General features: G+C 71.7%; 54 protein-coding genes and 1 tRNA gene (2 of these 55 cut by a window edge). 20 read left to right on the top strand and 35 right to left on the bottom strand.

Annotated elements, in window-relative coordinates; genetic code table 11:
• From argH to infC, 13 genes are all read right to left on the bottom strand, one after another.
• Positions 1–1,274 carry the 5' portion of an argininosuccinate lyase gene (gene argH, locus EDF27_RS06340; RefSeq protein WP_132047733.1) on the bottom strand. It extends 196 nt beyond the left edge of the window, so the window shows 1,274 of its 1,470 coding nt (coding positions 1–1,274); its start codon is at positions 1,272–1,274; its stop codon lies beyond the left edge, outside the window.
• Positions 1,275–1,419: 145 nt separating this feature from the next.
• Positions 1,420–2,616, bottom strand: coding sequence for an argininosuccinate synthase (locus EDF27_RS06335; protein WP_123656220.1), 1,197 nt, complete (start codon positions 2,614–2,616; stop codon positions 1,420–1,422).
• Between the two features lie 26 nt (positions 2,617–2,642).
• Complete coding sequence (gene argF, locus EDF27_RS06330) at positions 2,643–3,569, bottom strand: ornithine carbamoyltransferase (protein ID WP_132047731.1); 927 nt, start codon at positions 3,567–3,569, stop codon at positions 2,643–2,645.
• Complete coding sequence (locus tag EDF27_RS06325) at positions 3,566–4,780, bottom strand: acetylornithine transaminase (RefSeq protein ID WP_123656221.1); 1,215 nt, start codon at positions 4,778–4,780, stop codon at positions 3,566–3,568. Before EDF27_RS06325 ends, argF begins: the two co-directional genes overlap by 4 nt.
• Positions 4,777–5,802, bottom strand: coding sequence for an acetylglutamate kinase (gene argB, locus EDF27_RS06320; RefSeq protein ID WP_123656222.1), 1,026 nt, complete (start codon positions 5,800–5,802; stop codon positions 4,777–4,779). Before argB ends, EDF27_RS06325 begins: the two co-directional genes overlap by 4 nt.
• Entirely contained in the window at positions 5,802–7,115 is a 1,314-nt protein-coding gene (gene argJ, locus EDF27_RS06315) for a bifunctional glutamate N-acetyltransferase/amino-acid acetyltransferase ArgJ (protein WP_165931373.1), read from the bottom strand. Before argJ ends, argB begins: the two co-directional genes overlap by 1 nt.
• The gene (locus tag EDF27_RS06310) at positions 7,112–8,209 is read right to left on the bottom strand and encodes an NAGSA dehydrogenase family protein (RefSeq protein WP_132047729.1); all 1,098 of its coding nucleotides are present in this window, start codon (positions 8,207–8,209) and stop codon (positions 7,112–7,114) included. The genes argJ and EDF27_RS06310 overlap by 4 nt, the downstream gene beginning before the upstream one ends.
• Before the next feature lie 75 nt (positions 8,210–8,284).
• The gene (pheT, locus tag EDF27_RS06305; protein WP_132047727.1) at positions 8,285–10,774 is read right to left on the bottom strand and encodes a phenylalanine--tRNA ligase subunit beta; all 2,490 of its coding nucleotides are present in this window, start codon (positions 10,772–10,774) and stop codon (positions 8,285–8,287) included.
• Complete coding sequence (gene pheS, locus EDF27_RS06300) at positions 10,774–11,814, bottom strand: phenylalanine--tRNA ligase subunit alpha (RefSeq protein ID WP_132047724.1); 1,041 nt, start codon at positions 11,812–11,814, stop codon at positions 10,774–10,776. The genes pheT and pheS overlap by 1 nt, the downstream gene beginning before the upstream one ends.
• Before the next feature lie 67 nt (positions 11,815–11,881).
• On the bottom strand, positions 11,882–12,730 hold the full coding sequence (locus tag EDF27_RS06295) for an RNA methyltransferase (RefSeq protein ID WP_243698214.1): 849 nt from the start codon (positions 12,728–12,730) through the stop codon (positions 11,882–11,884).
• 84 nt (positions 12,731–12,814) lie between these two features.
• Positions 12,815–13,198, bottom strand: coding sequence for a 50S ribosomal protein L20 (gene rplT, locus EDF27_RS06290; protein ID WP_056120821.1), 384 nt, complete (start codon positions 13,196–13,198; stop codon positions 12,815–12,817).
• A gap of 28 nt (positions 13,199–13,226) precedes the next feature.
• Positions 13,227–13,421 (bottom strand): 50S ribosomal protein L35, encoded by a 195-nt coding sequence (gene rpmI, locus EDF27_RS06285; RefSeq protein WP_071273122.1) that lies wholly within the window; start codon positions 13,419–13,421, stop codon positions 13,227–13,229.
• A gap of 94 nt (positions 13,422–13,515) precedes the next feature.
• Positions 13,516–14,190, bottom strand: a complete 675-nt coding sequence (infC, locus tag EDF27_RS06280; protein WP_132047720.1) for a translation initiation factor IF-3 — start codon at positions 14,188–14,190, stop codon at positions 13,516–13,518.
• Positions 14,191–14,498: 308 nt separating this feature from the next.
• Here infC and EDF27_RS06275 point away from each other — a divergent pair, with 308 nt between their 5' ends.
• The gene (locus EDF27_RS06275; protein ID WP_123656229.1) at positions 14,499–14,861 is read left to right on the top strand and encodes a DUF1844 domain-containing protein; all 363 of its coding nucleotides are present in this window, start codon (positions 14,499–14,501) and stop codon (positions 14,859–14,861) included.
• Positions 14,862–14,954: 93 nt separating this feature from the next.
• Here the strand turns inward: EDF27_RS06275 and EDF27_RS06270 are convergent, their stop codons facing one another.
• The gene (locus EDF27_RS06270; protein ID WP_123700754.1) at positions 14,955–16,268 is read right to left on the bottom strand and encodes a phosphotransferase; all 1,314 of its coding nucleotides are present in this window, start codon (positions 16,266–16,268) and stop codon (positions 14,955–14,957) included.
• A gap of 129 nt (positions 16,269–16,397) precedes the next feature.
• Between EDF27_RS06270 and EDF27_RS19900 the strand changes: the two genes are divergently transcribed.
• The 3 genes from EDF27_RS19900 to EDF27_RS06255 all read left to right on the top strand — a co-directional run bounded on the left by EDF27_RS19900 (position 16,398) and on the right by EDF27_RS06255 (position 20,723).
• Positions 16,398–17,507: a MaoC/PaaZ C-terminal domain-containing protein gene (locus EDF27_RS19900; protein ID WP_207909564.1), complete on the top strand. Its 1,110-nt coding sequence runs from the start codon at positions 16,398–16,400 to the stop codon at positions 17,505–17,507.
• A gap of 83 nt (positions 17,508–17,590) precedes the next feature.
• A complete protein-coding gene (locus tag EDF27_RS06260) occupies positions 17,591–19,450 on the top strand; it encodes a glycoside hydrolase family 2 TIM barrel-domain containing protein (RefSeq protein ID WP_123700755.1) in 1,860 nt (619 codons plus the stop codon).
• A gap of 61 nt (positions 19,451–19,511) precedes the next feature.
• Positions 19,512–20,723: a hypothetical protein gene (locus EDF27_RS06255; protein ID WP_185021525.1), complete on the top strand. Its 1,212-nt coding sequence runs from the start codon at positions 19,512–19,514 to the stop codon at positions 20,721–20,723.
• A gap of 132 nt (positions 20,724–20,855) precedes the next feature.
• Here the strand turns inward: EDF27_RS06255 and EDF27_RS06250 are convergent, their stop codons facing one another.
• Together EDF27_RS06250 and EDF27_RS06245 are read right to left on the bottom strand one after the other, a co-directional pair.
• On the bottom strand, positions 20,856–21,899 hold the full coding sequence (locus EDF27_RS06250) for an amidase domain-containing protein (RefSeq protein ID WP_123656232.1): 1,044 nt from the start codon (positions 21,897–21,899) through the stop codon (positions 20,856–20,858).
• A gap of 53 nt (positions 21,900–21,952) precedes the next feature.
• The gene (locus tag EDF27_RS06245; RefSeq protein WP_123656233.1) at positions 21,953–22,366 is read right to left on the bottom strand and encodes a VOC family protein; all 414 of its coding nucleotides are present in this window, start codon (positions 22,364–22,366) and stop codon (positions 21,953–21,955) included.
• A 244-nt stretch (positions 22,367–22,610) separates the two neighbouring features.
• Here EDF27_RS06245 and EDF27_RS06240 point away from each other — a divergent pair, with 244 nt between their 5' ends.
• Positions 22,611–23,135, top strand: a complete 525-nt coding sequence (locus EDF27_RS06240; RefSeq protein ID WP_123700756.1) for a hypothetical protein — start codon at positions 22,611–22,613, stop codon at positions 23,133–23,135.
• 137 nt (positions 23,136–23,272) lie between these two features.
• Here EDF27_RS06240 and EDF27_RS06235 read toward each other — a convergent pair.
• The 4 genes from EDF27_RS06235 to galU all read right to left on the bottom strand — a co-directional run bounded on the left by EDF27_RS06235 (position 23,273) and on the right by galU (position 26,279).
• A tRNA-Ala gene (locus tag EDF27_RS06235) sits at positions 23,273–23,348 on the bottom strand.
• A 71-nt stretch (positions 23,349–23,419) separates the two neighbouring features.
• Positions 23,420–24,553, bottom strand: coding sequence for a hypothetical protein (locus EDF27_RS06230; RefSeq protein WP_123700757.1), 1,134 nt, complete (start codon positions 24,551–24,553; stop codon positions 23,420–23,422).
• Positions 24,554–24,640: 87 nt separating this feature from the next.
• Positions 24,641–25,300 carry a GNAT family protein gene (locus EDF27_RS06225; RefSeq protein ID WP_123656236.1) on the bottom strand — a complete coding sequence of 220 codons (660 nt, stop codon included), beginning with the start codon at positions 25,298–25,300 and terminating at the stop codon, positions 24,641–24,643.
• An 88-nt stretch (positions 25,301–25,388) separates the two neighbouring features.
• Entirely contained in the window at positions 25,389–26,279 is an 891-nt protein-coding gene (galU, locus tag EDF27_RS06220) for a UTP--glucose-1-phosphate uridylyltransferase GalU (RefSeq protein ID WP_123656237.1), read from the bottom strand.
• Positions 26,280–26,393: 114 nt separating this feature from the next.
• Between galU and EDF27_RS06215 the strand changes: the two genes are divergently transcribed.
• The 3 genes from EDF27_RS06215 (at position 26,394) to mscL (ending at position 27,824) form a co-directional block, all read left to right on the top strand.
• A complete protein-coding gene (locus EDF27_RS06215; RefSeq protein WP_132047718.1) occupies positions 26,394–26,978 on the top strand; it encodes a 5-formyltetrahydrofolate cyclo-ligase in 585 nt (194 codons plus the stop codon).
• 1 nt (position 26,979) lies between these two features.
• Entirely contained in the window at positions 26,980–27,252 is a 273-nt protein-coding gene (locus EDF27_RS06210) for an FmdB family zinc ribbon protein (protein WP_123656239.1), read from the top strand.
• 71 nt (positions 27,253–27,323) lie between these two features.
• Positions 27,324–27,824 carry a large conductance mechanosensitive channel protein MscL gene (gene mscL, locus EDF27_RS06205; protein WP_123656240.1) on the top strand — a complete coding sequence of 167 codons (501 nt, stop codon included), beginning with the start codon at positions 27,324–27,326 and terminating at the stop codon, positions 27,822–27,824.
• Positions 27,825–28,026: 202 nt separating this feature from the next.
• Here mscL and EDF27_RS06195 read toward each other — a convergent pair whose 3' ends face one another.
• Both EDF27_RS06195 and EDF27_RS06185 read right to left on the bottom strand, forming a co-directional pair.
• Positions 28,027–28,617: a CDP-alcohol phosphatidyltransferase family protein gene (locus tag EDF27_RS06195; RefSeq protein ID WP_165931372.1), complete on the bottom strand. Its 591-nt coding sequence runs from the start codon at positions 28,615–28,617 to the stop codon at positions 28,027–28,029.
• Between the two features lie 363 nt (positions 28,618–28,980).
• A complete protein-coding gene (locus EDF27_RS06185; RefSeq protein ID WP_243698232.1) occupies positions 28,981–32,661 on the bottom strand; it encodes an AAA family ATPase in 3,681 nt (1,226 codons plus the stop codon).
• Between the two features lie 342 nt (positions 32,662–33,003).
• Here EDF27_RS06185 and EDF27_RS06180 point away from each other — a divergent pair, with 342 nt between their 5' ends.
• The 4 genes from EDF27_RS06180 to EDF27_RS06165 all read left to right on the top strand — a co-directional run bounded on the left by EDF27_RS06180 (position 33,004) and on the right by EDF27_RS06165 (position 36,612).
• A complete protein-coding gene (locus EDF27_RS06180) occupies positions 33,004–33,876 on the top strand; it encodes a CoA ester lyase (protein ID WP_123656243.1) in 873 nt (290 codons plus the stop codon).
• 9 nt (positions 33,877–33,885) lie between these two features.
• Entirely contained in the window at positions 33,886–34,344 is a 459-nt protein-coding gene (locus EDF27_RS06175) for a DUF6264 family protein (RefSeq protein ID WP_123700760.1), read from the top strand.
• Between the two features lie 65 nt (positions 34,345–34,409).
• Positions 34,410–35,699 (top strand): FAD-dependent oxidoreductase, encoded by a 1,290-nt coding sequence (locus EDF27_RS06170; protein ID WP_123700761.1) that lies wholly within the window; start codon positions 34,410–34,412, stop codon positions 35,697–35,699.
• 34 nt (positions 35,700–35,733) lie between these two features.
• Positions 35,734–36,612 carry an aldo/keto reductase gene (locus EDF27_RS06165; protein WP_123700762.1) on the top strand — a complete coding sequence of 293 codons (879 nt, stop codon included), beginning with the start codon at positions 35,734–35,736 and terminating at the stop codon, positions 36,610–36,612.
• On the opposite strand, the gene EDF27_RS06160 is transcribed toward EDF27_RS06165, so the two are convergent.
• Complete coding sequence (locus EDF27_RS06160; RefSeq protein WP_123656247.1) at positions 36,609–37,061, bottom strand: hypothetical protein; 453 nt, start codon at positions 37,059–37,061, stop codon at positions 36,609–36,611. The genes EDF27_RS06165 and EDF27_RS06160 overlap by 4 nt on opposite strands.
• 123 nt (positions 37,062–37,184) lie before the next feature.
• On the opposite strand from EDF27_RS06160, the gene EDF27_RS06155 reads away from it, so the two are divergent.
• The gene (locus EDF27_RS06155; protein ID WP_123700764.1) at positions 37,185–38,162 is read left to right on the top strand and encodes an NAD(P)H-quinone oxidoreductase; all 978 of its coding nucleotides are present in this window, start codon (positions 37,185–37,187) and stop codon (positions 38,160–38,162) included.
• Between the two features lie 109 nt (positions 38,163–38,271).
• Here EDF27_RS06155 and EDF27_RS06150 read toward each other — a convergent pair whose 3' ends face one another.
• On the bottom strand, positions 38,272–38,877 hold the full coding sequence (locus EDF27_RS06150; RefSeq protein ID WP_123656249.1) for a TetR/AcrR family transcriptional regulator: 606 nt from the start codon (positions 38,875–38,877) through the stop codon (positions 38,272–38,274).
• Positions 38,878–38,956: 79 nt separating this feature from the next.
• Between EDF27_RS06150 and EDF27_RS06145 the strand changes: the two genes are divergently transcribed.
• Positions 38,957–40,471 carry a DHA2 family efflux MFS transporter permease subunit gene (locus EDF27_RS06145; protein WP_123700765.1) on the top strand — a complete coding sequence of 505 codons (1,515 nt, stop codon included), beginning with the start codon at positions 38,957–38,959 and terminating at the stop codon, positions 40,469–40,471.
• A 167-nt stretch (positions 40,472–40,638) separates the two neighbouring features.
• Here the strand turns inward: EDF27_RS06145 and EDF27_RS06140 are convergent, their stop codons facing one another.
• The 7 genes from EDF27_RS06140 to EDF27_RS06110 form a co-directional block, all read right to left on the bottom strand.
• Positions 40,639–41,388: an amino acid ABC transporter ATP-binding protein gene (locus tag EDF27_RS06140; RefSeq protein ID WP_123700766.1), complete on the bottom strand. Its 750-nt coding sequence runs from the start codon at positions 41,386–41,388 to the stop codon at positions 40,639–40,641.
• Positions 41,385–42,263, bottom strand: coding sequence for an amino acid ABC transporter permease (locus tag EDF27_RS06135; RefSeq protein ID WP_123656252.1), 879 nt, complete (start codon positions 42,261–42,263; stop codon positions 41,385–41,387). The genes EDF27_RS06140 and EDF27_RS06135 overlap by 4 nt, the downstream gene beginning before the upstream one ends.
• A gap of 1 nt (position 42,264) precedes the next feature.
• Complete coding sequence (locus EDF27_RS06130; RefSeq protein ID WP_123700767.1) at positions 42,265–43,086, bottom strand: ABC transporter substrate-binding protein; 822 nt, start codon at positions 43,084–43,086, stop codon at positions 42,265–42,267.
• Positions 43,087–43,174: 88 nt separating this feature from the next.
• Positions 43,175–43,651 carry a cupin domain-containing protein gene (locus EDF27_RS06125; protein WP_123656254.1) on the bottom strand — a complete coding sequence of 159 codons (477 nt, stop codon included), beginning with the start codon at positions 43,649–43,651 and terminating at the stop codon, positions 43,175–43,177.
• 7 nt (positions 43,652–43,658) lie between these two features.
• Positions 43,659–44,966 (bottom strand): amidohydrolase family protein, encoded by a 1,308-nt coding sequence (locus tag EDF27_RS06120; protein WP_311316790.1) that lies wholly within the window; start codon positions 44,964–44,966, stop codon positions 43,659–43,661.
• On the bottom strand, positions 44,963–46,666 hold the full coding sequence (locus tag EDF27_RS06115) for an adenosylhomocysteinase (protein ID WP_123700768.1): 1,704 nt from the start codon (positions 46,664–46,666) through the stop codon (positions 44,963–44,965). Before EDF27_RS06115 ends, EDF27_RS06120 begins: the two co-directional genes overlap by 4 nt.
• Positions 46,667–46,775: 109 nt before the next feature.
• Positions 46,776–47,729 (bottom strand): PrsW family glutamic-type intramembrane protease, encoded by a 954-nt coding sequence (locus tag EDF27_RS06110; protein WP_123700769.1) that lies wholly within the window; start codon positions 47,727–47,729, stop codon positions 46,776–46,778.
• Between the two features lie 73 nt (positions 47,730–47,802).
• On the opposite strand from EDF27_RS06110, the gene EDF27_RS06105 reads away from it, so the two are divergent.
• From EDF27_RS06105 to EDF27_RS06080, 6 genes are all read left to right on the top strand, one after another.
• The gene (locus EDF27_RS06105; RefSeq protein ID WP_123701403.1) at positions 47,803–48,066 is read left to right on the top strand and encodes a glutaredoxin domain-containing protein; all 264 of its coding nucleotides are present in this window, start codon (positions 47,803–47,805) and stop codon (positions 48,064–48,066) included.
• A 305-nt stretch (positions 48,067–48,371) separates the two neighbouring features.
• A complete protein-coding gene (locus EDF27_RS06100) occupies positions 48,372–49,331 on the top strand; it encodes an amidohydrolase family protein (RefSeq protein WP_123700770.1) in 960 nt (319 codons plus the stop codon).
• Positions 49,332–49,373: 42 nt separating this feature from the next.
• Positions 49,374–50,222, top strand: coding sequence for a fumarylacetoacetate hydrolase family protein (locus EDF27_RS06095; protein ID WP_123656258.1), 849 nt, complete (start codon positions 49,374–49,376; stop codon positions 50,220–50,222).
• On the top strand, positions 50,222–50,974 hold the full coding sequence (locus EDF27_RS06090) for an SDR family oxidoreductase (RefSeq protein WP_123700771.1): 753 nt from the start codon (positions 50,222–50,224) through the stop codon (positions 50,972–50,974). The genes EDF27_RS06095 and EDF27_RS06090 overlap by 1 nt, the downstream gene beginning before the upstream one ends.
• Positions 50,975–51,068: 94 nt before the next feature.
• Positions 51,069–51,746 carry a FadR/GntR family transcriptional regulator gene (locus EDF27_RS06085; RefSeq protein WP_123656260.1) on the top strand — a complete coding sequence of 226 codons (678 nt, stop codon included), beginning with the start codon at positions 51,069–51,071 and terminating at the stop codon, positions 51,744–51,746.
• A gap of 113 nt (positions 51,747–51,859) precedes the next feature.
• Positions 51,860–52,138, top strand: coding sequence for a GlsB/YeaQ/YmgE family stress response membrane protein (locus tag EDF27_RS06080; protein WP_123656377.1), 279 nt, complete (start codon positions 51,860–51,862; stop codon positions 52,136–52,138).
• A 154-nt stretch (positions 52,139–52,292) separates the two neighbouring features.
• On the opposite strand, the gene EDF27_RS06075 is transcribed toward EDF27_RS06080, so the two are convergent.
• The 4 genes in view from EDF27_RS06075 to EDF27_RS06060 are tightly spaced (at most 41 nt apart) and all read right to left on the bottom strand, a layout consistent with a single transcriptional unit that may run on beyond the window.
• Positions 52,293–53,252 carry an aldo/keto reductase gene (locus EDF27_RS06075; RefSeq protein ID WP_123701404.1) on the bottom strand — a complete coding sequence of 320 codons (960 nt, stop codon included), beginning with the start codon at positions 53,250–53,252 and terminating at the stop codon, positions 52,293–52,295.
• A complete protein-coding gene (locus tag EDF27_RS06070; protein WP_123700772.1) occupies positions 53,249–53,572 on the bottom strand; it encodes an L-rhamnose mutarotase in 324 nt (107 codons plus the stop codon). Before EDF27_RS06070 ends, EDF27_RS06075 begins: the two co-directional genes overlap by 4 nt.
• Positions 53,572–54,897 (bottom strand): alpha-L-fucosidase, encoded by a 1,326-nt coding sequence (locus EDF27_RS06065; protein ID WP_123700773.1) that lies wholly within the window; start codon positions 54,895–54,897, stop codon positions 53,572–53,574. The genes EDF27_RS06070 and EDF27_RS06065 overlap by 1 nt, the downstream gene beginning before the upstream one ends.
• 41 nt (positions 54,898–54,938) lie before the next feature.
• Positions 54,939–55,136, bottom strand: partial view of a carbohydrate ABC transporter permease gene (locus EDF27_RS06060; RefSeq protein ID WP_123656264.1) — the final stretch only. It continues 711 nt past the right edge of the window; 198 of the gene's 909 nt are visible here — the last part of the coding sequence; the start codon falls outside the window, past its right edge — the gene reads right to left on this strand; it ends in the stop codon at positions 54,939–54,941.

The following is a 55,136-nucleotide window of genomic DNA, read 5'->3' as shown; positions in this document are numbered from 1 at the left end:
TCGAGCTCGATCCCCCGCTGCTCGCAGTACTGCACCAGTGCACCGGAGACCTCGTGTGCATCGCGGAACGGCACGCCCTGGCGCACCAGCCACTCGGCCACGTCCGTCGCGAGCGAGAAGCCCTGCGGAGCGAGCTCGGCCATCCGGTCGGTGTCGAACGTCAGCGTCGCGATCATGCCGGTGAACGCCGGCAGCAGGACCTCGAGCGTCGCGACGGAGTCGAAGACGGGCTCCTTGTCCTCCTGCAGGTCGCGGTTGTAGGCCAGCGGCAGGCCCTTGAGCGTCGCGAGGAGGCCCGTCAGGTTGCCGATGAGCCGCCCGGACTTGCCCCGCGCCAGTTCGGCGATGTCCGGGTTCTTCTTCTGCGGCATGATGCTCGAGCCGGTGGAGAAGGCGTCGTGGAGCCGGACGAAGCCGAACTCCTTCGTGTTCCAGAGGATGACCTCTTCGGCGAGGCGCGAGACGTCGATCCCGATCTGCGCCAGCACGAAGGCGAACTCCGCGACGGTGTCGCGGGCCGCGGTGGCGTCGATCGAGTTCTCGGCCGGACGGTCGAACCCGAGCTCGCGGGCGATCGCCGACGGGTCCAGCCCGAGGGAACTGCCGGCCAGCGCCCCGGCACCGTACGGGCTCACGCTGGCCCGCGTCGACCAGTCGCGGAGCCGCTCCAGGTCACGGACCAGGGGCCACGCGTGCGCGAGGAGGTGGTGCGCGAGCAGGACCGGCTGCGCGTGCTGCAGGTGCGTGCGGCCCGGCATGATCGCCGCCGGGTGCTCGCTCGCCTGCTGGCTGATCGCGTCGACGAGGTCGATCACGAGCCGGCCGATGCGGCGCCCGTGGTCGAGCATGTGCATCCGGCCGAGGGTCGCGATCTGGTCGTTCCGGCTCCGTCCGGCGCGGAGCTTCCCACCGAGTTCCGGACCGAGGTCGGCGATGAGCAGGCGCTCGAGGGCACCGTGCACGTCCTCGTCGGAGTCCGCCGGCAGCAGCGTGCCGTCGGCGTGCGCCGCGTTGAGACGGTCCAGGCCCCCGAGCATCTGCTCGAGCTCGTCGGCGGTCAGGTACCCGGCCGTCTGCAGGGCTCGGGCGTGGGCACGCGACCCCGCGAGGTCGTAGGGCGCCAGCTGCCAGTCGAAGTGCGTCGACTTCGACAGGGCGGCGAGCTCCGGGCTCGGCCCGTCGGCGAACCGCGCGCCCCACAGCGCACCCTGGTTGGTGCCGTCGGTCTTCGTGTGCTGGGTCTCCGGCCGGGAGGCTCCGCTTGCGTCCGTCATGTCGTCCTGCGTCGTGTCGTGGGTCGGTCTGGTGCTCGTCGGTCGGCCCGGTGCTCGTGGGTCGCGCGGGGCATGGCGGAGGCGGGTCGGGCCTCCAGGACGGTCCGGACGGCGTGACCAGCGGGTCACGCCGTCCGGGGCCGGCTCAGTTCGCCAGGTCGCGGCGTGCCGAGATCTTGCTGGGCAGCGACCAGATCTCGATGAAGCCCTTCGACAGCGACTGGTCGAACGTGTCGCCGGTGTCGTAGGTGGCGAGGTCGAAGTCGTACAGCGACTGCTCGCTGCGGCGACCCGTGACCGTCGCGCGACCGCCCTGCAGCTGCAGGCGGATGTCGCCGGAGACGTACTGCTGGGTGTCGTCGATGAAGGCGTCGAGGCTGCGCTTGAGCCCACCGAACCAGAGGCCGTCGTAGACCAGGTCGGCCCACTCCGACTCCACACCGCGCTTGTAGCGGTTCACGTCGCGCTCGAGGGTCAGGCTCTCGAGCTCCTCGTGCGCGGCGATCAGTGCCATCGCGGCGGGGGCCTCGTAGACCTCGCGCGACTTGATGCCGACGAGACGGTCCTCGACGACGTCGATGCGGCCGACGCCGTGCTTGCCCGCGAGGGCGTTGAGCTCCTGCACGATGCGCAGGACGCTGAAGCGCTGGCCGTCGATCGCGACCGGGACGCCCTGCTCGAACGTGATCGTGACCTCGTCCGCCTCACGCGGGACCGAGGGGTCCTGGGTGTACGCGTAGAGGTCCTCGATCGGGGCGTTCCACGGGTCCTCGAGGAACCCGGTCTCCACCGCGCGACCCCAGACGTTCTGGTCGATCGAGTACGGCGACTTCTTGCTCTGCAGGATCGGCAGGTCGTGCTCCTGCGCGTAGACGATCGCCTTGTCACGGGTGAGCGCGAGGTCACGGACCGGGGCGACGCTGGTCAGGTCGGGTGCGATCGCGGCGACGGCGGCCTCGAAGCGGACCTGGTCGTTGCCCTTGCCGGTGCAGCCGTGCGCGACGCTGTCGGCGCCGAGCTGCTTCGCCGTCAGGGCGAGGTGCTTCGCGATGAGCGGGCGGCTCAGCGCGGAGACCAGGGGGTAGCGCTTCTGGTACAGCGCGTTGGCCTTGAGGGCGGGGACGAGGTAGTCGTCGGCGAACTCGTCCTTGGCGTCGATGACGACGGACTCCACCGCGCCGCAGTCGAGGGCGCGCTGACGGATCGCCTCCATGTCCTCGCCGCCCTGGCCGACGTCGACCGCCAGCGCGACGACGTCCTTGCCGGTGGCGTCCTTGAGCCAGCCGATGCCGACGGAGGTGTCGAGGCCTCCGGAGTACGCCAGTACGACGCGGTCTGCCATGGGTTTTCTCCTAGGGGTGTTGGTTGTCAGTTGTTCGCGGCGAGGAGCCAGGCGAGGAGCGCCTTCTGGGCGTGCAGACGGTTCTCCGCTTCGTCCCAGATGATGCTGCGCGGGCCGTCGATGACGTCCGCCGTGACCTCGTAGCCGCGGTCGGCCGGCAGGCAGTGCATGAACACCGCGTCGTCGGCTGCGTGCGCCATCAGCGCGTCGTCCACGCGGTAGTCCTTGAAGGTGTCGAGGCGCTGCTGCTTCTCGTCTTCCTTGCCCATCGACACCCAGGTGTCGGTGACCACGACGTCGGCGCCCGCCACGGCGGCGACCGGGTCGGTCACGACGAGCACGGAACCGCCGGTCTCGGCGGCACGGTGCTCGGCGTCCGTCACGACCTGCGCAGCCGGGGAGAACTCGGACGGCGATGCGACCCGGACGTGCATGCCGGCAGTCGCTGCCGCGAGCAGGTACGACTGCGCCATGTTGCTCGCGCCGTCGCCGACGAAGGCGATGGTCTGCCCCGCGAGCGTTCCACGGTGCTCGCGGATCGTCAGCAGGTCCGCGAGCAGCTGGCACGGGTGGAAGTCGTCGGACAGCGCGTTGACGACGGGCACCGTGGTGCCGGCCGCCATCTCCTCGAGCCCCGCCTGGCCGTACGTGCGCCAGACGATGGCGGACACCATGCGCTCCAGCACCCGGGCGGTGTCGGAGGGGGTCTCCTTGCCGCCGAGCTGGCTGTTCGCGGTCGAGATGATCAGCGGGCTGCCGCCGAGGTCGCTGATGCCGACGTGGAACGACACCCGGGTCCGGGTGGACGACTTGTCGAAGATCACGGCGACGCTCTGCGGACCGGCGAGCGGCTTCGCGGCCCAGCGGTCCCGCTTCATCTCGACCGCGAGGTCGAGGATGGCGGACTGCTCGGCCTGGGAGAGGTCGTCGTCGCGGAGGAAGTGGCGGGTCATGCGGAGGTCTCCTGGACTGCGGTCATGCTCGCCGCCAGGATCGCGAGGAACTCGTCGATCTCGGCGTCGGACACGATGAGCGGTGGTGCGATGCGCAGGCTCGACTCGTTGGGGGCGTTGACGATCAGGCCGCGCTCGAGCGCGGCGGCCGAGATCGCGGCGGCGACGGGCAGGTGCAGCCCGACGCCGATGAGGAGGCCCTGTCCGCGGACTTCCTCCACGAGCGGGGACCCGATCGCGGCGATGCCGGCACGGATGCGCTCGCCCTTGGTCACCGCGGCGTCCACCAGTCCGGCGGACTCGATCTCGCCGAGCACCGCGTTCGCGACGCGGGTCCCGAGCGGGTTGCCGCCGAAGGTCGAGCCGTGCTGGCCGGCCGAGAAGAGGTCGGAGGCGTGGCCGAACGTCACGAGGGCGCCGATCGGGAAGCCACCCGCGATGCCCTTCGCGACGGTGATGGCATCCGGGACCACGCCGAGGTGCTGGAAGGCGAACCACGAGCCCGTCCGGCCGACGCCGGTCTGGATCTCGTCGAGGATCAGCAGTGCGCCGTGCTCCTCGGTCAGCTTCCGAGCGGCGACGAGGAAGCCCTCGGGGAGGTCGACGACGCCGGCCTCGCCCTTGATCGGCTCGATGAAGAGCGCGGCGACGGTGTCGTCGATCGCGTGCTCGAGCGCTTCGATCGAGGTGTCGATGTGCTCGACACCCGGGATCATCGGCAGGAAGTCCGCCTGCAGGGCCGGCTTGCCGGTGAGCGCGAGGGCACCCATCGTCCGACCGTGGAAGGCCTGCTGCAGCGCGAGGATGCGCGTCTTGCGGCCGTCCTTCCCCCGGTTCAGGCGGGCGAGCTTGAACGCTGCCTCGTTCGCCTCGGCGCCGGAGTTGCCGAAGTACACGCGGCCGGCGTCACCGGCACCGGAGATGCGCTTGAGGCGCTCGGCGAGCTCGAGCTGCGGCGGCGTCGCGAAGTAGTTCGAGACGTGCACGAGCTTGGCTGCCTGGTCGGCGATCGCCTCGACGAGCGCGGGGTGCGCGTGCCCGAGGGAGTTCACCGCGATGCCGGCGAGGAAGTCGAGGTACTCGTTGCCGTCGACGTCCCAGACCCGGCAGCCCTGGCCGCGCTCGAGCATGATCTTCGGCGGGGTCAGGGATCGCATCAGCGACGCCCCGAACCGGTCGTTCCAGGTCTCGGTCTGCGTCTCGGTGCTCACCGTGCGTTCCCCTTCGTGTCGCTGCTGTCTGCTGGGTGCTGGATCGGGCTCGCGGGACCGCGTCGTCCGATCTCGGCGTGGGTGTTCTGGTTCTCGGTTCGTCGGCTCGGGTCCGGGATCACCTCGGTGCCCGCGCCGCGGAGGGTGAAGACCTCGAGCAGGATCGAGTGCGGGATCCGGCCGTCGATGATGGTCGCGCCGCCGACTCCGCCGACCACGGCGTCGAGGCACGCGGTCATCTTCGGGATCATCCCGGACTCGAGCGACGGCAGGAGCTCACGGAGCTCCTCGACGGCGATGAGGTCGATGATCGAGTCGCGGTCGGGCCAGTTGCGGTACAGCCCGGGGACGTCGGTCAGCATCATCAGCTTCGAGGCACCGAGTGCGATCGCCAGCGCTGCGGCTGCGGCGTCGGCGTTCACGTTGAGCGCCTGGTCCGGGTGGGCGTCGTCGATCGCGATGCTCGACACGACCGGGATCTGGTTCGCCCGGATCGCCGCGAGGACGCCGGACGGGTCGACGTGCGTGATGTCGCCGACGTGGCCGAGGTCGAAGTGCTCGCCGTCCACGACGACGCCCTTCTTCTCGCCGGTGAACAGCGACCCGCCGTCGCCGAACACCCCGACGCCGAGGCCGTCGCCGTGCTCGTTCATCAGCTCGACGATCTCGCGGTTGACCTCACCCGCCAGGACGTCCCGGACGACCGTGATCGCCTCGGTCGTCGTGACGCGGTAACCACCCCGGAACTCGGACTGGATGCCCTGCTCCTTGAGCGCGGCGGAGATCTGCGGCCCGCCGCCGTGCACCACGACCGGGTGCAGCCCGGCGTAGCGGAGGTAGACCATGTCCTCGGCGAACGCCCGCTTGAGGTCGTCGTTCACCATCGCGTTGCCGCCGAACTTGACGACGACGATCTTGCCCGAGAACCGCTTCAGCCACGGCAGGGACTCGATCAGGGTGGCGGCCTTGACGGCGGCCAGCTCGTGCTCTTCCTGTTTCGACAGGGCGTCTCCGGTGCCCATCAGCTGGAGTACGCGCTGTTCTCGTGGACGTAGTCGTGCGTCAGGTCGTTCGTCAGGATGGTCGCCGCGTACGGTCCCACCCCGAGGTCGATCAGCACGTCGGTGTCGCGGGGCGTCAGGTCGACCTCGTCGCTCGGGCGGTCCGGGGCGCCGGCGTGGCAGACCCGGATGCCGTTCATCGACACGTCGACCGCGTAGGGGTCGAACTCGGCGTCGGTCGTGCCGATCGCTGCGAGGACCCGGCCCCAGTTCGGGTCGTTGCCGAACACCGCTGCCTTGAACAGGTTGTTCCGCGCGACGCTGCGGCCGACGGTGACCGCGTCGTCTTCGCTCGCGGCGTTCACCACGTGGATCGCGATGTCGTGGCTCGCGCCCTCGGCGTCCTGCTGGAGCTGCCGGGCGAGGTCCGCGCACACGGCGGTCAGCGCTTCCTGGAAGTCGCCGACTTCCGGCGTGACACCCGAGGCGCCGGAGGACATCAGGACCACCGTGTCGTTCGTCGACATGCAGCCGTCCGAGTCGACCCGGTCGAACGTGACCCGGGTGGCGGCGCGGAGTGCCTGGTCGAGTTCGTCGGACCCGAGGAGCGCGTCGGTGGTGATCACGACGAGCATCGTCGCGAGGCCCGGCGCGAGCATGCCAGCGCCCTTGGCCATGCCGCCGACGGTCCAGCCGTCTTCGGTGACCTCGGACTGCTTCGCCTTCGTGTCCGTGGTCATGATCGCGGTGGCCGCGTCCGGGCCGCCGGTCTCCGACAGGGCGTCCTTGGTGAGTGCGACGCCGTGCAGGACGTGGTCGCGGAAGGTCTGGTCGCCGACCCCGATGAGGCCGGTCGAGCAGACGACGACGTCGCCGGCACCGATCCCGAGGGACTCGGCCACCGCTTCCGCCGTCATGTGCGTGGTCTGGAACCCGAAGGCCCCGGTGAAGCAGTTCGCGCCGCCGGAGTTGAGGAACACGGCACGGGCGATGCCGTCGCCGACGACCTGGCGGGACCAGATCACCGGGTGGGCCTGCGCGCGGTTGCTCGTGAAGACCGCGGCGACCGCGGCTTCGGGGCCGTCGTTGACGACGAGAGCGACGTCGGGGGTGCCGCTCGCCTTGAGGCCGGCGGTGGCGCCGGCAGCGCGGAAGCCGGCCGCTGCGGTGACGCCCTGTCCGGCGGTGACAGCCTGTCCGGCAGTCGCGTCGGTGTCGGCCTGGGCCCCCTCGTGCCGGTTCCGGTCGGACGCGGAGCTTGCGGAGCGGCCGTCCGGCCGAGTGCGCGGGGAGAGGCTCGGCTCGGTCTGGTCCTGCTTGCTGGCGTCGGTCACGGTGCGACTCCGTCCACGCTGAGGCCGAGGGTCTCGGGGAACCCGAGGGCGATGTTCGCCGACTGCACCGCGGCACCGCCGGTCCCCTTGGCGAGGTTGTCGAGTGCGCTGACCGCGATGACCCGGCCCGCGGCTTCGTCCACGGCGAGCCCGACGAGCGCGGTGTTCGCACCGATCGTGTCCGCGACGCGGGGGAACTCGCCCTCCGGCAGCAGGTGCACGAACGGCTCGTCCGCGTAGGCCTGCTCCCAGGCGAGGCGGACGTCCCGCGCGCTGACGCCCGGAGCCAGCTTGGCCGTCGTCGTCGCGAGGATCCCCCGCGACATCGGCACGAGCACCGGGGTGAACGAGATCGTCACGTCCGAGGCGCCGGCAGCCCGCAGGTTCTGCTGGATCTCCGGGATGTGCCGGTGGGTCCCACCGACCGCGTAGGCGCTGGCCGAGCCCATGATCTCCGACGCGAGGTAGGTCGGCGCGAGCTTCTTGCCGGCACCGGAGGGCCCGACGCTCAGCACAGCGACGATGTCGTCGGACTGGACGAGCCCGGCCTGGATCCCCGGCTGGATGCCGAGCGTCACCGCGGTGACGTTGCACCCGGGGACCGCGATCCGCTTCGTGCTCGCGAGCTCGGTCCGCTGGCGGCTCTGCGCGACGATGTCGTCGACGTCACGCCACTCGTCAGCCGATCCGGGAGCCGGTGCCGCGTGCAGGAGCTCCGGCAGGCCGTAGGTCCACGCCCCGAACCAGTCCCCGCCGTAGAACGCTTCCCACGCCGCCGGGTCCGTGAGCCGGTGGTCCGCGCCGCAGTCCACGACGAGGGTGTCCTCCTCGAGCGCCGCCGTGATCGCGCCCGACTGGCCGTGTGGCAGCGCCAGGAACACCACGTCGTGCCCGCGGAGGTTCGCCGCCGTCGTCTCGACCAGGGTCAGGTGCGACAGCGAACGGAGGTGCGGCTGGGTCGCGATGAGCGGCTGCCCCGCGTTCGAGAACGCGGTCACCGTCCTGACGTCGAACTCGGGATGGGCGGAGAGGATGCGCAGCAGCTCACCGCCCGCGTAGCCGCTGGCTCCCGCCACGGCGACGGATACGGACATGGAATTCCACCTTTGGTCGGACTGTTCGTCGAGAGATCGGAGGCGGCGGCCCCGGGCGGTGCTGTCCCAGTGGGATCAGTCGCGCAGGGTCGCCCCGAATCGCTCGCCGGCACGTCGGACTGCGCCGTCACGGGCCTCAGAGGCCTCGGCAGCGGTCAGGGTGCGGTCCGTGGCACGGAAGCGCAGCGCGAACGTCAGGGACTTCTGTCCCTCGTCCACGCCGGAGCCCCGGTAGTCATCCACGAGGCGAGCATACTCCAAGAGCTCTCCGGCACCAGTCCGGACGGCATCCAGTACTTCGCCCGCCGGTACCTCGGCTCCGACCACCAGGGAGAGGTCCTGGGTGGCCGCGGGGTACGACACGATCGGTGCAACGGACACGACGTCCGGCACCGCGGCGACGACCGCGTCGAGGTCGATCTCGACGACGGCGACGACCCGCGGGAGGTCCGCCGCGGCCGTCAGCTCGGGCAGGAGCTCCCCCGCGACGCCGACGACCGAGTCGCCGACGAGCAGTGACGCCGCGCGGCCCGGGTGCAGCGACGGGTGCGACGTCTGCGCCACGGTCAGCTCGGCGCCGGCCGCCCACGCGACGGTCCGTGCGACGTCGAGTGCGTCCGCGATGCCGAACGACTCGGGCTGCGTGCCGGGCTGCTTCCCGACGCGGTGGCCGGTGAGGAGCGCGGACACGTGGAAGGGCTGCGCGGGGAGCGAGGCGTCCAGTGCGCGGAGCGTGTCCGCGCCGGGGTGCGCGGCACCCGCCGGGACCTCGGTCGTGCCGAGCTCGGCGTCCGTCGGGAGGAACACCCGCGACGTCTCGTACACCGCGACGTCCACGAGCCCGCGGGAGACGTTCCGACGTGCGACGTCCACGAGCGCCGGGATGCCGCTGCGGCGCAGGAGGTTCTGCTCGCTGTCCAGGGCGTTCGCGAGCACGACGCTCGGACCGCCGGCCGGGTCGATGCCCGGGTACGCCGCGGTTGTCGCCGCGGACACGAAGGGGGCGGTGACGACCTCGAACAGGCCGTCGGCAGCCAACGCCGCCGACACCCGGCGGAGCGCGCGCTGGTGCGTCGAGAGACCGCGGCCGGGAGGGGCGACGGGGAGCACACTCGGGATGCGGTCGTAGCCGACGATGCGCGCGACTTCTTCCACCAGGGTGGTGTCGTCGGTCAGGTCGGGGCGCCAGGTCGGCGGCGTCACCGCCAGCTGCTCACCGTCGACGTCGACCGTGGCGCCGATCGCGCGCAGGGTCTCGATGACCTCGGCGTCGGTGTACTCGACGCCGACGAGCTCGGACGGACGGGACAGGCGCATCGTCACGACGGGCCGGGGCGCGTCGTCGACGAGCGTCGAGCCGAGGGCGTCCGCGGTGCCGCCGGCGAGCTCGACGAGGAGTTCGACGGCACGGTTCGCCGCGGCTTCGGCGACGAGCGGGTCGACGCCCCGCTCGAAGCGCCGCGACGCCTCGCTCGGGAGCTTGTGCCGACGGGCGGTGCGCGCGACGGAGACCTGGTCGAAGCCGGCTGCCTCGATCAGGACGTCCGTCGTGGTGCCGGAGAGCTCGGTGCGGGCGCCGCCCATCACCCCGGCGAGCCCGACGGGGCCGTCGTCGTCGGTGATGACGAGGTCTTCGGGGTCGAGCTCCCGGGTGACGTCGTCGAGGGTCGTCAGGGTCTCCCCCGGTACTGCACGACGGACCCCGAGGCCGCCGGCGACCTTCGCGAGGTCGTAGCCGTGCAGGGGCTGCCCGAGCTCGAACATGACGTAGTTCGTGATGTCGACGGGCAGCGAGATGGAGCGGACGCCGACGAGTGCCAGGCGCGACACCATCCAGGCCGGTGTCGGCTTGGTGGCGTCGATGCCGCGCACGACACGGGTGACGAAGGTGCTGGAGCCGACGCGGCCGCGGATCGGGGCGTCGTCGGTGATCATGACCGAGAAGCCCTCTCCGGTGCGCGGCGGCACCCGGTCCACCGGGTCGTGGAAGGACGCACCGGTGGCGTGGGCGTACTCACGCGCGACGCCGCGCATGCTCAGCGCGTAGCCACGGTCCGGGGTGACGTTGATCTCGACCGCGGCGTCGTCGAGGCCGAGGAGCGCGATGGCGTCTTCCCCGACGGACGGCTCCATGCCGAGGTCCGCGAACCGGAGGATGCCGTCGTGCTCGTCGCCGAGCCCGAGTTCACGGGCCGAGGCGATCATGCCGTCGGACACGTGGCCGTAGGTCTTGCGCGCAGCGATCGGGAACGGCCCGGGCAGCACGGCACCGGGGAGCGTGACGACGACGAGGTCGCCGACGTCGAAGTTGTGCGCACCGCAGACGATGCCGCGGGGCTCGGGCTCGCCGACGTCCACCTGGCACCAGTTGATCGTCTTGCCGTTCTTCTGCGGCTCCGGGACGCGCTCGAGCACCCGGCCGACCACGACGGGTCCGGTCAGGTCGTAGGTGTGGACGGCTTCCTCTTCGAAGCCGACCGACACGAGCGCCGCGTGGACGTGCTCGAGGGTGGCGTCGTCGGGGAGGTCGACCGACTCACCGAGCCAGCGGAGTGGGACGCGCATCAGACCACCGTTCCGAACTGCTGCGAGAAGCGGATGTCGCCCTCGAGGAAGTCACGCATGTCGTTGAGGCCGTTGCGGAACTGCAGCGTCCGCTCGATGCCCATGCCGAAGGCGAAGCCCTGGTACTCGTCGGGGTCGATGCCGGCGGAACGGAGGACGTTCGGGTTCACCATGCCGCAGCCGCCCCACTCGACCCAGCGCGCGCCGCCCTTGGCGTTCGGCTGCCAGACGTCCATCTCGGCGGAGGGCTCGGTGAACGGGAAGTAGTTCGGGCGCAGGCGGATCTGCGCTTCGGCGCCGAACATCTGCCGGGCGAAGTGCTCGAGCGTGCCGCGCAGGTGCGCCATCGTCAGGCCCTTGTCGATGGCGATGCCCTCGACCTGGGTGAAGACGGGCAGGTGCGTGGCGTCGAGCTCGTCGGCGCGGTACACGCGTCCGGGGGCGATGACGTACAGCGGCAGGTCGCGCGACAGCAGCGAGCGGACCTGCACGGGGGAGGTGTGGGTTCGCATCACCATGTGGCGGTCCACCGGCTCGACGAAGATCGTGTCGGCCATGGCCCGCGCGGGGTGGTCCTGGTCGAAGTTCAGCGCGTCGAAGTTGAACCACTCGTGCTCGAGCTCCGGGCCTTCCGCGACTTCCCATCCCATGCCGACGAAGATGTCGGCGACGGTCTCGTTGAGGAGCGACAGCGGGTGGCGGGAGCCGGGCGTCCTGGTCGACGGCAGCGCGGTGACGTCGACGCGCTCGGCTTCGAGCCGCGCGCGTTCCTCGGCCTCGGCGAGCACCGATTCCTGCTCGGCGATCGCCCCGTTGACCCGGCCGCGGGCCTGTCCGACGAGCTTGCCCGCCTGGGCCTTCTGCTCCGGCGGCACGCTGCGCATCGAGGCGTTCATCCGCGCGAGCGGCGACTGCTCCCCGGTGTGCTCGGCCCTGGCCTGCTTGAGCTCGGCGACCGTCGTGGCGGCACGGACGGCCGCGAGGGCTGCGTCGACCGCGTCGGCGACGGCCGATTCGCTGATCTCGAGAGGTTCTGACACGGGACCCAAGCCTACCGGCCCCTGGGATACCGCCGAGGTGCACCAGGTGGACTGTGGAGAACCCCGGTCAGGCGGTGCGCTGTGCGAACGCCGACTCGTAGAGGCAGACCGAGGCGGCCGTCGCCAGGTTCATCGACTCCGCCTTGCCGTAGATCGGCACCTTCACCGCACGGTCGACGAGCGCCAGGTCCTCGGCCGTGAGCCCGCGGGCCTCGTTCCCGAAGACCCAGGCGGTCGGTCCGTCGAGGAGCCCCTCGGCGCGGACCTCGGGCAGGTCGTCGCCCGAGACGTCCGCCGCCAGGATCGTGTAGCCGAGGGCACGGGCGCGCGACACGGCATCCTGCAGCGAGACGCCGACGGACACCGGGACGTGGAACAGCGAGCCCGTGGTGGACCGGACGACCTTCGGGTTGTACGGGTCGACGCTCCGCCCGGTGAGGACGACGGCATCCGCGCCGGCGGAGTCGGCGGCCCGGATGATCGTGCCGGCGTTCCCCGGGTCCCGCACCTCTTCGAGGATGGCGACCAGACCGGGCAGGGTGCGGTCCGCGGCGGGGTCGACCCGAGCCTCCGGATCGATCGCGCCGGGATCGGGGAAGACCTGCCGGACCGACGTCGGGAACTGCTGGCACACCGCGACGACGCCCTGCGGGGTCACCGTGTCCGCCATGGCGGCGAGGACCTGCTCGGTCACGAACCAGGTGTCCACCGGGGCGTCGGCGAGGCCGTAGCGCTCCGCGGCGGTCGGCGTCACGTAGAGCTCGCGGAGGAGCTCCGGCGCGTACTCGAGCGCTTCGCGCACCGCCTGCGGGCCCTCGAGGAGGAACAGGCCGGTGTCGGCACGTACGTCCTTCTTCGTCAGCGCGGCCACGGCCTTGACGCGTCCGGCACGGGGGTTCTCGAGGAGGTCAGTCACGCACCAAGTGTGGCAGCACACCCGTGGCATGCGCGAAGCCCCCGTTCCTCGGAAGGAACGGGGGCTTCGCGGAGACGCAGGTGACTACGCGGCCTTGGGAGCCGAGGTGTCGGCCGGGAGGGCCTTCTTGGCCGACTCGACGAGCGCGGCGAAGGTCTCCGGGTTGTTCACGGCGAGGTCCGCGAGGATGCGACGGTCGACCTCGATGCCGGCCAGGGCGAGGCCCTGGATGAGGCGGTTGTAGGTCAGGCCGTTCGCGCGGGACGCAGCGTTGATGCGCTGGATCCACAGGCGACGGAACTCGCCCTTCTTCGCGTGGCGGTCACGGTACGCGTAGACGAGGGAGTGGGTGACCTGCTCCTTCGCCTTGCGGTACAGACGCGAACGCTGGCCGCGGTAGCCCTCGGCGCGCTCGAGGATGACGCGACGCTTCTTGGCGGCGTTGACCGCTCTCTTCACTCTTGCCATTGCAGTGTTCCTTTACGAATCCGGGGGCTCAGTGGCCGAGGAGCTTCTTGACGTTCTTCGCGTCGGCCTTCGAGAGGACCTGGTCCTCGTTGAGGCGGGCCTTGCGCTTGGACGACTTGACCTCGAGGTTGTGACGCATACCGGCCTGCTGCTTCATGATCTTGCCGGTGCCGGTGACCTTGAAGCGCTTCTTCGACCCGGAGTGGGTCTTCTGCTTGGGCATGGTGGTGCCTTTCCGTGGGATGGATGGGGGGCCGCGCCATTGCGGATGGAAGTACTGCGCGGGATCGGTCTGGGTGGACCTGTCGGCCCGAGACCTATTCGGCCGTGGACTCGGTGGTGGCCGGTTCCGTCGACGCGGCCGGGGCAGCGTCTTCTTGCGGCTTCGACTTTGCGGCGTGCTCGGACGCGCGACGCTCGGCCTTGTCGGCCGCACGCTTGGCGTTCTGCTCGCCCTTGACGTCGGACTTGTTCTTGAGCGGCGCGATGATCATCGTCATGTTGCGGCCGTCCTGCGTGGGTCGGGACTCGACGACACCGAAATCGGCGATCTCCTCCGCGAACTTGTGCAGGAGCCGGACACCCTGTTCCGGACGCGACTGCTCGCGGCCACGGAAGAGGATCATGGCCTTCACCTTGTCGCCACCGAGGAGGAAGCCCTCGGCACGCTTGCGCTTGGTCTCGTAGTCGTGCACGTCGATCTTCAGGCGGAACCGGACCTCTTTGAGCTCGGTGTTGACCTGGTTGCGACGGGCTTCCTTGGCCTTCTGAGCGGCCTCGTACTTGAACTTGCCGTAGTCCATGATCTTGGCCACGGGCGGCTTCGCGTCCGGCGCGACCTCGACCAGATCCAGCTCGGCTTCCTGCGCGAGGCGCAGTGCGACGGCGATGGGGACAACGCCGACCTGCTCGCCCTGGGGTCCGACAAGACGGACCTCGGGGACGCGGATTCGGTCGTTGGTACGGGGATCGGGAATGCGGAGCTCCTTCAATCAGTGGTGGCCGTCCGGGGCGTTTGCCTGGACGACGGCACGAGAGGAGATCTGACGCACGGATCGGGACCCGTTCGGCAGCCGCCCGACTCCTGTCCAGCTGAGACCGTCATGTGACTGACTCAGCCGTGCAGGACTGCCGAACGCTGGCGCTCGGCGGAGCGGTCGTGACCCGGTAGCCTGGTGGTTCGTGGCCGCGGGTGGGAGTGACTCCTCTTCGTGATGAAGCCCGCCAGTCCGGATGGATTCGAGAAGCCAACTGGACGCACGGGCAGCATCTGCCGCGACGAGTCTAGCAGAGGAGCACCGTGACCGACACCCCGCCCAACCTCCCCCTCGACGACGGAGCGGACGACGCCGCCCGCGACATCTCCGAGGTCCCCGCCGTCGAGCTCATCAACACCGTGGCGGTGCACCTGCTGAGCGCAGCGGCCGTCAAGGTCGGGCTCGCCGACGACCCGCAGGAGCAGACCGACCTCGACGAGGCCCGCAAGCTCATCACCGCCCTCGCCGGGCTCGTGACCGCGGCCGCCACCGAGATCGGCGACCACCACGCCCGCCCCCTGCGTGACGGACTGCGCTCGGTGCAGCTCGCGTTCCGGGAGGCATCGGCGATCCCGGACGCGCCGGGCGCCGGCCCCGGCGAGAAGTACACCGGACCCGTCAACTAGCGAACGGGTCACGTCCCGAGCAGGGGACGGGACGACGGACGGGAGGCTCGTGGCGGCGCCGCCACGAGCCTCCCGTCCGTCTGTCGGCCCTGATCAGTGCGCCGAGCGCGCGGCCAGGCGCGCCACGGCGGCCACCGGGATGCCGACCCACGTCGGCCGGTTGCGTGCCTCGTAGACGACCTCGTAGACCGCCTTGTCGATCTCGAACGCGTCGAGGACCTCGCGGTGCGCGCGCACGTCGACGTCGAGTCCGCGCTCGTACCCGCCGAGGAACGCGTCCCGTGCCTCGTGCGCCCACGCACCGGCATCGACCGGGTCGTCGTCGTGCGCGAGCGCCCCGGCGACGTAGTCGAACGAGCGCAGCATGCCGGCGACGTCACGCAGCGGGACGTCGGGCAGCGAGCGCTCGTGGAGCGGGCGGAGGGGCTCGCCCTCGAAGTCCAGGAACACCCAGCCGCGGGGCTCCGGTGCCGAGAGGACCTGGCCGAGGTGCAGGTCCCCGTGGATCCGCTGCAGGTCGGGCCACGGCACCGCGGCGGCTCGGGCGTAGACGGCCCGCACGGCGTCGGCGTGCTCGGCGATCGCGGGGACCTCGGCAGCGGCGGTGTCGAGCCGCTGCAGCATCGTGGCGTGCGCCTGGGCGATCCGGTCGGCGGTCGCGGGCTCCGTCGGCATCACGCCGGCGAGGGTCACGTGCACCTCGGCGAGCGCCGCGCCGAGGCGGTCGGCCCCGACCGCGAACGAGTCGCCCCGCCGTGCGTCGTCGAGTGCCACACGCCACGCGTCGTCGAGCCCCGGCAGGAACTCCTGCGCGAACGCGAGGTGACCGCTCGCGACGCCGTCCGCGCGCCCGGTGTCCGGCCACGCGCCACGGAGGGCACCGAAGACCCGAGGGACCCGTGCCGAACCGGCCGCGGACAGGGCCTGTTGCGTGGTGACGTCCGGGTTGTCGCCGTGGTGCAGGACACGGAACACCTTGACGATCACGGTGCCGTTGTCCTCGGTCTCGCAGATGATCGAGGTGTTCGACTGCTCGCCGCGGAGGACCCGGGCACTCCGGACCGCGCCGATCGGCGTCAGCGACTCCTCGCCGGCGTCGATCCGGGCGAGGAGCCACCTGGCGTACGCGGGGTCGTGGGGGCCGTCGTAGTCGACGGTCGCCGGGGTCGACGAGTCCGGATCCGGGTCGATGCGGGCGGCGTCGAGCCCGTCGACGGCAGCCGCGTGTTCGGTGACGGGGACCTGGTAGAGCACCGGGCCGGTCGGGGCGTCGTCGATGACGAAGCGGGTGCGGACCCGCGCCTCGTCGGTGGTCTCGTCGATCTCCGCGATCGTGCGGAGGTCCGGGACACCACCCTTCGCCGCGTACCAGCGTTGCCGGGCCATCCACTGCGCGACGTCGGTCATGCGTCAGGAGGCTACGCGTCGGGAGGGCCGGCGGACTCAGGTCCTCCACAACGCGCGCTCGACGACCCGTTCTCCACAACCTGCAGCACGCGCCGCCTCGGGCATCGGCCGCGCACGACACTGATCCGCATGCAGACCACACACGCACCGGCCGACACCACCACGGGGACGCTCGACGACCCCCGGCACACCTGGCGCATCCCGGACGACCGACCACTCCCGGCGCTCGAGCACTGCGCGGACGACGTCCGCTCTCGGCCGACGGTGACCCAGCGGGAGACGCTGTGGGACACCCCGGACCGGGTGCTCGCCTTCGACGGGATCGAACTGCTGCGCGCCGACTCGGGGACGTGGACCGTCGACCACGGCGACGGGCCGGAGGACCCCGACTCCGAGGAGCACGGCGGCGTGCCTCCCGGCTCGGCGGGCCCCGAGGCGCCGACGGACGACCCGGTCGCGGTGCTCCTCGGTGGCGCGCAGCTCCTCCCGGTCCGGGTGCGGGTGACGACGACCACCCTCGTCGTGCTGCACGACGCGGACGGCCGCGCCCGGGCCGAGGTCGCCGACGTGCGCATCGACGAGGGCGACACGGACACGACGCTGCTCCGGAGCGCACGGTGGTGGGCGCTCTCGGACGACGGTGAGGCGGGACCCGTCGGGCGGCGCGCGCAGGCCGCCCTGACAGAGGCCACCGGCGACGACGGACACGGCCCGGACGAACCGGTCCCGACGCTCGCCCCGGTGCGACGCCCGGCCGCCGGGGCGTTCTGGGAGGATGAGCGGGTGCCGCACTACCTCGAGGACCTCACCGCCGGGCAGACCTTCACGACCCCGGGTCGCACCATCACCGAGGCGGACGTCGTGTCGTTCGCCTCGTGGACGAACGACAACAACCAGGTGCACACCGACGTGGAGTTCGCGTCCCACACCCGGTACGGACAGCGGATCGTGCACGGGATGCTCGGTGCCTCGCTCTGCCTCGGCCTGATCGCCCGCACCGGGGTGTTCGAAGGGTCGGCGGTGGCACTGCTCGGGATCGACCAGTGGCGGTTCACGGCGCCGGTGTTCATCGGGGACACCCTCACCTGCACGGTGGAGATCCTCTCGACGCGGCTGACGAGCTCCGGGAAGACCGGCATCGTCGAGCGGACGGTCACGCTCCGGAACCAGCACGGCGACGTCGTGCAGCAGGGCCGGATGGACGTCATGGTCCTGACCCGCGACGCGGCGATCGGCTGAGGGCGGCCCACACCCGCGCGGCAACCCGGACCGGTGTTGCCAGCCCCCTTTACAACGATGTACGTCCGCGCCAGCATGGACGCATGAGCACGCTCGACGGCACCGTCGCCGCATCCACCAGCGCCCCTGCAACCGACCTCCCGCTCGCCAGTCGGCAGGACGGCTCGTACCCCCGCCCGCAGATGCTCCGTGAGCACTGGGCCGACCTCGACGGGACGTGGTCGTTCCGGAACGACGGCGACGACACCGCGTGGCGGTCGGGCTTCCCCGACGCGCGTGACATCGTCGTGCCGTTCCCGCCCGAGTCGGTCGCGTCGGGCATCGACGAGCCGGGCTTCCACCCCGTGGTCTGGTACTCCCGGACCATCACCCGCGCCGACCTCGACGCCGCCGGGCTCGGCGCCGCCACCCCGCGGCTCGTGCTGCACTTCGGCGCGGCCGACTACCGCGCGAGCGTGTGGATCGACGGCACCTTCGTCGGATCCCACGAGGGCGGTCACACCCCCTTCCAGTTCGACGTCACCGACGTGCTGGCCGAGGACACCAACGCGGTGCACACCCTCGTGGTCCGCGCCGAGGACGACCCGCACGACCTCACCCAGCCCCGCGGCAAGCAGGACTGGCACGAGGACCCACACGCCATCTGGTACCGCCGCACCACCGGGATCTGGCAGACCGTCTGGCTCGAAGCCGTGCCGACCGCGTCGATCGAGTACCTCCGCTGGACGAACGTCGACCACGCCACCGTGCGCCTGACCGTCCGGGTCGCGGGACACCGGACCGGCGGCGAGCGCCTCCGCGTCGAGGCACGCTGGGACGAGCGCGACGAACACCTCGCGACGATCGAGGCCACCCTCGGCGACACCGCGGACGAGTTCGACGTCGTGGTCCCGATCGCGCGGCAGGCGAACGGGCAGGCCGAGGACGAACTGCACTGGACGCCGGAGGCCCCGCGGCTCGTGGACGCCTCCGTCGCGCTCCTCGACCGCACCGGCGAGCCGATCGACACCGTCGCGAGCTACTTCGGCGTCCGCACGGTCGGCGTCGACGGCGGCGCGTTCCAGCTGAACGGTCGCAGCTACGACGTCCGCAGCGTCCTCAACCAGGGGTACTGGCCGGACTCGCACATCGCCGCCCCGTCGCGCGCAGCACTCCGGCGTGAGGTCGAGCTCATCAAGGAGCTCGGCTTCAACGCGGCCCGCAACCACCAGAAGATCGAGGACCCCCGGTTCCTGTACTGGGCGGACCGCCTCGGGCTCCTGGTCTGGGGCGAAGCCCCCGGCGCCTACGCGTTCTCGCCCCGCGCCGTCCAGCGGCTGATGCGGGAGTGGATGGACGCCGTCGAACGCGACGCGTCGCACCCGTCGATCGTGACCTGGGTGCCGGCGAACGAGAGCTGGGGCGTCCAGCACATCAGCACGGACCCGGCGCAGCAGGCCTACGCCCGTGCACTCGCCGACGTCACCCGTGCGCTCGACCCGACGCGTCCGGTGATCTCGAACGACGGCTGGGAGCACACGAACTCGGACATCATCACGATCCACGACTACGAGGGCGTCGGCGAACGACTCGCACGCACCTACGCGGACGAGACCGCCCGGACCGAGCTCTTCCACGGCATGGGCCCGTCCGACCGGTGGGTGCTCGTCGGGGGCGCCGAAGACCTCGGGCAGCCGGTGATGCTGACCGAGTTCGGTGGCGTCGACTACCAGCCGGGCGGGGCGCGTGAGGACGGTTGGGGCTACACCTCGGCCGCCGACGGGGACGACTACGTCGCCCGCATCACGGCGCTGTACGACGCGATCCGGGCCAGCTCGTTCCTCGCCGGCTCGTGCTACACCCAGCTCACCGACACGATGCAGGAGACGAACGGCCTGCTGAACGCTGACCGCACGCCGAAGGTGCCGATCGAGCAGATCCGACGCGCGATCACGGGGCACTAGCCAGCGGTCCGCCCCGGTCCGGACGTCCGGACCGGGGCCCTGGTCTGGGAGGATCGGGCGGGTGACGAGCGTGGCGGAGACGAGCCGAGCCTCCCGGTCGGGGTTCCGTGCCCTGCTGGACGGACCGCGGAGCAGCTGGACCGCGCCGCTGGTGATCTGGGCCGGTTCGCGGGTGGTGAGCACGGCGCTGCTCCTGGGCATGTTCCTGCTCGCCACCGCGAACGGGTGGGAGTTCGCGTCGTACCGGCGCGACCCGTCGTTCGCCACGTTCTCCGGCTCGTGGGACGCCTCGTTCTACCGGACCATCGCGGAGCACGGGTACCCGTCGACGCTGCCCACCGACGGCGACGGGCACGTGCTGCCGAACCCGTGGGCCTTCCTGCCGGTGTTCCCCGCGCTCGTCCGGGCCGTGATGGCCGTGACGGGTGGGTCGTTCTGGGTCGTCGGTGTCGTCGTCGCGACGCTCGCCGGGGCCGGCGCCTGCGTGCTGTTGTACCGCCTGGTGCTCGCTGTCGGGTGTTCGCACCGTGCACGGTGGGCGACGGCGCTGTTCGCGTTCGGGCCGACGGCGTTCCTGCTGCAGGTGGCCTACGCCGAGTCGACGCTGCTGCTCCTGCTGTTCGGCGGCATGCTCGCGCTCGTCCGGCGGCGGTACTGGCTGGTCGGGCTGCTCGGCGTGGTCGCCGCGTTCACGAAGCCCGGGGTGCTGGCACTGGCCGTCGCGCTCGCGGTGCACCTGGTCGTGCGGTGGACCCGGGAACGCCGCGCGCTCCCGGTGCGGGACGTGATCACGATCGTCGTCGCGGGGTGCGTCGTCGCGGCCGCGGGGCTGGCGTGGCCCGTGATCGCCTCGGCGGTGACGGGGACGCCGAACGCGTACCTCGACACCGAGCTGTCGTGGTGGGTGGGGTTCGTCGGGCGGCAGCACTTCGCGCCCCTGACACCGTGGTTCGTGATGGCGGGGCGGTGGCTCGGGCCGGTCGGGATCGTGCTCGTGGTCGCGGTGCTCGCGGGGGCGGTGTGGTTCTGGACCCGGAAGGACGTGCGCGCGCTCGGGCCGGAGGTGCTCGGGTTCACGGCGTCGTACGGGCTGTACCTCGTCGCGGTGTTCCTGCCGCAGCAGAGCCTGCCGCGGCTGCTCATGCCGATGGCGCCGCTGCTCGGGTCGGACGTGTTCGTGCGGACGCGGCGGCGAGCGGTGACGTGGCTGCTCGTCGGGGTGTGCCTGCAGCCGGTCGCGATCGTGCTGCTCTGGTTCCTCGGGTACCCCTGAGGCGCAAGCAGCGGCCGCCGTGTCGCTCGGCGGTGGTGCCGTTCGCTTCCGCACAACCCAAACCGCCCCGAACCACGGGATCCCGTGGTGCGAAGCGGTTTCGATTGCGCGCGTCGGCGCCGACCCGCGCGGCTACGCGTCGAAGGTGTGGAACCAGGCCTTGCCGCCGGGGTGCTGCACCGTGATCATCTCGTCGAGGTCGCGGTACGGGCCGTCCTGGTTGTGGCTCGCCGACTTGATGCGGATCGTGCCGTCGGACTCCGTGAAGACCTCGGACACGATCGTGGTGTGGTCCGGGGAGTCGTTGTCGTTCCAGTCGAAGAACACGATGTCGCCGACCTGCACCTTGTCGCGCTCGTCACTCGAGCGGCGGGTGAGCCCGAACGTCGCCGCGTTGGCCGAGAGCCACGGGTCCATCGACGGGCAGTACGTCCAGGTGGCGGAGTGCGCTGCTCCCGCGGAGCGGCTGTACCAGTCGTCGCGCTGCTCCCAGCCCCGGGCGATGAGCGTCTGGCTGACGTAGTTCGCGCAGTCGCCGCCGATCGGGTTCATCGTGCCGTACTCGGCGAGGTTGTAGTCCTTCCAGTACCGCATCGCGTAGGCGAGCTGCCGGTCCACGTCGGTGAGCGCCGCGTACGACAACGACGTCGTCGCGAGCGCGCTCGAGGCGGACGGCACCGGCGCCGCGCTGGCCGTCGGCGTGCCGGTCGCGGAGTCCTGTGTCGCACCGCTCTGCCCGTCGTTCGCCGCGCTGCCGTTGCCGTCGGAGCTCTGGTTCGCGGACGCGACGGGCGTCAGTTCGGCGTCGAACAGCGCGACGTCGGCGGATCCCGCCGTGTACATCGCCTGGTGCGGCGCGGTGAAGGTCACCTTCGTCGCGGTGGCCTTGACGTCCCGCGCGGCGATCCCGCCGACGGTGACCCCGCGGACGGCAGCGAGACCGGTCCCGGCAACGGTGACGGTCACCCCGCCGGCGAGCGGGACCTGGGCCGGCGTCAGTCCGGTGGCCTTCGGCTTCGCGGAGGGCGTCGACCCGGTGGACCGCGACGCACCGCCCTTCCCGCCGTCCGCACCGCCGTCCGCTCCGTTGTCGGAGGAACACGCGGCGACGGCGAGGCCGACCCCGGCGATCCCGGCGAGGGACAGGAGTGAGCGGCGCGTGAAGGAGGCAGTCATGGCGTCACCAGGGTACGTGACGGCCCCCGACACACGAGGGGACGCGCGGCGCGTCAGACGCCGGTGACGTTCACCAGCCAGCTCACGCCGAACCGGTCCGTCACCATCCCGAACTCGTCGCCCCACGGCGCCTTCGTCAACGGTTCGAGCACGGTGCCGCCCTCGGAGAGCCCGGCGAAGAAGCGGCGCATGTCCTCGGCGTCGTCACCGGACAGGGACACCGAGATGCTGCTGCCGCCGCTGCTGTACTGCATGCTGTTCGGGGTGTCGGCGCCCATGATCAGGTAGCCGTTCGGCGTCTCGAGCTGGCCGTGCATGATCTTGTCCGCCTCGGCCGGGTCCTCGGATGCGTGCATCTCGCCGAACGTGCTCAGGGTGAGCTCGCCGCCGAACACCGACTGGTAGAACTCCATCGCCTGCCGGGCGTCGTCGCGGAAGCCGAGGTACGGGTTCAGTCGCGAGGTCATGTCGGTCTCCTTCGTCCGGCCCGGGCGCGTGTTCCCGGCGCTCGCCGTCATCGTGGCACCGCTCCGGACACCGCGCAACGATCGTTCCGGAGCGGCACCATCGCGTGCTGCCGCACCGCATTCCGGACAGGAGGCTCGTGGGGGGCCCGCCACGAGCCTCCCGTCCGTCACGGAACGGTCTCGAGCCGATCTCGATTCCGCAACCACGGCTCGCCACCACCTGCCGGTCCGAGAGGATCGGCGCATGGGGAACCTCCGATCCGCCCGCCCGTCCACCATCGCTGCCGCGCTGCTCGCGTGCGCCGCGTTCGCGCTCACCGGCTGCTCGTCCACGGGGGACGCCGGCGCGACCCCCGCTCCGGCCCGGACCGCGACGCCGACAACCGCGGCGAGCACGACCGATTCGGACGACCCGGTGATGGACGACGTCGACACCAGTGCTGCGGCGGTCTGCGGGCGGCTCAGCATGCTCACCACGATCTCCCTGAACGCGAGCACCGGGCACAGCCGCGGGGAGCTCTCGGACGCGCAGTACGAGGCGCTCCTGGCGTCGGTGCGCTTCGGGTACGAGCGGCTGGTGAGCACCGACCCGACGATGACGACCGCGGTCGACTACACGCAGCGCTACCTCGAGGACCACCCGGCGCCTGCGACCGGACCGGCGATCGACGAGACCACCGCCGACTGGGACCTGGTCGGTCGGACGCTGGTCACCGCGTGCCGTGACGCCGGGTCGTCGATCGTGGCGGACGCGCAGTACGGCGGCTGACGCTCGTGCCCGTCCGGCGGCCGGCCCGGCGCGCGAACGCAACAGGCCCGAACGCAACAGGCCCGAAGACAACAAGCACGAAGACAACAAGCACGAACGCAACAGGCCCGGACCATGCGGTCCGGGCCTGTTGCACTTGGTGGAGCTAAGGGGATTCGAACCCCTGACCTTCTCATTGCGAACGAGACGCGCTACCAACTGCGCCATAGCCCCAAGTGCTCGACAACACTAGCACCCGGCCGCCGCGGACCGAAATCGCGCGGCACCCGCCGGGCGTGCCGCGATCAGACCGCGCGGCGGCGACGCATGATCGCGTCGAGGTCGGCCTGCTGGTAGTCGTCGTCGCCGATGACGCCCATCCCGGCCCACTTGCTCGGCGGAGCGGATGCTTCTGCGACCGGCGCCGACTCGGCGACCGGCGCACCGGCAGCACGGGCGGCGGGCGCAGTCGCAGACGCAGTCGCAGGCGCGGCGGGCGCAGCCCGGAGTCCGAGCCGCTCCGCGAGCCGGCCCTGGTCGTGCGCGGACAGTGCCGCGACGGCCTCCTCGACGTCCGGACGCATCCGGGACACCGTCGCGAGCGTCGGGTCCGACTCCCCCGCACGGATCGCTGCGGCCTCGGCGTCGGCCTCCGCCTTGGCAGCGGCCACGCGTTCCTTGAGTCGCGCGGCGAGCTCCGCGGAGGACTCCGGGGACGCGGCAGGAGCGGCGGGCCGCTCGACGTACAGCGGCTTCGGCACGCGGGCGGGCGTCCAGGTGCGGTCCGCCTCGGGCTCGGCAGGGCGGTCGGTGGTCAGCGGCGGGGCGGGATCGGTCCAGGCGGTCGTCGGCCTGGAGGCTCGGCGGACCTCCGGCGCGGACGCCGCGGCACGTGTCTTCCGCGCCTGGGCGACCTGGTGCAGCTGGGCGAGGACGGCTGCGGACCCTCCGGCGGCGACGAGCCCCGCGACGGCGACGAGCCAGGCGGCGGGCGCGACGACGAGCACCACGAGCGCGACGACGAGCCCGGCGACGCCGAGCAGGGTCGCACCGAGCCGCGAACGACGCATGCGCATCGCGGTCAGTGCGGGGACCGCTCCGGCCCGTTCGAGCGCCGGAGCCTGCTCCGCGAGTCGACGGGTGATCTCCCGCTGCCGTGCGGCCTCGTGCGCCCGGACGATGGCGGAGCGCTTGGCCTCTTCGGACTTCGCGACCTTCTGCGCCTCGGCGAGGGACTTCGCGTTCATCTCGATGCGGACCTCGTCCGGCAGTTCAGCGGTCTGCGCGAGGATCCGGAGGGTCTGCTGCAACCGGATCGCGTTCCGTTCGGTGGCGAGGTACTGCCGCCGGGCAGCCCACGCGGGCATCAGGTACACGAGCCAGAGCACCGCGGCGACGAGCAGCACGATGCCGCCGCCCCACGACCCGATACCTGCCATGGGGAGAGGCTAGGGGCGGGGGTTCCCCGCGCTCGTGATTGCCGGGCGTGTGTTGCGCTATCGGCGCAGGCGCTCCCGGCGGGGGCGCTATCGGCGGGGGCCGGTGACGATCGGCAGCGCGGCCTCGTCACGCGCGGCGAGCGGCACGCTCCCGACGCCGGGCGGCACCTGACCGGAGACCCACCGTTCGAGGACGCCCTCGCGCACCTCTTCGGCGACGAGCGCGAAACAGAAGTGGTCGCGCCAGTCCCCGTTGATGTGGATGTACCGGCGACGGAGCCCCTCGTACCGGAACCCGAGCTTCTCGACGACGCGGAGCGACGGAGCGTTCTCGGGCCGGATGCAGACCTCGATGCGGTGGATGCCGACCGCGCGGAAGCAGTGGTCGGTCGCGAGGGCGACGGCGATCGGCGTGACGTTGTGGCCGGCGGCGCCCTCGACCACCCAGTAGCCGATCGAGGCGCTGGCGAGTGACCCGTAGGTGACGCCGGAGACGTTCAGCTGCCCGACGAAGCGGCCATCGAGCTCCATCGCGAACGGGAGCCCGAGTCCCGCGCGGGCGTTCGCCTGGAGCGCGCGGATGCTGCCACGGACATCGGTCGAGACGTGACCCGACGGGTTCGTGGCCTCCCAGGTGCGGAGCCAGGAGCGGTTCATCGCGAGCGCGGCGTCGAGGTCGCGCGTGTCGCGGAGCCGGAGGGGGCGGATCGTGACCCGTCCGTGGGACAGGGTCGGGATGGTCGTCATCGGGCGGTTCCTCCGGTGCTCCGGGGGTTCCCGGAGCGGGTGTCCCACCCGGGGCCAGTGCTACCGGCCCCGGGTGGGATGGGTCGACTCATTCGCCCGCGTTGAACTCCTTGAGCCACGACTTGAGGTCGGGGCCGAGGTCTTCGCGGTCCGAGGCGAGCTGCACGATCGCCTTGATGTAGTCGAGTTTGTCACCGGTGTCGTACCGGCGTCCACGGAACACGACGCCGTACACGCCGCCGGTCCACTCCTCGGCGCTCGCCATCTTCATGAGCGCGTCGGTGAGCTGGATCTCGCCGCCCTTGCCCGGCTCCTGCTTCTCGAGGACGTCGAAGACCTCGGGGCGGATGACGTAGCGGCCGATGATGGCCAGGTTCGAGGGCGCTTCGCCCTGCGCCGGCTTCTCGACGAGGCCGGTGATCTTCACGACGTCGTCGGTGTCGGTCGGCTCGACCGTGGCGATGCCGTAGAGGTGGGTCTGCGATTCCGGGACCTCGAGCAGTGCGACGACGGTCGCGTTCTTCTCGCCCTGGACCTCGATCATGCGCTTGAGGAGCGGGTCACGGGCGTCGATGATGTCGTCGCCGAGGAGGACGGCGAACGGCTCACGACCGACGTGCATCTTCGCGCGGAGCACGGCGTGGCCGAGTCCGAGCGGGTCGCCCTGGCGGACGTAGTGCATGTCGGCGAGGTCGGTCGACTGGTTGACCTTCTGGAGCTTCTCGTGGTCGCCCTTCTTCTTGAGGGTCTCCTCGAGCTCCGACACGTGGTCGAAGTGGTTCTCGAGCGCGTTCTTGTTGCGCCCGGTGATCATCAGCACATCGGTGAGTCCCGCGTCGACGGCCTCTTCCACCACGTACTGGATGGCCGGCTTGTCGACGACGGGGAGCATCTCCTTCGGCATCGCCTTGGTCGCGGGGAGGAAGCGGGTGCCCAGCCCTGCCGCTGGGATCACCGCCTTGGAAATCTGGAAGCCCATGCCCACGACCGTATCCGATGCCCCCTCCTGGGTCATGTCAACGGAACGGAGGACAAGGGCTTTGCGGACAGGAGCGCGGCTTCCCGCAGGATCGCGATCGTTAGACTCCCTCGCATGATCCCCGATCTCGGCAACGAGAAGCGCGCGCTGCGAGCCGAGCTCCGGCAGCGGCGACGCACCAGGACCACCACCGAGCGCGAGACCGACACCGAGTCGCTCACCGCCACCCTGCAGCGCTTCGCGGAGGAGCGGCAGCTCGAGTCCGTCGCGCTGTACCTGTCGGCCTCCGACGAACCGAACGTCCGCCCGTTCCTGAACTGGGCGTACGAGCACGGACTCCGCGTCCTGCTCCCGATCACCCGGGAGGACGGGCTGCTCGACTGGGCCGTCGGCGACGGGTCCTCGGAGACCGAGGGGCTGTTCGGCATGCCCGAGGTCGTCGGCGAGGTCCTGTCCCCGCTCGCGATCAACGACGTCGACGCGATCCTCACCCCGGCGGCGGCGGTCGCGCGCGACGGCGTCCGGATGGGCTGGGGCCGCGGCTACTACGACAAGACCCTCGGGTCCATGGCGAACCGCCCGCCCGTCTATGCTGTGATCTTCGACGCGGAGTACCTCGAGGAGGTCCCGCGCGAACCCCACGACGAACCCGTCGACGGCATCATCACGCCGTCACGCATCATCACGTTCCGGAGCTGACGTGCCCACCTACTCGTACCGCTGCACCGAGTGCGACACCGCGTTCGACATCAAGCAGTCGTTCTCCGACGCCACGCTCACCGAGTGCCCGACGTGCGGCGGTGTGCTGCGCAAGGTGTTCTCGCCGGTCGGCGTCACGTTCAACGGCGGTGGGTTCTACCGGACCGACTCCCGTCCGGCGCCGAAGTCGGAGGGCTCGAGCACGCCGGCGAAGTCCGAACCGAAGAAGGCCGAGTCCAAGCCGGCCGCGCCCGCGAAGCCTGCCGCGTCCTGACCAGCGTTCTCACTCCTCGATAGGTTGAGGTGTCGCCACCCGGCGGCCGTCCCCGACCCGGAAGGAGTCCCGTGAAGGGCTTCAAGGAGTTCCTGCTCCGCGGAAACGTCATCGACCTGGCCGTCGCAGTCGTCATCGGTGCCGCGTTCACCGCGATCGTGACCACGATCGTGAACGCGCTCATCAACCCCCTGATCGGCGCGGTGTTCAACGCGTCGAGCCTCGACGAGGCGCTCGTCTGGAAGATCCCGACCGTGTCCGGCGGACACGCGTCGATCCTCTTCGGTGCGATCATCGGCGCCGCGCTGAACTTCGTCATCGTCGCAGCGGTCGTGTACTTCGCGCTCGTGCTCCCGGTGAACCACCTCAAGAAGGTCGCGTTCGAGCGGGTCAAGAACGACGACGAGCAGACGCCGCAGGACGTCCCGCCGACCGATGTCGAGGTGCTGCTCGAGATCCGCGACCTGCTCCGGTCGCAGAACGGCGTGCCCACGAGCACCGGCAGCGGCGCCCACGTCGCCCCGTCGAATGCGCCGGAGGGTCCCGGCATCAGCGGCACGACGAAGCTCTAGCGCGCGGACGGACGCTCGGCGCGGATCGGCGCCGCACGACCGAAACCCGTTCGCACCACGGAACTCCGTGGTGCGAACGGGTTTCCGTTGTGCGCGGCCGGAACGCGCCAGCGACGGCCGCGGCGGGCGCGGCGGCGCGGGACGGGGCGCGCGCGGCGGCAGCGACGGGCGCGGCGGCAGCGACGGCCGCGGCGGCCGCGGGCTACGCCACGCGGGCGCGCTCGCGGCGGCGCTTCGCGCGCAGGGCGACGAAGTACTGCGCGCCGGCGAGCAGGTGCCCGGCGGTGCCGAGCCACACGAAGACGAGCGCCGTGATGCGGATCCAGGAGTGGTCCGACGCCCACGAGGTCGCCGAGAAGAGCAGCACCGGCAACCCGACGAAGAGCAGGGCCGAGCGGATCTTGCCCGTCCAGGACACGTCGAGGTCCGGGTCGCCGCCGAACCACACGCTCGACAGCAGCGCGAGCACGGCGTCGACGACCACGATGATCACGACGACGATCCACGGCAGCAGGCCGACGAGCACGAGCGACAGCACGATCGCGATGATGGCGAGGCGGTCGGCGACGGGGTCGAGCGCCTTGCCGAGCTTGGACGTCTGGTCGAACTTCCGCGCGATGAAGCCGTCCGCCCAGTCCGAGACGCCGAGCACCACGAGCGAGAACAGCGCCCAGCCGGGGTGGCTCGTCACGACCAGGATCACGAACACCGGGATGAGCAGGAACCGGAACAGCGTGATGAGGTTCGGCCAGGTCTGCCAGTCGGGACGCTGGCGCACTGCGGAGTCGGTCATCACGTGCTTTCTTCGGGGTCGGACCTCCAGGGTACCCATCACCAGTGGGGAGGTCGGTCCCCCAGCAGTCGGGCGTCGTTCTCCCCGCGGCCGTGCCGAGGCGGTTCCGGGGCCGGAGCGGGGTCCGATCCCGGCACCGGCTGGGTGGTGACGCGTCTGCGGACCCGTCCCGAGCCTCCGGTCCGGCCCTGGTCCGGTTCACTCCGGACGGGAGGCTCCGGTGCGGCCGCGTCGTCGACCCGCGTCCACGTGCCCAGCAGCTGGTCCGTGCCGGGCGTCACCGGACCGGCGGGCCGGGAGGCCCTCCGACTCATCGGCGCGCAGGACCCGACGTGGGCACGCGGGGATCGAGATCCTGCGTGCTCATCGGCGTGCAGGAACCGGAGGGATGGAAATCTCCTGCGTGGCCCCACGGTCGACGCCGAGGACCGACGCGACCGTGTTCGCGACCCGGTCCGGGTCGGAGAACAGCTGGAAGGCGTGCACGCGCACGTAGTGCCAGCCGAGTCGGCGGAGCACCTCGGGCCGGAGCCGCAGCGACTCGCGGAGGGATCCCTGCACGAGCGACGCGTCGGTCTCGATCGTGACGCAGACCCCGCCGTGCGCGGCCACCAGGCCGAGCTTGCCGCGGTGGCCGAGCGCGACCGGGATGCCGCGCATCTCGAGTCGGCGTGCCAGGTCGACGAGCAGCGGGTCGGAGTCGTCCGGCACGTACTCGGCGGTGGTGCGGGCACGGACCTCGGCGAGGATCTCGGCGAGGGCGACGGTGCCGTGGCCCATCCGCTCCGCCTCGATGTCGGACGGCTGGAAGCACGTGACGATCACCATGGAGCGGCGTGCGCGGGTCATCGCGACGGCGAGCAGACGCTCCCCGCCGGGCTTGCCGAGCGGGCCGAAGTCGCGGAGGACACGGCCGTGCGGGGTCCGGCCGTAGCCGATCGAGAACACGACGCGGTCACGGCTCTGCGCGACCGACTGCTCGAGCGTCGCGACGATGAACGGTTCGGCACGGTCGCCGATCACGAACTCGGTGAGGTCCTTGTGCCCGGCAGCAGCGGTGAGCACGGCCTGCTCGACGCGCACGGCGTGCTTCGCGGAGGCGGTGATGACCATGAGCGACTCGGTCGGACGGGTGCGGGCGTGGTCGATGACGAGCCGGACCACGCGGTCCACCTCGGCGTCGACGCTCTCCACCGCGCCGGACTCGGGGTCCGGGACGGCCTTGCCGTCGCTGACGTAGTCGAGCGCGATCGAGCCGTGCCCGAGGAACGAACCGGCCCACGGCAGCGACTCGATCCGGCCGCCGTAGAAGCGGCGGTTCACGAGCTCGGCGAGGTCTTCGCCGCCGGCGCGGTAGGACCGGGTCAGGGACAGGGTCGGCAGGAGCGTCGAGAGCTTCGCGAGCGCGGAGTCCGCGTGCAGGGCGTCGAGCGTCTCCTCGTCCACCTGCAGCGCACGGTGCGCGGGGTCGACGGCGATCCGGAACGGCGACGGGGTCTGCGTCACCGGGTCACCGAAGACGACGGTCTGGCGGGCGCGACGGACGGCGTCGACGGTCTCGGCGATGGTCACGGCACCGGCGTCGACGAGGATCACCGTGTCGAACGGCATCGTGTCGGCGATCTGCGGGACCTCGTACGGGGACGCGAGCCACACCGGCGCGATCGACCGGGACAGGTGCGGGGCGGAGTCCTGGAGCAGGCGCGAGGTGATCGCGCCGTCCTTGAGCTGCGACTTCAGCGCCGCGGCTTCTTCCGGCCAGTCGACGAGGCCGACCTTCCAGTTCTCGGCGAGCTGCCACGCGAGGCCCTGCGAGACACCGGCGGCGTGCGCGTCGTCGACGAGGCGGAAGTCGGCCTCGACCCGGTCGAGCATGTCGGTGTTCGCGCCGAGCAGCGCACGGTCGGACTCGAGCATCGTCTCGAGGGCGGACTGCCACCACGCGAGCTCGAGCTCCGCGGGGACCTGCGTGTCCGGGACGTGCCGGTTCGCGAGGTCGGTGATGAGCGGCTGGAGCTGCAGGTCGCGGAGGGTCTGCATGAGCTCGGTGCGCTCCTGCAGGTTGTGCAGGACGTCGGACTCCTCGGCCAGGGTGCCGATGTACGGCAGGAGCTGGTCGACGGGCATGTTCGCGAGCTGTTCGTCGCGGCTGGTGCGACCGAGCGGCTCGTCGAGGCGGGCCAGGTCCTCCACGACGTTCGAGAACAGCACCTGGACGTCCGCGATGCCCGTGGGGACCTCGGGGTTGACGCCCGCGGCGACGTAGCGCTGCCAGAGCACGCGCTGCTGCTGCACGCGGGTCAGTGCCTCGTGCAGGTCGGAGACGTGCACACCGGGGCGGACGTACTCCCGCGCGAGCTTCTTCAGCCGGCGTCGGTTCGTGGACGACATCGGGGCGCCCTCGCCGCGCGGGGCGGTCGCCGCCACGAGCTCGGACACCGAACGGTCGAAGACCACCGGCAGGAAGCGGTCGAGCGTGTCCCGGATCTCGGTGAGCAGGCGGAGGTAGATGCCGAGCTCGTTGATCGTCGTGAACTGCCGCATCCGGGTCGTCGCGATGAGTTCGTGCGCGCGCTGGAGCAGCGTCGGCAGGGACCCGCCGTGCAGGTCCTTGGCGATCTTGTGGGCGCGCTGCGCACCGTCGCTCGAGGAGAACTTCGCGCCGTACCAGGGCGAGTCGTCCGGGCCGTAGCGGAACTCGCCGAGGTTCGCCGCGCTGACCATCGTCTCGGCGACGCGGGAGCGGCCGGTGACCATGGCGCTGACGGACTGCTTCGACAGCCGCGCGGTCGTCGACGGGGGCACGGGCAGCAGCGACAGGCGGGAGAGCTCGACCAGGCAGTCGAGGACGCTCACGCCGAAGTCGGGGTCGGTCCGGGAGAGGCCGCCGCGGTAGTCGGTGAGGACCTTGCGGAGCCGGACGAGGGCGTCGTCGACCTCACGCAGGGACGGGCGGGTCGCCTTCTCGTTGCGGGCGATGGCCCGGACCACGTCACGGCGGAGGGTCGCGGGCGTCACGGCGACACCCGGCAGGTGCACCTCGCCGAAGCGGGCCGCGATGCCGCGGAGGGTCGCACGACGCGGGCTGACCACGAGGACGCGCTTGTTCGCGGCGACGAGGCCACCGAGTGCGTTCACGATCGTCTGCGTGCCGCCGGTGCCCGGCAGGGTCTTCACGACGATGGAGTTGCCGGCCGTGATCTGCGCGATCACGTTCTCCTGCTCGTCGTCGGCGTCGAGCAGCAGGGTGTCGGTGTCCGGGCTGCGCTCGTCCGACGGGGTCTGCTCGACCGGGTGGTAGGACTGCTCGACCTGCCACTTGGCGCTGGGGTTGCCGGCGAGGGCGTCGAGCACGGGGTGCGAGAGGTCCTTCGTGTCCTCGACCAGGCCGGTCGCGACCTCCGCGAAGGTCGAGACGACGAGCCGGGCGTGCACCGAGAAACCGGGGATGTGCGCCGTCAGACCACGCAGCCGGTCGATCACCGGGTTCGGGGTGAACGAGCCGTCCTGCTGCGCCAGCGCGACGAACGCCTGGGAGTCGAGCGTCACGCCGAACTGCTCGCGGAGCGCGTCGGCGAGTGCCGGGTTCAGCACGGGTTCGCCGAGGAGCCGGACCTCGAAGTCGCGGCCGTGGCGGCGGATCGCCAGCGGGCGGAGCAGCACCGGGCCGCGGAACTGCTCGTCGCCGCGCTGCCAGTCGGCCATGCCGATGCCGAGGTTCACGGCGTCGATGCCGCGCACGGTGGCGAGCTCGGTGCCCTTCGCCTCGACGTGGTTCGCCGCGATGCGGGCGGCGCGGAGTGCCACCTCGTCGCGGATCAGGCTCGAGAGCAGCGTGGTCTTGCCGGTGATGAACTGTGCGAGACCACCGGGGTGGGTCGTGGAGAGCTCGATGCGGGCGCGAGGGTGGTCCGCGAAGTGCACGAGCGGGCTGGAACCGCCGACGCCCGCCAGCTGTGCGCGCCAGGCGTCCCAGACGGGTTCCGCCGCGTTCGTCGCGGTGAGCCGCGGGTCGCCGAGGCTGATCGCGTGCGGGCTCGTCACCTGGAGCTCGGGGCGGAGCGAGCGGTCCAGCTCGTCGCCGTCGGTGTCGGTCTCGTCTGCACGGACGGCGTCGTCGCGGTCGGTGGCGTCGGGAGTGCTCGTCGTGTCGTCCTGCTCGTCGCGGTGCTGCTGGTCGTCGGGCCGTGCTCCCCCGGCGGCGCGCGCGTCCTCAGCGGGGACGTCGCCGTTCACGTCGTCCTCGCCGTCGGTCACCCTGTCCGCACGCCACACACGCCCACTGTAGGCGGAAGCGCACCAGCACTCTGGCAATGAACCGAGGTTTCGGGAGATCCGGGCGGTCCCGAGGCGGTCCCCCGACCCCGTCTGTGGTACCAACGTGGCATGGCCATCGACGACCGAACCGCTCCCCCCACCGCTGCTCCCTCACGGCGCCGGTCGGTCCCTGCCGAGATCTCCCGCTCGTGGCTCCTCGTCGCCGGCACCGCCTCGGACCGCTTCGAGTCGGCCTCCCGGTCCCGCGCGGACCAGATCATCCTGGACATCGAGGACGCCGTCGACCCAGCCGCGAAGCCCGCCGCCCGGGCCACCGTCGCCGACTGGCTGACCGGCGGCGGCGACGCCTGGGTGCGGATCAACGACGTGACGACCGACTTCTGGGCCGACGACGTCGAGGAGCTCCGCGGGCTGCCCGGCCTGCTCGGCGTGATGCTCGCGAAGACCGAGAGCCCGGCGCAGGTCACCGACACCTGGCACCGGCTCGGCGGCCAGACCCCGGTGATCGCGCTGGTCGAGTCGGCACTCGGCATCGAGGAGGCGACCTCCATCGCCCGCGCGCAGGGTGCGTTCCGCCTGGCCTTCGGCAGCGGCGACTACCGTCGCGACACCGGCACCTCGGCGGACACCCTCGCGATGGCGTACCCGCGGTCCCGGCTCGTCGTCGCCTCCCGCGTCGGGGACCTCCCCGGCCCGATCGACGGCCCCACCGTGGGCTCGTCGCACCCGATCCTCCGCGAGCAGTCCCAGGTCGCCGTGTCCCTCGGGCTCACCGGGAAGCTGTGCCTCGACACCGACCAGCTGCCCGTCATCAACGAGGTGATCTCGCCCACGTCGACCGACGTCGCCTGGGCGCAGGACTTCCTCGACGACTTCGAGGCCCGCGGCCGCGTGATCCGCGACGGCTCCGACCTGCCGCGACTCGGGCGTGCCCAGAAGATCCAACGACTCGCCGAGGCCTTCGGCGTCGAAGCACGTTAGGGGTTCCGCATGACCTGGTCAGCTCCCGAGCCCGGCCCCACGTCCGGCCCGCCGCCCTCGCAGTCGCAGTCGCAGTGGGAACGCGGCGGCTCGACGCTCTTCCCGCCGGGCAGGCTCGCCGACCGGATCTCCACGGTGCTGCTCCTGGCCTTCGGCGCGATCCTGGTGATCGTGGTCGCCATCGTGGCGCTGATCGCGACGATCTCGGCCACCGCGACGTGCGACGCCGCGACCGGGTGCTCCCCCGGCGGCTACATCGGCGGTGCCTCGCTCGCGGTGGGCGGGGCGTTCGTGATCGGCGTGGCGACGGTCGTCCTGGCGATCGGCGCGTGGATCCGTCGGCGCACCTCGTGGTGGATCGCCGCGGTGGGCTTCCTGCTGGCCGTCGCGTGCATCACGTGGGGTGGCGTGGTGTTCGCGGGCGCGGCCGACGGCGACACCTCGTCGTCGAGCAGCAGCACGATCTGACGCGGGCCCGTCGGCGCCGGACGTGACCGGGCGCACGTCCCACGTCGAGGCGTAGCGTCGCGCGCATGGGCAGGGTGAGCCGGACGACGGTGGCCATCGTGGGCGGCGGGCCCGCCGGAGTGGTCCTCGGGCTGCTCCTGGCCCGCGCCGGAATCGCGGTCCGCGTGGTCGAGAAGCACGACGACTTCAACCGGGACTTCCGCGGCGACACGGTGCACGCCTCGACGATCCGGCTCCTCGACGAGCTCGGCCTCGGCGACCGGTTCCGGGCGCTCCCGCAGTCCCGGCTCGACGACTTCTCGCTGCCGATGGCCGACGGTTCCCAGCTGCGGCTCGGCGACTTCTCGCGGCTCCGCCCGCCGTACGACCACGTCGCGATGGTGCCGCAGTGGGACCTGCTCGACATGCTCGTCGGCGCTGCCCGCGAGGAACCGTCCTTCGACATCGTGATGGGCCGTGCCGCGTCCGACCTGATCGTCGAGAACGGCCTGGTCGTGGGCGTGCACCTGCACCCGTACGGCGAACCCGACGGCGAGCACGACGAGCTCCGCGCGGAGCTCGTCGTCGCGTGCGACGGCCGGGACTCGGTGCTCCGGGCCGCGGCCGGACTGCACCCGCGGGAGTTCCCGGTGCCGTTCGACACCTGGTGGTTCCGGCTGCCCAAGGAACCCGGGGACGCCGACACCGCGCTCGTCCCCGCGTTCGACGGGAGCGACGTGCTCCTGAGCTTCCCGCGCGGCGACTACCACCAGGTCGCGTACTTCGCGCCAAAGGGGTCCGACGCTCGACTCCGCGCGCTCGGCGTCGAGGACTTCCGGGCGCGGGTCGCGCGGATCCGGCCGTCGTTCGCGGACCGGGTGTCCGCGATCGGCTCGATGGACGACGTGCACGTGCTCGACGTGCGGATGGACCGGTTGCGGCGCTGGTGGCGGCCGGGGCTGCTGTGCATCGGGGACGCGGCGCACGCGATGTCACCGGCGGGCGGGGTCGGGATCAACCTCGCGGTGCAGGACGCCGTCGCGGCAGCGGCGATCCTCGCGCCGGCGATCGTCGGCGGCGTCCGCGGACGGTCCCTGAACCACGCGCTCGCGGCGGTGGAACGGCGACGGACCCCGCCGGCCGTGATCGTGCAGGGCGCCCAGCGGATGCTGCACCGGGTGGTGTTCGAGCGCGCGTTCGCGGGGCGGCTGCAGGGCGGCCCGCCGATCCTGCCCGCCGTGCTGGCGAAGTACGTGCCACCGGCTCGCGGGCTCTACGCGCGGGGGATCGCGTTCGGCCCGCTGCCGGAGCACGCGCCGGCATGGGCGCGCCCGGCTGCCGACACCGAGACCGAGACCGAGACCGAGCAGACCTGAACGGGGCAGCTCCGCCCGGGCGCATGCTGGGCCCATGAAGCAGCGAACCATCGGCGACACCAACGTCAGCGCGATCGGCCTCGGCGGCATGCCGATGTCCATCGAGGGACGACCCGACGAGCGACGGGCCATCGCGACGATCCACGCGGCGCTCGAGGCCGGGGTGACCCTCGTCGACACCGCGGACGCCTACCACCTCGGAGGCCACGACGAAGTGGGCCACAACGAGGAGCTCATCGGGCGGGCGGTCCGCGAGTACCACGGCGACGCGGACTCGGTCCTCATCGCGACGAAGGGCGGGCACCTCCGCCCGACGGCCGGAGCGTGGACGCAGAACGGCGACCCGGCGTACCTCAAGGAAGCGGCGAAGGCCTCCGCGAAGCGGCTCGGCGTCGAGACCATCGACCTGTACCAGTTCCACCGCCCGGACCCCGCCGTGCCCTACGCGGACTCGATCGGCGCGCTCGCGGAGCTGCTCGACGAGGGCGTGATCCGGATGGCCGGCATCTCGAACGCCGACGTCGACCAGATCCGGCAGGCGAACGAGGTGCTCGACGGTCGGCTCGTCTCGGTGCAGAACCAGTACTCGCCGAAGTTCCGGTCGAGCGAGGTCGAACTCGAGCTCTGCGACGAACTGAGCATCGCCTTCCTGCCGTGGAGCCCCCTCGGCGGCATCGCCGGAGCGTCGGACCTCGGCACCACCTACCAGGACTTCGCCACGGTCGCCCGCGCCCACGGGGTCACCCCGCAGGTCGTCGCGCTGGCGTGGGAGCTGGCGAAGAGCGACGTCGTCGTGCCGATCCCGGGAGCCTCACGGCCGCAGTCGATCCTCGACTCGGTGACCGCGGCGACCGTGAAGCTCCGCCCCGAGGAGATCGACCGACTCGACCGTTCGGAGGCCGCTGCGGCCTAGTCGCAGACCTTGCTCATCGCCTGCGTGGAGGACTGCACGTCGGTGATCGAGTCCTGCAGCTTGGTCGAGTCCACCGACTTCGGGTCCTTCGAGAAGGCCTCGAGCTGTCCGACGAGGTTCGAGAACGACTGCTCGAACCCGGCGGCGGTCTCGTGGACCTCCTTGTTCGTCACCTTGTCGGTGGCGGCCTTGAGCTTGCCGTCGAAGTCCTTCAACGTCGCCACCGCAGCGGTCGGGTCGCTCTGGAACTTCGTCATCTGGGACTGCAGCTGGGTCGACACGGACTTCATGTCGCTCTCCAGCGTCTTGCAGGCCTCGGCCTTGCTCTGCGTCGCCACCGGCTTCGCGGCCGTGGTGGCGTCGCCGTCGGATCCGCCCGAGCCGGACGCGCAGCCGGCGAGCAGGACGACGGCGACGGCAGCCGTGGTGAGTGCAGCGAACTTCTTCATGGTGATCCCCCTGGAGCAGATGGTCGAGACCCCGGCCGGGGTCATCGATGCGTCACCGAGCGTACATCGGAGCCGCACAGGCGGCCGGGCGTCCACGAGCGCCCGACGCGTACCGTCGAGGGCATGCAGGCCATCACCTTCGACCACCCGGGGGACGAGACCGTCCTCTCCCGCACCGAGCTCCCCGACCCGACGCCGTCCGACGGCGAGGTCCTCGTCGAGGTCGCCGCAGCCGGGGTCAACAACGCCGACCTGCAGCAGCGGCAGGGCAACTACCCGCCGCCGCCCGGTGCGTCCGACATCCTCGGCCTCGAGGTCTCCGGCACGATCCGTGCGCTCGGCCCAGGGGTGACCGGCTGGGCCGTCGGCGACCGCGTCTGCGCGCTGCTCTCCGGCGGCGGGTACGCCTCGCTCGCCGTGGTGCCCGCGACGCAGCTGCTCCCGGTGCCGGACGACCTCGACCTGGTCAGCGCGGCGGCACTGCCCGAAGCGGCGTGCACCGTCTACTCGAACATCGGCATGCTCGCCGGGCTCCGTCCGGGACAGACCCTCCTGGTCCACGGCGGGACCGGCGGGATGGGCTCGCACGCGGTCCTCTGGGCGAAGGCGCTCGGGGCCCGGGTGATCGCGACGTCCGGCGGCGAACGGAAGGTCGCCGCGTCCCGCGAGCTCGGCGCGGACCTGGTCATCGACCACCGCACCGAGGACTTCGTCGCACGCTCGACGGACTTCACGGACGGCGCCGGCGTCGACGTGGTGCTCGACGTCGTCGGGCCCGCGTACCTGGCGCGGAACCTCGAGGCCCTCGCGCCGAACGGGCACGTCGCCGTGATCGCGTCCGGCAGCGGCACCGAGGCCACGCTGCCGTTCGGGCTGCTGATGCGGAAGCGGGCGACGATCAGCGGGACCACCCTCCGCGCGCGGCCGCTGGCGGAGAAGGCGGAGATCGTCGAGGCGGTCCGCTACAACGTGTGGCCGTTCGTCGCGGACGGCCGGGTCCGTCCCGTGGTCGACGCCGTGCTGCCGCTCGCCGAGGCGGGTGAGGCGCACCGGCGACTCGCCGCCGGCGACGTGATCGGGAAGCTGCTGCTCACGCCCTGATCGCGCAGCGGCGCGCGGCGGCGCGGCGGGGCGCGACCGACTGGAGGCCCGGTGCCGGTCCGGCGGACCGGCACCGGGCCTCCAGGCGGTCGCCGTCAGGGCACGCGCGTCACGCGGCCGCTCGGGCCGACGCCACCACCTGCATGCACTTCTCGCCGAAGGTCGCGCGGAGCAGCGACGCGGCGTCCTGGTCGGCGTCGAACAGCGACGGCATGTCGATGGCGAGCATGACGCTGAAGATCATCCCGCTGCCGAGGAACCCCTGCACCTGCTCGTCCGGCATCCCCGCCTCGTCGCGGAGGAAGCGGTAGATCGCGAGGAAGCCGTCCCGTGCCGCCTGTCCGATCGCCGGCTCTGCGCCCGAGACGAACGCCTGGAGCAGCATCGTGTGCAGCCCCCGAGTGGCGGACAGGTCGATGAACTGCTCGCCGATCGCCTGTGCGCGGCGGTGTTCGTCGGCGTCGGACGGGAGCGCTGCGAGCGTGGTGCGCCATGCGTCGACGAGGGCCCCGAGGGTGGCGTGGAACACCTCGAGGAACAGGGCTTCCTTCGTGCCGAACATCCGGACGACGTAGGGCTGGCTGATCCCGGCCGCCGTGGCGATCTGGTCGGTGGTGGTGCCGTTGTAGCCCTGGCGGCCGAAGAGGTCGCGGGCGGCCTCGAGGATCATCGCCCGACGTTCGGCGGCGGGCATCCGTGCGGATCCGGAACTCATGGTTGACAGGTTATCAGTCGATTACTACAGTCCACCAGTGTAGTAATCATCCGATTACCAACAGAACGGAACCCTCCCCATGAAGCGACGCATCCCGGTCTGGCTCGCCATCGCAGCCGCGTCCCTCCCGATGTTCATGGCGACCCTCGACAACCTCGTCGTGACGAGCGCCCTCCCCGCCGTGCACGCGGACCTCGGCGCCTCCGTCGAGGAACTGCAGTGGATCACCAACGCCTACACGCTCTCCTTCGCCGCGCTGATGCTGCTGGCCGTCGGACTCGGCGACCGGTTCGGCCGCCGGCACCTCTTCATCGCCGGCATCGGCGTCTTCACGATCTCCTCCGCGTTCGCCGCGATGAGCACCGACCCCACCGCGCTCATCGTCTGGCGCGCCGTCGAGGGTGCCGGCGCGGCGGCGATCATGCCGCTGTCCCTCACGCTCCTGGTCGGCAGCGTCCCGGACCGGCTCCGGACCGTCGCGATCGGGGCGTGGGGCGGCATCTCCGGACTCGGCGTCGCGCTCGGCCCGCTCATCGGCGGCGCCGTCGTCGAGGGGTGGAGCTGGGAGGCCATCTTCTGGCTCAACGTCCCGGTCGGGATCGTCGCCGTCCCGCTCGCCCTCCTGGCACTCCCGAACACCCTCGGTGCTCGCGTGCGTGCGGACTTCCTCGGCGTGGTGCTCGCCGGGCTCGGTGTCCTCGGCGTGGTCTTCGGGATCGTGCGGGGCAACGACGCCGGCTGGACCTCGGCCCAGGTGCTCGTCGGACTGGTCGGCGGAGGGCTGCTCCTGGTGGCGTTCGTCGTCCGGCAGGCAACGACCAGCGCCCCGCTCCTGCCGCTGCGGTTCTTCCGCGACCGGAGCTTCGCGCTCGCGAACGTCGTCGCGATGACGTTCTCGTTCGGAGCGTTCGGTGCGGTGTTCATCCTCATCCAGTTCCTGCAGGTCGTGCAGGGCCGTTCCCCGCTCGAGGCCGGCGTCTGGACGATGCCCTGGACCCTCGCCCCGATGGTGATCGCGCCGCTCGCCGGCATGGTCGCGCCCCGGGTCGGGACCCGCGTGCTGATCGCCGGCGGGATGGCGTTCCTGTCCGCCGGACTGTTCTGGATCGCGGGCGCGATGTCCGCGGACGTGACGTTCGCCGGTCTGCTGCCCGGGTTCCTGCTCGCGGGGATCGGCATGGGCGCCGTGTTCGGGCCGATCTCCACCGCGGTGCTCGCCCGGATGCCGCAGGAGGACCACGCGAAGGCCTCCGGCGCGAACTCCACGCTCCGGGAGATCGGCGTCGCGCTCGGCATCGCCGTGCTGACCGCCGTGTTCACCGGGGCCGGCGGGCAGCTGACGCCGACCGGGTACGTCGACGCGGCGCAGCCGGCGGTGCTCGTCGGGGCGGGCGTGGTCGCGGTCTCCGCGCTGGTGGCGTTGTTCCTGCCGGCGGGGCGCGGGGTCGCGGCGGCGGCGCCGGAGGCGGCGGGCGCCGCGCCCGCGGGCGTGCCGGACGCAGCGACCGCGGTCGGCGCGGCGCCCGCGGCGGCCGCGCCAGCGCCCTCGCCCGCGCCGGCCGCGCCAGCGCCCTCGCCCGCGCCGGCCGCGTAGCGGCACGCCGCACAACCACGGCCAGCTCGCACCACGGGATCACGTGGTGCGAGCTGGTTGCTGTTGTGCGGACCCCGACCGAACCGCCTGGAGGCTCGGTGCCGGTCCGGCGGACCGGCACCGAGCCTCCAGGCGGTCGCCGTGGACACCGCAGTGGCCGGGGCGCGCTACGCGCCGACGCGGGAGAGGAACTCGACCAGGGCGGGGTGCTGCGGCGCGTCGAGGAGCTCGGCGGGAGCGCCCTGCTCGACGACCTCCCCGCGGTGCAGGAACACGATGCGATCGGCCACGTTCCGCGCGAAGTGCATCTCGTGCGTCGTCATCAGGATCGTGGAGCCCTGGCGCTGCAGCTCAGTGACCAGGTCGAGCACCTCCCCGACGAGCATCGGGTCGAGGGCGCTCGTGACCTCGTCGAGCAGGAGCAGCTCCGGGTCGGACGCGATCGCCCGGACGATCGCCACGCGCTGCTGCTGCCCGCCGGACAGCCGGTCCGGGTACGCCCCCGCGAACTCGCCGAGCCCGATCCGGTCCAGCAGCCGACGGGCGGTCGTCTCGGCGGTGGCACGGTCGATCCCGTGCACCTTCCGGGACGCCAGCGTCACGTTGTCGAGCACGGTGATGTGCGGGAACAGGTTGAACTGCTGGAAGACCACGCCGATCCGGGCCCGGGTGGCGTCGACGTCCACCCGCGGGTCCGAGATGTCCGCGCCCTGCAGGAAGATCTGTCCGTCGTCGATGCCCTCGAGCAGGTTCACCGTCTTGAGCAGTGTCGACTTGCCGGAACCCGAGGCCCCGATGACGCAGATGACCTCGTGCCGGTCGACGGTGAGGTCGATGCCGCGCAGGACCTCCTGGTCGCCGAACGACTTCCGGAGCCCACGGAGCTCCAGCACCGGTGCGGCGGGTGCGGTGCTCATACGGCTCCCCCGATCTGCTCGCGACGCTGCTGCCGGCGGGCGATGGCGTCGGTGACGCGGATGAGCGGCAGGCTGATCACGACGAACAGCAGGCCGGCGACGAAGTACGGCGTGAAGTTGTAGGTCTCGGCCTGGGCGATCTGGGCCGAGCGGACGGCGTCGACCGCGCCGAGGATCGAGACGAGCCCGACGTCCTTCTGCATCGAGACGAAGTCGTTCATCAGCGCGGGCGTCACCTTGCGGATCGCCTGCGGCATCACGACGAGCCGGAGCGTCTGCACATGCGAGAGCCCGAGCGACCGGGCGGCGAGGCGCTGCGAGGGGTGCACGGCCTCCATGCCCGCACGGAGCACCTCGGCGATGTACGACGAGTACGTCAGGACGATCGCGACGGTGCCCCACACCTCGGCGGGCAGGCGCGGGAAGATGCCGAGCCCCGGGATGCCGTACCCGACCAGGTACAGGACGATGATCAGCGGCAGCCCGCGGAACAGGTCGGTGTAGCCGGTGGCGAGCATCCGCAGCGGGAAGAAGACCGGGTTCGTCAGGCCCCGGACCACCGCGAGCAGGGTGCCGAACACGGCGACGCCGATCGCCGCGAAGAACAGGATCCGGATGTTCAGCCAGAGGCCGAGCAGGATGTCCGGGAACGTCGACGCGGCGACGCCCGGGTCGAAGAACGACTGCTGGACGGCGGCCCACCCGGGGGTGTTCACGACACCGAAGTACACGATCGCCAGGACGACGAGCGTCGACGCGATCGACACCAGGATCGCCCGGCGTCCACGCTGCCGGCGGAAGATCTGCCGTTCGAGCTCGATCTGACTCGGCGCGGGCGACGTGACGGGCGTGCCCGCTCCTGCTGGGAGGGTCACGCTACTGCAGGACCGGGGTGTTCGTCTCCGACGACAGCCACTTCGTCTGCAGGTCCTGCAGCGTGCCGTCGTCGTCGAGCGTCTTCAGGGCCTTGTCGACCTTGCTCGTGAGTTCCGAGTCCTTCGGCAGCACGAAGCCGAACTGGTCGCCCTTGCCGTCGGCCGGGAACTGTGCGGAGACGGTGCCGTCGTCGAGCTGCGAGGCTGCCATGTAGAACGCCGTGGGCAGGTCGGTGACGATGGCGTCGATCTGACCGGACTTCAGGGCGAGGACGGCGTCGTCGTTCGAGTTGAAGACCTGCGGGGTCACCCCGAGCGTGTTCTTCACGCTCGCGATGCTGGTCGAGCCGGTCGCCACACCGATGGCGTCCTTCTTGAGCGCGGCGACGGTGGTGTCGTCCGCCGCGTCCGACTTCGTCGTCGTCACGACGGCCTGCGTGGTCGTGTAGTACGGCGAGGACATGTCGACGGCCTTCTTGCGCTTGGCGTCGATCGAGAACTGCTGGACGTTGAGGTCCCAGTCCTTCGGGCCGGGGGCGATCGCGCTGTCGAACGTGCTGCGCTTCCAGACCACGTCGGACTTGTCGTAGCCCATCTCCTTCGCGACGGCGTAGGCCACCGCGGACTCGAAGCCCTTGCCGGACTGCGGCTTGTTGTCCTCGACCCAGGGCGAGTACGCCGGCTGCCCGGTCGCGATCGTGAGCTTGCCGTCGGTCACCGTGCCGTCGGCGCTGCCACCGCTCCCCGAGGCGCAGGAGGACAGGGCGAGCGCGGCGACGGCGGCGGTCGCGACGGCGAGGGAGAGACGCAGGGTACGGGTCACGGTCGGGCCTTCGTGAGGGGGTCGAGGGGGCAGGGAGAATCGTACGGGGAACTGGTACACCACCGCGACCAGGGCGTCACGGAGCGCCTCAGGCCAGGGAGAAGTCCTCGAACGAGAAGCCCGGCGACACCAGGCAGCTCACGAGCACCTCGCCGTCCCCGGGCAGCGTCCGCTGCCACACGCCCCCGCGGACGAACGCCTGTGCGTCGTTCACCCGGTCGCGGCCGGCGTCGGGTCCGAGGGTGATCTGCTGCCCCGGCTCTGGCTGGTCGCCGTCGCCGCCGAGCTCGAGCACGACCGAGTCCGGCCCGTGCCACATCCAGATCTCGTCGCTCGTCACCCGGTGCCACGCGGAGGCTTCGCCCGGCGGCAGCAGGAAGTGGATGAGCGTCGCGGCCGGCCGCTCGCCCGCCGCCGTCGTGACCGTGGCCGGCGAGGTCCACGTCCGGACGTACCAGCCGCCCTCGGGGTGCGGTTCCATGCCGAGTGCCGCTGCCCGGCGCGGGACGTCGAGCCACTCGATGAGCTCGCCGTCGACCGTTCGTCGTGCCACCTGATCGTTCATCGGACCATCATCCCGCGCCGAGACCCTCCGACCCACCGTCGAGCGCCCGCACCGTGCCGCGGATGACCGTGGCGGCAGCCCGACCGGCGCCGTCCTCGACGAGTTCGGCCAGCGCGTCGGGCACCGTCCGGGCATCGACGTCGAACACGGCGAGATCGGCGCGCGCCCCGACGGCCAGGTGTCCGATCCGGTCCGTTCCGACCGCAAGTCCCATCGCGTGCGCTCCGCCGAGCGTCGCCGCGGCGAGCAACCGCTCGTGCAGGTCACGGTCGCCGTACCCCTGTGCCCGGGCGATCCGGTGCAGCGCGGTGACGTCCGCCATCAGGTCGAGCGACGGCGACGAGGACAGCGAGTCGGTGCCGATGGCGATGGGACTGCCCTCGCGGAGGTAGTCCGCGACCGGCGGCGGGTCGAGTCCGATCACGGCGTTCGACCGGGGGCAGAGGGCGACGGCGGTGCCGCGCGCCCGGAGCAGCGCCCGGTCCGCCGCGGTCATGTAGACGCCGTGCGCGATGTGGCAGTCCGGCCCGAGGACCCCCAGCCGGTCCACGAACGAGGTCGCGCTCGCGCCGAACCCGAGCGCGCGCATCGCCCGGAACGAGGGCACGTTCGCCAGGTGCCAGTCGGTGCCGTGCTCGAGCGAGGTGGCCAGCCGTTCCCCCTCGAAGGCCGCTTCGCCGAGGTGCAGGTGCAGCCGCAGTCCGCGCTGCCGGACGATGTCGGGCAGTTCCAGGAGCGGCGCGACGTCGAGCGAGTACGGCGCGTGCGGCGAGAGACCGGCACCCGGGGTGGTGGGGATGCGCGCGAGCTCGTCGAGGACCTGGTCGCGGCCGTGCTCCTGCCAGGCCGCGTTCTCCCAGTCCATCACCTCCCAGTAGGCGATGCCGCCGAGCCCGTGCGTCTCGAGTGCGGTCGCCGCCTCGATGTCGGTGACGATGTCCGCGATGCTCGTCACGCCCGCGGCGATCGACTGCGCGGCCCCCTCGGCGGCTTCGGCCCGCCAGTCGTGCGGTTCGGCGTACTCCTCGTTGAAGGCGGCCGCCCAGTCCTCGAACCCGTCGTACTGGCCTCGGCCGACACTGGCCATGCCGGTGTACTGCAGGTGCGAGTGCGCGTTGACCAGGCCGGGCAGCAGCGCCCCGCGCCAGCGTCGCTCGGTGAACGGCGTGCCGTCGAGCTGGTCCACGACCCAGGAGCGCTCGCCGACGTGCAGGATCCGCCCGTCGCGCACGGCGACGGCACCGTCCGCGATCGGCGGCGCGGTCATCGGGACGACGATGCGCGCCGAGTGCACGGTCGTCGGGTGGTCGCTCACGACGGGTCCCCGAATCGGCGGGTCCGGACGTCGGGCTCGCGTTCCGCAGGCTGTTCAGCAGGACTGACGGGAGGCTCGGCTCGGCTCCCGAACGCGGCCAGCGCCACGCGGGCGGTCGCCTCGTCCACCTCCGGGTCGATGGGCACGACGGCGCGCGGCAGCTCGTCACCGTGCTCGAGCAGCATCCGGACGGCCCCGAGCTGCACGGCGAACGACAGGTCCATGATCTCGATCGGGTTGCCCTCGGCCGCGGTGATGTTGATGCACCCGCCGTCGTCGAGCACGAGGACCCCGTTCTCGCCGCCCGGGAACGTGAACCGCTCGGCCTTCGGCCCCACCGTCGTCCGGGTGGCACCGGCGGCGAGCGCGTCGTCGATCGCGATCTCCTGGTCGACCCCGCCGGCGACCGCGACGACGGCGTCGGGAGCGCAGGCCCGCAGCGCCTCGACGGTGATCGTGCCGCGGACGCCCGTCGCGCTCATCACCAGGTCGGCGTCACGGACGGCGTCGACGAGCGGTGCGACGGCGTACCCGGCGAACTGCGCCTGCAGCGCACGGACGGGGTCGGTCTCGGTGACCGTGACCCGGAAGCCGAGCGCGCGGAGCACCAGGGCGACCCCCTCGCCGACGTGCCCGAACCCGGCGACGACAGCCGAGCCTCCCGTCAGCGCTGGGTGAGGAGTGGCGGACGTGAGCCGGTCGACCAGGTCGAGCACCGCGAAGACCGTCGACTGCCCGGTGCCGTACCGGTTGTCGAAGAACGTCTTCGTGCGGGCGTCGTTCACGGCGATCACCGGGATGCCGAGCTGCCCGCGCTCGGCAAGCACCCGGAGGGGGCGGAGGCCGCTCGTCGTCTCCTCCGCTGCGCCGAGCATCGCCCCGAGCAGGTCGGGCCGTTCCTGGTGCGCGAGCCGGATCAGGTGCGAGCCGTCGTCGAGGAGCACGTGCGGCCGCGTGTCGAGCATCGCGAGCGCCAGGTCCTTCTGCTGCGCGAGCGTCGCGGTGCTGCTCGCGTGCACGGTCATCCCGGTGGTCCGCAGCGCCTCCGCGACGGCGTCGTCGGTCTCGTCGGCGTGGGCGTAGACGACGACGTCGGCGCCGGCGTCGCGGAGGAGCAGGCTCAGGACGGCGGTCTTCGGCTCGAGGACCATCGCGACGCCGATGCGGGTGCCGCGGAGCAGCCCGCCGTCGCGGAGTTCGGCGGCCACCGCGCGGGAGACCGGCATCGAGCGGCGAGCCCAGCGGAGGCGCGCATCGGCTGCCGGGTCGTCCTCCGGGTCGCGGCCCGTCGAGACGAGGAACACGTCGTCGGACAGCATCGGGACGCCGAGGACGCCCGGTCGTGCCGGGGCGACGGGGCCGAAGGCGTCCTCGTCGACCGCGGGGAGGTGCCGGCCGGCGTCGATGACGACGAGGGTGCTGCCGCGGGGGCGGTCGGCCTCGTGCTCGATCGCCGGGGTGCTCTCCTCCGGGGTGCCGAGGCACCAGAGCTGGTCGGCGTGGTCGTGGTCGTGTTCGTGTTCGGTTGTCTCGCGCGCGCCGAGGCCGGTGAGCAGCGCGCGGAGGACGGCCGCGTCGCGGGGGTCGCCGCCGACGATCCGGAACCGACGGGCCGCGACGAGCAGGTTCGTGGTCCTGGCGAAGTGCCGGACGGCCGCCGATGCCCAAGCTCGCGTGGCTGCGTCGGGTCCTGGGGGCATGGTCTCAGCGTAGGGCCGCGCGCTCGGGCATCTCGGCGTGCGGCGTGCGGCGCCTGCCGTGCGGCGTGCGGCGTGCGGCGTGCGGCGTGCGGCGTGCGGCGTGCGGCGGTCAGCCCAGTGCGTGCGGTGGCGGTGCGTCGTCCCAGCCGGTCGCTCCCACGGGAACCGCTGCTGTCGCCCGGCGGGCACGGTTCCGGAAGTGCACCTGCACGCCGATCAGCACCGCGACGCCGATCGCCGACACGATCGCGAGCCCGACCAGGTAGAGCATCGTCGCGAGTCCGGCGATCGCCATCGGCACCGTCCCGTCCTGCGCGGCGGAGAGCGGCGTCCCCGTGAGCACGAACGCCAGCACCGTGGAGATCGTCGAGTTCGAGTCGTACAGCCCGTGCAGCAGCGAGACGACGACGTACGTGACCAGCACGGTCCACGTCCACCGGAACCGGGGACGGCCGTGCGCGACGCCGAACAGCACGGCGCCGAGGATCGCCGTCCAGAGCACGTGCCCCACCGGCGACAGGATCGCGCGGAGGACCTCGGTCTGCAGCAGCGACACCAGGTCGATGCCACGCGACGTGATCGCGGCGTTGAACGCGTAGCCGGCGGACTCGAACGCGGCGAAGCCCGCACCGACCGTCGCGCCGAGGAGCGCCCCCTGTCTCGCGGTCTTCGGGCGCACCCGCCAGCCGACGACCACGAGCAGCACGCCCTTGACGAACTCCTCCACGAAGCCGACCAGCAGGTAGAGCGCCGCGCCCTGGCGCAGGTTCGACTCGAGCAGGGACGCCCCGAGCACGCCGAGGATCCCGCCGACGAAGAACGCCGTGACGAGCTGCATCGTGCTCACCGTTCCGGTCACCCGCTCGATCACGAACAGCACGACGGTGAAGGGGACGAGGAAGCTGCCGAGCAGGATGATCGTCGGCACCAGGTTGGTGTTGCTCGTGAACACCGTGACCACGATCGTCACGACCCAGAGCACGAAGCCGACGACGAGCGTCTTCCACCACCAGCCGTGCCGGTGGTGCGGGTGGTCCACGGGTGCGTCGCTGGTCAGGGCCATGCGCCCATCGTGCCGCGGCGACCGGGCGACTGCTCACGGGAATGTCCGACGTCGGTCCGTTGTAGTGGACAGCATGAGCGACGAGACCTTCGACCAGGTGACCATGTTCGGCGCGGACTGGTGCCGCGACTGCCGGCGTTCCAAGGCGCTGCTCGACAAGCTCGGCGTGGCGTACACGTACGTCGACGTCGAGGTGGAGGCCTCGGGGGCGTCCCGGGCGGAGGCGATCAGCGGGCGGAAGAACATCCCCGTCGTCGTGCTGCCGAACGGGAAGCACTTCGTGGAGCCCTCGGACGCCGAGCTGCAGGCGGAGCTGGAGCGCGCCGGCGCGGTCTGAGCTGGAGCTCGCCGGCGCGGTCTGAGCTGGAGCGCGCCGGCGCGGTCTGTGCTGGAGCTCGCCGGCGCGGTCTGAGCGCAGTACTCCCCGAAAGCGACAGTGGTCCGCCGGAAACGGCGGCTCCACTGTCGCTTTCGTGTACCCGTTGTCGCGCCCGACGCTCGACCGGTCCACGAGCGACACCTCCCCGCCGAATGCGCGGCGCATCTGGCTGCACGGTGTCGCTTTCGTCGCCTGGGCCCGCCTCGGAGCGAGCCGCCACGCTCCGACCCACGGACATCGGATGAATCGGGCATGATGGCCGCGTGATCATCGACGCTCACCACCACCTCTGGGACCCCGCCGACCGGCCGTACCCCTGGATGGACGACTCGGTCGCCCCGCTCCGGCGGCGGTTCGACCTGGACGACCTGCGCGCGGCGAGCGGGGCGGTGGCCGGGGCGGTGGCCGGCGCGATCGGGGACGTCGCAGGCAGCAGCCCCCGCGACAGCGTCGCAGGCAGCAGCCCCCGCGACGGCGGCGCCGGCAGCAGCCCCCGCGACGACGTCACCGCCACGATCGTCGTCCAGGCCGTGCACGACCCCGGCGAGACCACGTGGCTCCTCGCCCAGCCCGCTCCCGTCGCCGGCGTCGTCGGATGGGTGGACCTGACCGCGCCCGACGTGGCCGACCGGCTCGCCGCGCTCCGGCAGCACCCGCGACTGGTGGGCATCCGGCACCAGGCGCAGGACGAACCCGACCCGGACTGGCTCGCCCGGCCCGACGTGGTCCGCGGCGTCCGGGCCGTCGCCGATGCTGGGCTCGTGTTCGACCTGCTCGTCCGTGGCGCGCGGGAGCACGCCGCCGCGATCACCCTCGTCGACGCCGTGCCCGACGGGACCTTCGTGCTGGACCACGCCGGCAAGCCCGCCATCGCGGACGATCCCGACGACCCGACCGTGCGCATTGCCTGGCGGGCCCGCATGCAGGACCTCGCCGCGCGGCCGAACGTGTCGTGCAAGGTGTCCGGCCTGCTCACCGAGGCCGGCGCCGACTGGCGGGAGCGCCCTGTCGCCCGGTACGCCCGCGAGGCCGTCGAGGTCTTCGGCCCCGACCGCGCGATGTTCGGCTCCGACTGGCCCGTCTCCACGCTCGCGGCGGACTACGCCACCGTCGTGCACACGACGCAGCACGCGCTCGTGGACCTCAGCGACGACGAGCGCGACGCCGTGTTCCACCGGACCGCGGCACGCGTCTACCTTGCCGAGGGCCAGCCCCAGACATAGGATGTTTCCGCTGCACCGGCGCAGCGGAGAGAGCGAGGAACGATGAAGTTCGCACGACTCGGCCCCCTGGGACGCGAGGTCCCCGTGGCCCTCGACACCGACGGGCAGGCATGGGACCTCCGCCCGATCACCACGGACATCAGCGGGGCGTTCCTCGCATCGGACCCCGTCGGCCGCGTCCGGCACGCCCGTGAAGCCGGCGACCTCAAGCCCGTCCCGGACGCCGACGCCCTGCGCCGCGGCGCACCCGTGGCCCGCCCCGGCAAGGTCGTCTGCATCGGCCTGAACTACCGCGACCACGCAGCCGAGACCGGCGCGGAGATCCCCACAGAGCCCATCGTGTTCATGAAGGACCCGATGACGGTGATCGGCCCGGACGACGAGGTGCTCGTCCCCCGCGCCAGCACGAAGACCGACTGGGAGATCGAGCTCGCCGTCGTGATCGGATCGGTCGCGAAGTACTGCGAGTCCGAGGACGAGGCCGCGACCCACATCGCCGGCTACGCCATCGCGAACGACGTCTCCGAGCGGGAGTTCCAGCTGGAGCGGGGCGGGCAGTGGGACAAGGGCAAGTCCTGCGAGACCTTCAACCCGCTCGGCCCGTGGCTCGTGACCCCGGACGAGGTCGACCCCGCGGCGCTCCCGTTGCGCCTCAGCGTGAACGGCGAGGTCCGGCAGGACGGCACGACCGCCGACATGATCTTCCGACCGGCGGAGATCGTCCGGTACCTGTCCCAGTTCATGGTGCTCTACCCGGGCGACGTGATCAGCACGGGCACCCCGGCGGGCGTCGCGCTCGCCGGCAACGCCCCGTACCTGCAGCCGGGCGACGTCGTCGAGCTGACGGCGGAGGGCCTCGGATCGCAGCGCCAGACGGTCGGGGCGGCCTGATGCCCGGCACCCACGCCGGTCTCCGGGCGATCGTCACGGGCGGCGCCTCCGGGATCGGCGCGGCGATCACCACGGCACTCCAGGAGCGCGGGGCGACGGTGGCCGTGCTCGACCTGCAGACGTCCGGCGTCACCGACGGCACGATCGCCGTCCCGTGCGACGTCGGGGACGACGAGAGCGTCCGCGCCGCGGTCGCCAGCGCCGTCGAGGCCCTCGGTGGGCTCGACGTGCTCGTCAACAACGCCGGCATCGGCGCCCAGGGCACGGTCGAGGACAACCCCGACGACGAGTGGCGGCGCGTGTACGAGGTCAACGTGCTCGGCGCCGTCCGGCTCTCCCGCGCTGCACTCCCCCACCTCCGCGCGTCCGGCAACGCGAGCATCGTCAACACGTGCTCGATCGCTGCGACCGCGGGGCTCCCCCAGCGGGCGCTCTACTCCGCGACGAAGGGCGCCATCGCGGCGCTCACCCGGGCCATGGCGGCCGACCACATCCGTGAGGGCATCCGCGTCAACGCCGTGAACCCGGGCACCGCGGACACCCCGTGGGTCGCGCGGCTGCTCGCCACCGCTGGGGACCCGGCGGCCGAACGCGCGGCGCTCGAAGCGCGCCAGCCCCACGGTCGGCTCGTCGCGCCGGAGGAGGTCGCCGAAGCCGTCGCGTACCTGACGAGCCCACTCGCCCGTTCGACGACGGGCGTCGACCTGGCCGTCGACGGCGGGATGCAGGCACTCCGGCTCCGGCCCGCCTGATGGCCGGTTCGCGGCGCCGCCGCATCGGTCGGGAGGCTCGGCCCGGGTATCGTCGGGAGGTCCCGTCCCAGCCGGCTCAGGAAGAGGGCACCGCATGGCTTCGCTGACCGACGACGCGATCGCGCGCATCCAGCAGATGATCGTCTCCGGCGAGCTCGCTCCCGGGCAGCGCCTGCCGCCGGAGAAGGAGCTGAGCGAGTCCCTCGGGCTGTCCAGGAACAGCCTCCGCGAAGCGGTGAAGGCACTCGAGCTGATCCGCGTGCTCGACGTCCGCCGCGGGGACGGGACGTACGTGACGAGCCTCGAGCCCTCGGTCCTCCTCGAAGCGGTCTCCTTCGTCGTCGACATGCACCACGACCGCTCCCTCGTCGACCTGCTCGAGGTCCGGCGCATCCTGGAGCCCGCCTCCGCCGTGCTCGCCACCGCCCGCGCGACGGAGCAGCAGATCGACGAGCTCGCGACGCTGATGGCGACCGTCGACGACGACACCGGCGTCGAGGACCTCGTCGCCCACGACCTGCTCTTCCACTCCACGATCGCCGGCATCGGCGGGAACCAGTACCTCTCGGGGCTCCTCGACGCCCTGTCGAGCAAGACCGTCCGGGTGCGGGTGTGGCGCGGCCTCACCCAGAACGGCTCCGTCCAGCGGACCCTCGACGAGCACGCCGCGATCGTCGACGCGATTCGTCGCCGCGACCCCCAGCTCGTGCAGGCCCTCGTCGTGGCGCACGTCGAGGGTGTCGAGCGCTGGTTGCGGCGTTCCCTGGACTGATCCGTTCTGCGCACATGTGGCCGCGTGCAGTTGATCACGTGTTCACTCAGTGGCTGACCTCGGCACCGGCGAACCCGCCGGTGCCGATTCGTTCGTTCCACCAGGAGGACACCGTGCTCGGTCTCATCATCAGCTTGATCATCATCGGACTGATCGCCGGTGCGCTCGCGCGCCTGATCATCCCGGGGAAGCAGCACATCTCGATCCTCATGACCATCGTGCTCGGCATCGTCGGCTCGTTCGTCGGCGGGTTCCTCGGGTTCCTGATCTTCCAGCACGACCCGATGGACGGCTTCTTCCAGCCGGCGGGCATCATCGGTTCGGTGATCGGCGCGGTCATCGTGCTCTTCATCTACACGCGCTTCGCCGGTCGGAGCGCCTCGCGCCGCTGACCCCAGCGGCAGCGGCAGCGGTGCCGATCGGCGCCGCACCATCGGAAGCGGCTCGCACCACGGTTCTCCGTGGCGCGAGCTGCTTTCCGTTGTGCGGGGACGTCTGACACCAGACGCGCGACGGAGCGGCCCGGCCGCCCCTGACCCGTCGCACTCAGGCGGGGAGCAGCCCCTCGGCGCGCAAGTCGGACCACAGCTCCTCGGGGACGACCGCGGCAGCACGCGCCGCGTTCTCCCGCACCTGCGCCGCGGATTGCGCCCCGACCGCCACGGTGCGCACCGCCGGAGCCCGGCGTGGGAAGGCCAGTGCGGCATCGGGCAGCGTGACCCCGTGTCGCGAACAGACCTCGGCGAGCGCCCGGGCCCGCTCCAGGACCGATGCCGGCGCCGGGGCGTAGTCGTACGTGGTGTCCGGCGCCGGCAGCGGGTTGCTGAGCAGACCCGAGTTGTAGACGCCGACCGCGACGACGTCGACCCCGACCGCGGCGCAGCGGGCGACGAGCTCGGCCGCTGGCTGTTCGAGCAGCGTGTACCGCCCGGCCAGCATGATCACGTCGCAGAGCCCGGTGTCCACGGCAGCCGACAGTGCGGACACCGAGTTCGACCCGACCCCGACGGCCTGCACGACCCCTTCGTCCCGGAGTGCGGCGAGCGCCGGCAGAGCCTGGGTCAGACCGTCCGTCAGCGAGTACACGTCCGGGTCGTGCAGGTACGCGATGTCGACGTGGTCGAGCCCGAGCCGCTCGAGGGACTCGTCGAGCGACCGACGGACCCCGGACGGCGACGGGTCCCACTGCCGCACCAGGTCGTTCGGTACCGCGAACCCGCCGGAGGCGAGGTCGGTGCCGTCGCCGGAGCCCGGCACGAGCAGTCGTCCGACCTTCGTGGACACCCGGTACGAGGATCGTGGACGGTCGGCGAGCGCCGCTCCGAGCCGGCGTTCGGAGCGTCCGAGTCCGTAGTGCGGCGCGGTGTCGAACCCGCGCACGCCGACGTCCCACGCGGCGTCGACGGTGGCGCGGGCGTCGTCGTCCGTCACCGGGTGGAGCAGGTTCCCGATGCCGGCGCCGCCGAACCAGAACGGCCCGGTGTCGAGTTCGAACGGCGCGGTCACGACGTCTGCTCCGACAGGGTCCACACGAGCGGCACCCCGTCGTCGTTCCCGGAGTAGTCGTCGTCGGCCTCGAGCAGGGGGTTGATGACCTCCTGCCAGGCGGCGTTCACCGGGTCGTCCGCCAGGGAGCGGCGCATCGCCCGGTAGTCCGTCACCTCGATGAGGTGGATCAGGTCCTGCCCGTCCCGCCAGATGCTCCAGTTCGTCACGCCGGCACCGCGGAGCCGCGCGACGAGCTCGGGCGGGATCGCGGCGTGCGCCTGTTCGTAGGCGCCCTCGCGACCCGCCCGCAGCCGGGTGCGGGAGAGGATCCGCTGCATCAGTCGCGGAGGAAGAGCTCGACGACGGGCACCGCCACGTCCGGCCGGACCACCGGGAGCGTCAGCGTCAGGGTGCCGGCGGGCTGGCCGCCGAGGCCGGTGTTCTGCGCGCGGGTGTCCGGCGGGATCTCCCGGAAGTGCAGCTCGGACGCGTCGTGCAGGAACTGCGCGTACGCCACGCGACCGGCGAGGTCGGGCAGGTGCACGTGCTCGAAGGGCCACGTGTACAGGTGCAGGTAGAGCCGGTCGCCCCGCTGCGTGAAGACGGTGCCGGAGGGTGCCGTGAATGTCGAGGGACCGGCGCCGTACACGGAGCGGTCGTGCTGGTGCATCCACTCGCCGATGCCGGCGAGCGCACGGCGTGCGACCGGGTCGAACTCGCCGCGGCCGGTCGGGCCGACGTTGAGCAGCATGTTCCCGTTGTTCGACACCCCGTCGGTGAGCATCCGGACGAGCAGGTCGACGCTCTTCACGTCCTGGTTGTCGCGGTCGTAGCCCCACGACCCGTTGAAGGTCTGGCACGCCTCCCACGGCACCTGCACCCCGTCACGCTCCATCGGCTTGTCGGGCTGGTACTGCTCGGGGGTGACGAGGTCGCCGGGGATGTCGAGCCGGTCGTTGACGATGATGCCCGGCTGCAGGCGCTTCGTCAGCGCCATGAGTTCGGTCGAGCCCCAGTCGTCACGGCCCTTCCCGCCCCAGATGTCCTCGTGGTCGTTGTCTCGGTACGAGAAGTCGTAGAACAGGTAGTCGATCTGCCCGTAGTCCGTCAGGAGCTCGGTCACCTGCCCGTGCAGGTACTCGCGGTACCGCGCCATGTCACGGCCCTCGTTGAGCGCGGCGATCGCGGCGTCGCCGTCGTCCCGGCGCGGGTGCACCCCGTCGATGGTGAAGTCCGGGTGGTGCCAGTCGATGAGCGAGTGGTAGAAGCCGATCCGGATCCCCTCGGCGCGGAAGGCGTCGACGAACTCGCGCACGATGTCCCGGCCGAACGGGGTGTTCGTGGCCTTGTAGTCGGTGAGCGCCGAGTCCCAGAGCGCGAAGCCCTCGTGGTGCTTGGTGGTGAGGACGGCGTACTTCATGCCGGCCTCGCGGGCCCGTCGCGCCCAGTCGGTCGGGTCGAACAGGTCCGGGTCGAAGTGGTCGAAGTACTTCTGGTAGTCGGCGTCCGTGATCCGCTCACGGTTCTTCACCCACTCGTGCCGGGCGGGCAGGGCGTAGAGGCCCCAGTGGATGAACATGCCGAAGCGGTCGTGGGTGAACCACGCGGGCAGTCCGGACGCGTCGGTCGCGGTCTGCGGCTCTGCAGGTGCGGTGATGGTCATGCGGGAGATCCCTTTCTGGACGGAAGGAGGAGCGGAGGGGGTCAGCGGCCGCCGAGGCCGGAGGTGACGATGCCCTTGACGAGGTGCTTCTGCAGGAAGACGAGCAGGATGACGGTCGGCAGCATCGAGATCACCGACGCGGCCATCACGAGGTTCCACTCGCTGCCCTGCTGCCCGAAGAACTGCTGCAGGCCGAGCGGGATGGTGCCGTGCGCCTCGACGTCGTTGACGACGACGAG

Origin of the sequence: Curtobacterium sp. PhB136, from assembly GCF_004346855.1 — a bacterium.
In the GTDB taxonomy this organism is placed as follows: domain Bacteria; phylum Actinomycetota; class Actinomycetes; order Actinomycetales; family Microbacteriaceae; genus Curtobacterium.
The sequence above is the reverse complement of the archived record's forward strand: the minus strand, read 5'-3'. Positions and strand labels throughout refer to the sequence as shown.

What these genes read in the sequence shown, in the direction of transcription:
- rplT (WP_056120821.1), bottom strand. Translation starts at nt 13,198, where the DNA reads ATGGCAAGAGTGAAGAGAGCGGTCAACGCCGCCAAGAAGCGTCGCGTC.
- rpmI (WP_071273122.1), bottom strand. Translation starts at nt 13,421, where the DNA reads ATGCCCAAGCAGAAGACCCACTCCGGGTCGAAGAAGCGCTTCAAGGTC.
- EDF27_RS06240 (WP_123700756.1), top strand. Translation starts at nt 22,611, where the DNA reads ATGGGGAACCTCCGATCCGCCCGCCCGTCCACCATCGCTGCCGCGCTG.
- EDF27_RS06145 (WP_123700765.1), top strand. Translation starts at nt 38,957, where the DNA reads ATGAAGCGACGCATCCCGGTCTGGCTCGCCATCGCAGCCGCGTCCCTC.
- EDF27_RS06155 (WP_123700764.1), top strand. Translation starts at nt 37,185, where the DNA reads ATGCAGGCCATCACCTTCGACCACCCGGGGGACGAGACCGTCCTCTCC.
- EDF27_RS06070 (WP_123700772.1), bottom strand. Translation starts at nt 53,572, where the DNA reads ATGCAGCGGATCCTCTCCCGCACCCGGCTGCGGGCGGGTCGCGAGGGC.
- EDF27_RS06165 (WP_123700762.1), top strand. Translation starts at nt 35,734, where the DNA reads ATGAAGCAGCGAACCATCGGCGACACCAACGTCAGCGCGATCGGCCTC.
- EDF27_RS06140 (WP_123700766.1), bottom strand. Translation starts at nt 41,388, where the DNA reads ATGAGCACCGCACCCGCCGCACCGGTGCTGGAGCTCCGTGGGCTCCGG.
- EDF27_RS06125 (WP_123656254.1), bottom strand. Translation starts at nt 43,651, where the DNA reads ATGAACGATCAGGTGGCACGACGAACGGTCGACGGCGAGCTCATCGAG.
- EDF27_RS19900 (WP_207909564.1), top strand. Translation starts at nt 16,398, where the DNA reads ATGCAGACCACACACGCACCGGCCGACACCACCACGGGGACGCTCGAC.
- EDF27_RS06110 (WP_123700769.1), bottom strand. Translation starts at nt 47,729, where the DNA reads ATGGCCCTGACCAGCGACGCACCCGTGGACCACCCGCACCACCGGCAC.
- EDF27_RS06335 (WP_123656220.1), bottom strand. Translation starts at nt 2,616, where the DNA reads ATGGCAGACCGCGTCGTACTGGCGTACTCCGGAGGCCTCGACACCTCC.
- pheT (WP_132047727.1), bottom strand. Translation starts at nt 10,774, where the DNA reads ATGCGCGTCCCACTCCGCTGGCTCGGTGAGTCGGTCGACCTCCCCGAC.
- EDF27_RS06195 (WP_165931372.1), bottom strand. Translation starts at nt 28,617, where the DNA reads ATGACCGACTCCGCAGTGCGCCAGCGTCCCGACTGGCAGACCTGGCCG.
- argF (WP_132047731.1), bottom strand. Translation starts at nt 3,569, where the DNA reads ATGACCCGCCACTTCCTCCGCGACGACGACCTCTCCCAGGCCGAGCAG.
- EDF27_RS06090 (WP_123700771.1), top strand. Translation starts at nt 50,222, where the DNA reads ATGCCCGGCACCCACGCCGGTCTCCGGGCGATCGTCACGGGCGGCGCC.
- EDF27_RS06180 (WP_123656243.1), top strand. Translation starts at nt 33,004, where the DNA reads ATGGCCATCGACGACCGAACCGCTCCCCCCACCGCTGCTCCCTCACGG.
- EDF27_RS06065 (WP_123700773.1), bottom strand. Translation starts at nt 54,897, where the DNA reads ATGACCATCACCGCACCTGCAGAGCCGCAGACCGCGACCGACGCGTCC.
- EDF27_RS06250 (WP_123656232.1), bottom strand. Translation starts at nt 21,899, where the DNA reads ATGACTGCCTCCTTCACGCGCCGCTCACTCCTGTCCCTCGCCGGGATC.
- argB (WP_123656222.1), bottom strand. Translation starts at nt 5,802, where the DNA reads ATGGGCACCGGAGACGCCCTGTCGAAACAGGAAGAGCACGAGCTGGCC.
- EDF27_RS06170 (WP_123700761.1), top strand. Translation starts at nt 34,410, where the DNA reads ATGGGCAGGGTGAGCCGGACGACGGTGGCCATCGTGGGCGGCGGGCCC.
- EDF27_RS06215 (WP_132047718.1), top strand. Translation starts at nt 26,394, where the DNA reads ATGATCCCCGATCTCGGCAACGAGAAGCGCGCGCTGCGAGCCGAGCTC.
- EDF27_RS06150 (WP_123656249.1), bottom strand. Translation starts at nt 38,877, where the DNA reads ATGAGTTCCGGATCCGCACGGATGCCCGCCGCCGAACGTCGGGCGATG.
- EDF27_RS06095 (WP_123656258.1), top strand. Translation starts at nt 49,374, where the DNA reads ATGAAGTTCGCACGACTCGGCCCCCTGGGACGCGAGGTCCCCGTGGCC.
- EDF27_RS06245 (WP_123656233.1), bottom strand. Translation starts at nt 22,366, where the DNA reads ATGACCTCGCGACTGAACCCGTACCTCGGCTTCCGCGACGACGCCCGG.
- EDF27_RS06230 (WP_123700757.1), bottom strand. Translation starts at nt 24,553, where the DNA reads ATGGCAGGTATCGGGTCGTGGGGCGGCGGCATCGTGCTGCTCGTCGCC.
- EDF27_RS06175 (WP_123700760.1), top strand. Translation starts at nt 33,886, where the DNA reads ATGACCTGGTCAGCTCCCGAGCCCGGCCCCACGTCCGGCCCGCCGCCC.
- EDF27_RS06310 (WP_132047729.1), bottom strand. Translation starts at nt 8,209, where the DNA reads ATGTCCGTATCCGTCGCCGTGGCGGGAGCCAGCGGCTACGCGGGCGGT.
- EDF27_RS06225 (WP_123656236.1), bottom strand. Translation starts at nt 25,300, where the DNA reads ATGACGACCATCCCGACCCTGTCCCACGGACGGGTCACGATCCGCCCC.
- EDF27_RS06260 (WP_123700755.1), top strand. Translation starts at nt 17,591, where the DNA reads ATGAGCACGCTCGACGGCACCGTCGCCGCATCCACCAGCGCCCCTGCA.
- EDF27_RS06115 (WP_123700768.1), bottom strand. Translation starts at nt 46,666, where the DNA reads ATGCCCCCAGGACCCGACGCAGCCACGCGAGCTTGGGCATCGGCGGCC.
- EDF27_RS06105 (WP_123701403.1), top strand. Translation starts at nt 47,803, where the DNA reads ATGAGCGACGAGACCTTCGACCAGGTGACCATGTTCGGCGCGGACTGG.
- EDF27_RS06160 (WP_123656247.1), bottom strand. Translation starts at nt 37,061, where the DNA reads ATGAAGAAGTTCGCTGCACTCACCACGGCTGCCGTCGCCGTCGTCCTG.
- EDF27_RS06270 (WP_123700754.1), bottom strand. Translation starts at nt 16,268, where the DNA reads ATGACCGACGTCGCGCAGTGGATGGCCCGGCAACGCTGGTACGCGGCG.
- EDF27_RS06085 (WP_123656260.1), top strand. Translation starts at nt 51,069, where the DNA reads ATGGCTTCGCTGACCGACGACGCGATCGCGCGCATCCAGCAGATGATC.
- galU (WP_123656237.1), bottom strand. Translation starts at nt 26,279, where the DNA reads ATGGGCTTCCAGATTTCCAAGGCGGTGATCCCAGCGGCAGGGCTGGGC.